This is a genomic window from Mycobacterium sp. 1164985.4, assembly GCF_001668575.1.
Taxonomy (GTDB): Bacteria; Actinomycetota; Actinomycetes; order Mycobacteriales; family Mycobacteriaceae; genus Mycobacterium.
The window spans coordinates 1-44626 of sequence record NZ_LZMD01000052.1 but is presented as its reverse complement, the minus strand read 5'-3'; the positions used below and the strand labels follow the sequence as shown (position 1 = coordinate 44626).

Sequence of the window (44626 nt, the reverse complement as noted above, 5' to 3'; positions counted from 1 at the left end):
TCGCCGATGCAGAGTCCTGGCCACACTGGGCCACGGTGATCACCGAGGTGACCTGGACGAGCCCAGAGCCGCGCGGCATGGGCACCACCCGCACCGTGAAGATGCGTGGCGGCATCGTCGGCGACGAGGAGTTCCTCACGTGGGAGCCCTACAGCCACATGGCTTTTCGGTTCAATAAGGCGTCGACCGGGAGCATCGCGGCGTTCGCCGAGGATTACCGGGTGGTGCAGACGCCGCAGGGCTGTCACCTGACGTGGGTGATGGCGATGAAGCCCAACGACGTCGCCGCGCGGCTCGGGATGTCGCTGGGCAAGCCCGTGATGGGCTGGATGTTCCAGATGTTCCTCTACAACCTGCGCGACTACTCCGCCAAGCGTTTCGTGACCTAGTACAGGCCCGACCAGGCCTCCCGTCGGGCGGCGTCGGGATCGGAGACGACGGCGTCGCGCGCGGACAGGATGATGCGGGTGCAACGTCGTTCGGCGTCGTAAACCGGCCAGTCGTGTCCGTTGGACCAGTGGATCTCACCGCTGTCCCACCCCTGGGCCGCGAAGTCGAGCCACGCCCGTTGCATGCGCCGACCGACGGCCGGCTGCAGCCGCCGCCCCAGCGGATGAATCTTGCGCCCGAGGTACGAGGCGTAGCTGTGCTGAACGTGGACGATCTCGCTGCCGTGCGTGGCGCCCAGACCGAGCATGCGCAGGCTGAAACCGAAATGGTCGAAGCGGTACATGTGGGTCGGGGCCTTACCGCTGTAGGCGTCGGCGAACGCCCACGTGGGTCCGCCGAACATCACGTCCGAGGCGAACGCGAGCAGGGCGCTTCGGCGCGGGTAGCGGGGATAGGCGGCCAGCACGCGCTGTTTGGCGTCGGGCGCGATGCGGGTGAAGTAGGCGTCCACGGCCGCCGCGGTGGTGGGCAGCATCGGGGGTTTGCCCCACGCGAACATCGACGCTTCGTGGCTGTTGGTTCCGATGATCAGCGGCACCCGCCGCATCGCCCCGGTGCGCGCGGCCTCCAGCGGATGACGCGGGAGAAGGTCGACGCCGTGAGTCAGCCCGTAGGCCAACGTCGGGGTGGTGGCGGCGCTTTCGACCTGCAGCCTTCCCGCCGCGCGGCGCAGTACACGCTGCGGTAGCCCCTTGACCTCGGAGACCGGCACGCCGAGCCGGCGCACGAATTCGTGGGCTCGCTGGGCCCTGGTCTCCCTGTCGGCGATCAACGGCAGCGCCGGGCTCTGCGCGATCGCACGGCTGAACAGACCCTCGGCGGCGGGACTGGCGAGCAGTGCGAGTACCGACGTGCCGCCCGCAGACTCGCCGAACACCGTCACCCGCGACGGGTCGCCTCCGAACGCCGCAATGTGGTCGCGGATCCACCGCAGCGCCGCGATCTGGTCGCGCAGAGCCAGGTTGTCGTCGAACCCGTCGCCGAGGTCGCCGAGGTCGAAACCGCCGAAGACCCCGATGCGATACGTGATGTTGACGACGACCACGTCGCCGTTGGCCGCCAGCCGCGAGCCGTTGTATAGCTGGAATTGACCCGCACCGAAGACGAACGCGCCGCCGGGGATCCAGACCATCACCGGCAGCGACGCGCTGGTGTCGGGCGACCACACCGTCAACGTCAGGCAGGCCTCGTCGCGGACCTTGGGGTCGTCGCGCCCGCCGCCCACGAACGACTTGCCCTGCGGCGGCAGCGGCCCGTGCTCGACCGCGTCACGCAGGCCCGTCCACGGGCGCTTGGGCTCAGGAGCGCGGAACCGCCGTTCCCCCACCGGTTGCTCGGCGTAGGGCACACCGCGCCACACCCCGACGCCGCCCTCGGTCGTGCCGCGCAGATCACCGAGGCTGGTGTGGACGACGACCGAATGTCCGACAACGGTGGCCACGGGCGAATCGTAGTGTGCAAAGCTGAACGCCATGACCTTCAACGAAGGTATGCGGATCGACACCAGCACGACCTCGTCCAGCGGTGGCGGAGGCGGCCCCGGCCGGGGCATCGCGCTCGGCGGCGGCGTCGGCGGCCTGCTCGTCCTCGTAGTGGCGTTGTTCCTCGGCGTCGACCCCAGCTCGGTGGTGCCCCAACAGGGCCAGTACGACAGCCAGGGTGTCGAGTCGCCGGGCTTCGACCTCGACCAGTGCAAGACCGGCGCGGATGCCAACACAATCCCCGAGTGCCGGGTGGTCGCGACCGGCAACTCGCTCGACGGCATCTGGCCCCAACTACTGCCTGACTACACACGTCCGCGTGTCCGACTCTTCACCGGAAGTGTCGACACCCGGTGTGGCCCGGCCACCAGCGACGTGGGGCCGTTCTACTGCCCGGTGGACCAGACCGCGTATTTCGACGTCGACTTCTTCAACGTCCTGCGCGACCAATTCGGTTCCAGCGGAGGGCCGTTGGCGCAGGAGTACGTCGTCGCTCACGAGTTCGGCCACCACGTGCAGAACCTCACCGGCGCACTGCGGAACTCGCAGGGCCCCGGTGCGGCGGGACCCACCGGCGGTGGAGTCCGCACCGAACTGCAGGCCGACTGCTACGCAGGCGTCTGGGCGCACTATGCCGCCATCACCAAGCAGGAGGGCACCGACGTCACGTTCCTGGAGCCGTTGACGGACAAGGACATCGCCGACGCGCTGTCGGCCGCGGCCTCGGTGGGCGACGACCGCATCCAGCAGCAGGCCACCGGCCGGGTGAACCCCGAGGCGTGGACGCACGGGTCCGCGGCGCAGCGGCAGAAGTGGTTCACCGAGGGCTACCGCACCGGTGATCCGAAGGCATGTGACACGTTCTCGACGAATGACCTCGGGTAGGACACCCACGGCGGTCGACGCCGTCGCCGAACGATATCTGGACACCCTCGCCGAGCTCGACCCCTGCGCTGCAACGGATATGGGCATCGCGGGTCACGACGAGGAGATCACCGACTACTCCCCCGATGGCGTCGCCGCGCGCGCCGACGCCGCACGACGCACGTTGCGCGAACTGTCCGAGGTGACCCCCGCCGACGCGGTCGACGAGGTGACCGTCGCCGCGATGCGCGATCGCCTCGGCATCGTGGTCGATCTCAACGACGCCAGGCTCGACGTCGGTGAACTCAACGTCATCGCCTCCCCCCTGCAGTCGATGCGCGATGTGTTCGACCTGATGCCGACCGACACCGACGACGACTGGGCCGTGATCGCGCGCCGGCTCGCGCGGGTGCCCGACCGTGTCGCCGGCTATGCCGACGCGCTGCGCGCCGCGGTGGCCGACGGACATCCGCCCGCGGTGCGCCAGGTGGTGCGCGGGATCGACCAGGCCGCGAGCATTCAGCACCTGCTGGTCGACATGGTCGCGAACGCGGTTCCGGATAACGCTGCGCTGCACGACGATCTGCAGCAGCACGCGGCCAACGCCGCCAACGCCTACCGGGAACTCGGCAGGGTCCTCGGCGACGACATCGCCCCGTATGCGCGCGCCGAGGACGCCGTGGGCCGCGACGTCTACCGGTTGTGGTCGCGGTCGTTCCTGGGGGCCGAAGTCGATTTCGACGAGACGTACCAGTGGGGCCTGGAACTGCTGAAAAGCATTGTCGCCGAACAGGAACAGCTTGCCCAGCAGTTGTATCCCGGCACCTCGATCGCCGACGCGCTGAGGCGCCTCGACACCGAGGAGCGCTACCTCGTCCACGGCGTCGACGCGCTGCAGGCATGGATGCAGGACCTCTCCGACCGGGCGGTGGATGCGCTCGCCGACACGCACTTCGACATCGCCGAACCCCTGCGCAGGCTCGAGTGCCGAATCGCGCCGACCCACACCGGCGGCATCTACTACACCGGACCGTCAGAGGACTTCAGCCGGCCGGGCCGGATGTGGTGGTCGGTCCCCCACGGTGTCGACACCTTCCACAGCTGGCAGGAGACGACCACCGTCTTCCACGAGGGTGTGCCGGGCCACCACCTGCAAATCGGTCGCGCGGTGGTGCGTGCCGACCAGCTCAACCGGTGGCGGCGGCTGGGCTGCTTCGTCTCTGGTCACGGCGAGGGCTGGGCGCTGTACGCCGAACGGTTGATGGCCGAGCTCGGGTGGCTCGACGACCCCGGCAACCGCATCGGAATGCTCGACGCACAACGCTTTCGGGCCGCTCGCGTGGTCATCGACATCGGCGTGCACTGCGGGATGACCGCCCCCGACGGCGAGGTGTGGGACGCCGACAAGGCGTGGCACTTCCTCGTATCGCACAGCGCGATGAATGAGGAGCATCTGCAGTTCGAACTCGACCGCTACCTGGGCTGGCCGGGCCAGGCGCCGTCGTATGCGATCGGACAGCGGATCTGGCAACAGTTGCGCGACGACGTGGTGGGCCGCGGGACACCCCTGAAGGAGTTCCACGACCGCGCGCTGGACCTCGGCGGGTTGCCGCTCGACGTGCTCCGGTCGGCGTTGACGCACGATTTCGCCTCCGGCTGAGCCTCTTTCGCCGACTGCGCATTCGTCCTAGCGTGGACGCATGGAGTCTGTGGCCGTCACGCCGAACCTGACCATGCTCGTCGTCGGCGGATGGCAGGTGTACGCGTGGCGTGACGGTGATTCGGTCACGCTGATCGACACCGGGGCGCCGGGGTCCGGCGCCGCGATCGCAGAGGCGGCACGCGGAATCGACTGGATCGTGTTGACGCACGGGCACGTCGACCACATCGGCTCGGCGGTCGAACTGCACAGCACGACCGGGGCTCCCGTCGTGGCCGGCGCCGGTGACGCCGCCGCCATCCGCGACGGTGCGCCGCTGCCGCCACCGGTTTTCGAGGACTGGGAAGTGCCGATCCACGAGCGCGTCGCCGCGGGATTGCCCGATGCGGCCGACCCCGTCCCCGTCGAGCGGGAACTGCGCGACGGCGACATCCTCGACTTCGGCGGCGGCGCGGAGGTGCTGGCGATACCCGGGCACACCGAGGGCAGCATCGCGATCCACCTTCCGCAACACGGCGTCCTGCTCACCGGGGACACCATCGCCAATGTCGGAACGCTCAAGCTCGGCACCTTCAACCAGGACCGCGCCCGCACGGTGGCGTCGTTCCGCCGGCTCGCCGCCCTCGACGTGGATACGGCGTGTTTCGGACACGGCGAGCCGATCGTCTCCGGTGCCGGCGCCCGGCTTCGGGAGGTCGCGGCCGCGTTGACCTGACGCGAAACCCAACCGACCCCATCCGAATCGCCCGGCGAGTACCGTCACCCGTGGCCGAAGGAGACACCCATGCGCGTCGCAATAGCTGGAGCAACGGGAAACATCGGCGCTCGCACCGCCGCCGCGCTCGAACGCGACGGCCACGAGGTCGTCCGCATCAGTCGCGCACTCGGTGTCGACCTGATGTCCGGTGAAGGACTGGACGCCGCGCTCGCCGGGGTGCAGGCGGTCGTCGACACGGTCAGCGCACCGCCGATAGACCGGGACCGCACCATCGAGTACTTCGGCACCACCACGCGCAACCTGCTGGCCGCCGAGCAGCGCGCGGGTGTCGGCCACCACGTCCTGTTGTCGATCGTCGGCATCCACGACATCGAGGGCAATCCGCACTACTCGGGCAAGCGGGAACAGGAGCGCCTCGTCGCCGAGGGACCAGTGCCGTGGACGGTCGTGCCCGCCACGCAGTTTCACGATTTCGCGGCCATGGTCGCCGGCTGGTTCGAACAGGACGGGGTGTCGCCCATCGCACCTCTGCTCGTGCAGCCGATCGCACCCGACGACATCGCGCAGGTGCTCGCCGAGGTCGCCGTCGGCCAGCCGCAGGGCCGCCACGTGGATGTCGCCGGACCCGAGACCCAGGATCTGGTCGACATGGCACGCCGGACACTTGCGGTCAGGGGGCAGCAACTGAAGCTGGTCCCGACCTGGTCGGGGATGTTCGGACTGTCGATGGCCGGAAATGTGTTGCTGCCGGGCGAGAATGCCCGCATCGCCCCGACGACGTTCGACGACTGGCTCGCCGCCGGCGCCAACTGATCAGGAGAACTGATGAATTCCGACACCCCGCTCGCCGGGAAAGTGGCGTACGTGACCGGCGCCGCCCGCGGCCAGGGCCGCCAGCACTGCGTGCGATTGGCGCGTGCCGGCGCCGACATCGTCGCGATCGACGCATGCGGACCGGTCGCCGAGCACAACGGTTACCCGCCGGCGCTGCCCGAGGACCTGGCCGAGACAGTGAGCCTCGTCGAAGGTGAGGGCCGTAAGATCGTCGCCGACCGCGTCGACGTCCGCGATCTCACCGCACAGCAACGGGTGGTCGCCGACGCGATCGAACAGTTCGGCCGCCTCGACATCGTCGTCGCCAACGCCGGTGTGATGAATTGGGGCCGGCTATGGGAGATTTCGGCCCAGCAGTGGCAAGAGGTGCTCGACGTCAACTTGACCGGCGTGTGGAACACGATCAAGGCCGTGGTCCCACCGATGATCGAGGCGGGCAACGGCGGGTCGATCATCACCATCAGCTCGGCCGCAGGTGTCAAGGCCGTCCCCGGCTGCGGTCACTACTGCGCCAGCAAGTTCGGCGTCGTAGGGTTGACCAACTCGCTCGCGGTCGAACTCGGCGAGTTCGGCATCCGGGTCAACTCGGTGCATCCGTACGGCACCGACACCCCGATGGGCAACGACACGTCGATGTGGCAGATCTTCGCCGACCATCAGAACTACATCCACAGTTTCTCACCCGGCGCGCTGTCGACGGAGTCGTTGGCGGACCCCGATCTGGTCTCCGACATCGTGGTGTGGTTGGCCAGCGACGCGTCGTCTCTGCTGACGGCGGCCCAAATCCCCGCCGACAAGGGCTATCTCAAGATTTGATCCCGTTGAGCAGACGCGAAACTGCCTTTTTCGCGGCAGAACGAGCAGGTTTTGCGTCTGGTCGCGGTGGTTTTCTGCGCAGAACTACAGGCGGGACTGCTGCTTGATCGCCGCATCGGTGGTGCGCAGCGGGCGGATCAACGCGTCCTGAGTGAACGACGCGATCAGCTCACCGGCTTCGGTGTGCACCGTGCCCCGCACATAGGACATCCCCGCACCGACCTGGGTGCTCTCATGTCCGTACAGCAGCCACCCGTCCCATTCGAACGGCTCGTGAAAGCTGACCGAGACCGTCATCGGCGCGGTCGACACGGTGACGTGCGACTGCGCGGTGCCGATGCCTTCGTGGGCGCGCATCGTCGTCGAAATGCCAAGGTGCCCGGTGAGGTAGGCGACCAGTGCCTTGGACAACTCGTCGCGATCGGGGGTCTTGTCGTAGTGCACCCAGGCATACAGTTCTGGCGGCCCCACCTCGTCGGGGCTGTTGACGTCGACCACGTCGACGAGCCGGATCTCCCTGCCCGGCATGGCCATCCCGGCGTCGTTGGCCTCCGCCGGTGACTTCACCTCGGGCCGCGGAACCGCATGGCGGATGACGTCTTCCGTTGGCACGTCGGTCAGCACGGTGACCGTGATGCAGCGCTTACCGTTCTGCTTGGCCGCGACGACAGCCGTTGCGGTGGAACGGCCTTCGTTGACGACGTCGATCTCCAACTCGACCGGACCGGCAGCGACCATGACGGCCCGCGAGAACACCGCGTGCACCGAACGCACCGACTTGCCCTCGAACCGCTTGGCCACCGCCACGATGGCCTGGGCGAGCACCTGTGTTCCCTCGACCACCTGTCGGTCGTCCTCTCCGGCGGGCCCCGTCTCGGCGATGAACCGGTTCTCCCCGTCCGGCCGGACGTCGAACAGGTCGAGCATGGTGTCGACGGTCCACTGCTGTTGCGCTGAGTCAGTCGTCATGACAAGGAACAGTAACCGAGCTTCTGCAAAAGCGGTAACGTCGTTACCAGTCAATCCCGAGCCGGAAGGTGGCGACCATGGCCAAGCCGAGCGGACGCGCGGCCGCGGGCGCCACACGCACGGCCGAGTCGGCCGACGCCGATCCCCGGCCCAAGCGCTTTATGAAGTCGGCACTGGCCATCCTGGGCGAGACCGGGCGCACCGACTTCACCGTGCTCGAGGTCGTCGAGCGGTCGAAGACGTCGCTGCGGTCCTTCTATCAGCACTTCTCGACCAAGGACGAACTGCTGCTGGCGCTGGTCGACAAGATCATGTCCGAGTCGACACGCCGGTGGCGCGAGGACACCGCTGACCTGCCCGCCCCCACGGCCCTGCGCGTCCTGATCGACCGCATCTGCACCCCGCCGGAGACAACCACCCAGGACAAGGTGAACCGCGGTCTGACCAACTACAACGACCGCCTCGCCGAGACTCTGCCACGTGAGTACGCGCGGGTGCTTTCACCGGTCTACGAGCTGATCAAGGACATCATCAACCGCGGCATCGCCGAAGGGGTGTTCCGCTCCGACATCGACATTGACGCACGGGCCGCGCTGATCATGCAGTCGTCACTGGGGGCGATCCGGCTGCAGGTGCTAGGTGCGGAGCTCAGCGGCGTGCCGGTCGGCGCCGACGACATCTACGACTTCTGCCTGAGCGGGCTCACCGGACCCGGCAACCGGGCCTGACCTGCGTCGCACTCGCCGAGAACCAGCCTCTCCAGGGCTGCTGTTTCTGCTGGTCCGAACGTGGTAATGTCATTACCATCAGCCGCCAATCAGACTTCCAGGAGGCGAAAATGACACGCCAGCTGTCCTATCCGGTGTTCGACGCCGACAATCACTTCTATGAGCCCAAGGAGGCGCTGACCAAGTTCCTCCCGGACCACCGCAAGCACGTCATCGACTACATCGAGGTTCGCGGCCGCACCAAGATCATGGTGCGCAACCAGGTCAGCGACTACATCCCGAACCCCACCTTCGAGGTCGTCGCGCGTCCCGGCGCGCAGGAGGAGTACTTCAAGCACGGCAGCGGCGGCAAGAGCTTCCGCGAGGTGATGGGCAAGCCGATGAAGGCGATCCCGGCCTTCCGCGAGCCCGGCGCCCGGCTCGAGGTGATGGACGGCCTCGGCCTGGACTACTCGCTGATGTTCCCGACCCTGGCCAGCCTGGTCGAGGAACGGATGAAGGACGATCCCGAGCTCATCCTCGACGTCATCCACGCGCTCAACGAGTGGATGTACGAAACGTGGCAGTTCAACTACGAGGACCGGATCTTCTCCACCCCGGTGATCAACCTCGGCATCGTGGATCGCGCGCTCGAGGAACTCGAGTGGTGTCTGGAGCGAGGCGCCAAGACAGTGCTCGTCCGGCCGGCGCCGGTGCCGGGCGTGCGCGGCACCCGCTCGTTCGGACTGCCGGAGTTCGACCCGTTCTGGGATGCCTGCGTGAAGGCCGGCATCCCGGTCTCGATGCACGCCTCGGATTCCGGATACGCCGAGTACCTCAACGACTGGGAGCCCGCCGACGAGTATCTGCCGTTCAAGCCGACAGCGTTCCGGATGGTGTCGATGGGCAAGCGGCCGATCGAGGACTCGATGGCCGCGCTTGTGTGCCACGGCGCCCTGACCCGCAATCCCGACCTACGGATCCTGTCCATCGAGAACGGCGCCGACTGGGTGCCCTATCTGTTCAAGCAGTTCGGAAGCGTCTACAAGAAGATGCCGCAGGAATTCCCCGAGAACCCGATCGAGGCGTTCAAGCGCGGGGTGTATGTCGCGCCGTTCTGGGAGGACGACTTCGCCAAGATGACCGACCTCATCGGCGTCGATCGGGTGATCTTCGGCTCGGATTGGCCGCACCCCGAGGGACTGGCCGAGCCGACGCACCTGATCGACGACCTGCAGGGCCTCGACGAGGACGGCCAGCGAAAGGTCATGGGCGGCAACATGATCGACTTGTTCAAGGTGCCTAACGAGATCGTGCACAACCCGGACGTGCCCGCGCTCGTCATCCCCGCCTGAGCCCAGGCACCGTCGCGAGACGTGCGTGTCGGTCGTCGACACGCACGTTCGCACGATTACGAAAAGAGAGCCCGTGACCGACAGCGCGAACAACGGCGCGAATCCCGAGGTGCTGCTCTTCGCCTCGACGACGCAATCCTTCCTCGAGAAGGAAGTGCCGCTGAGCCGGATACGCGAGATGCACGATGCTGGAACCGCATTCGACGCCGACTGGTGGCGTCGGGCCGTCGAACTCGGCTGGACCAGCCTGCTGGTGCCCGAGCAACTCGGCGGCGGCAGCGTCTCCGGCAACGGCGTCAAGGATCTGGCGCTGGTCGCCGAGATCGCGGGCAAGACCGTCGCTCCCGGTCCGTTGCATCCGGTCAGCACCGTCCTCGCGGGGCTGGTCGACGCGTCCGAGGGCCACGAGGACACCATCGGAGCGCTGATCGCCGGAGAGGCGATCGCCGCCTGGGCGGTGTACGAGCCCGGGCAAGCATGGTCCCCCCTGACCCCGTCGACCACCGCGACCGCAACGGCGAGCGGGTTCCGTATCGACGGTGTCAAGGACCGGGTGGAGGCCGGCGCGGACAGCGGATTGCTCCTCGTCACAGCGCAATCCGACGGCGGCGTCCGGCAGTTCCTGGTGGCTGCGGACGCGCCGGGCGTGAGCGTGGAGCCGCAGCGCTCGATCGACATGGTCAAGAGCTATGCGCGTGTGCAGTTCGACGGCGTCGAGGTCGACGCCGACGCGGCGGTCGGTACCGCCGAGCAGACGCCCGAGTTGATCGAGCGGCAGTCTCAGATCGCCGCCGTGCTGCAGTGCGCCGAGGTGATCGGCATTCTGGACACGGTGCTGGCCTTCACAATTCGGTGGGGCTTCGACCGGCACAGCTTCGGCCGCCCCCTGGGTTCGTATCAGGCTCTCAAGCACAAGTACGCCGATCTCAAGATCTGGTTCGAAGGCTGCCGGGCGACCACCAACGCAGCGGTGGCCGAGGTGGCCACGCGCAGCCCGGGTGCGGCGATGGCGGTCAGCGTCGCGAAATCTTATGTGGGCGAATACTCTCCGGGCATGTTGCAGCTGTGTGTGCAGTTGCACGGGGGTATCGGGGTGACGTGGGAACACGATCTGCACCTGTTCCTGCGGCGGGCCACGCTGTACCGCTCGCTGTTCGGCACGCCCGAGGACCACAACCTGCGCGTCTACTCGCTGACCAAGGATTCGGAGCAAGCGTCATGACCGAGACGACATCCGCCCCGGCCACCACCGCGGAGTCGGTGGAGGAGTTCGCCGCCCGGGCCCAGGCCTGGCTGGCGGAGAACATGCCGTCGATCGATCCGAACAACCCACCCGAGCACGATCGCGGCGAAGAGGAACCGTGGCACCGGGAGCGGGAACTTCAGAAGCGGTTGTGGGAGGGCGGATTCGCCGGGATCTGCTTTCCGAAGGAGTACGGCGGGCTCGGCTTGCCGATTGCCTACCAGAAGGCGTTCGACCAGGTGTCGCGCTGCTACGAGATGCCGGTCATCCTTAACACCCCGACGTTCACGATCTGCGCGGCCACCATCCTCGACACCGGCAGCGAGGAGCAGAAACGTCAGCACATCTCCGCCGCCCTGCGCGGCGAGGAGGTGCTGGTGCAGCTGCTGTCGGAGCCGAGCGGCGGCTCCGACCTGGCCGGTGTGATCACCCGCGCCGACCGCAAGGGTGACAAGTGGGTCATCAACGGCGCGAAGACCTGGAGCACAAGCGCTTTCGCCGCCGACTACGGGTTGATGCTCGCACGCACCGACTGGGATGTGCCCAAGCACGAGGGCCTGACCATGTTTCTGGTGCCGATCGACAGCCCCGGCATCACCTTGCGCCGCATCAAGCAGGTCAACGGATCGGTCGAGTTCTGCGAGGAGTTCTTCGACAACCTCGAGCTCGACGACGACGCCGTCGTCGGTGAGGTCAACGCGGGCTGGCACGTGGCGTCGCGCCAGCTCTACCACGAGCGACGCGCGGTTGGCGGCGGCTCCGAGTTCGCGAGCGGCATCGGCGCGGAGGGCAAGTCCGACGTGCCGATCAACTACGTCGACCTGCTGGAGAAGGTCGGCCAGCCCGACAGCGAACGGCTGCGCGAGATGGCCGGCCGCGCGCTGGTGCACCGGACCGTCCGCGAACAGCTGATCGACCACGTCTACCACGGTGTCCTCGACGGATCGCTGCCTCCGGCCGCGGGATCGATCATTCGCATCGCGCACGCCGACGTTCACCATCTGGAGTTCGACACCGCCCTGGCCATCACCGGCAGCGCGGGCGTCATCGACGTCGACGAAGACCTGATCCGCTACGGCGAGCGGTATCTGGGCCGGCAGGCCGCGGCGCTGGGCGGCGGCACCACTGAGATCGCGCGCAACATCATCGGCGAGCGCGTGCTCGGTTTCCCCCGCGAACCCGCCGCCGATCGCGGGGTGCCGTTCAGAGAGGTCAAGCGCAACCGGGGCTGAGTCCCCACCGCGAGAACCTCGCGCTAGAACAATGTGGGCTGCAGAGCCTCTGCCGGACCGGGTGCAGACGCGGGCGGTGGGTCCGCGGCGCGGAACGAGCGGCGGTCCGGTGCCAGTCGATGCTTGGCGACGAGCGGTGCCGCCCTGTCGTGCAACATCTTTCGATAGTCCGACGGTAGATAGGCGCCGCGGCGATACAGCTCGCGGTACTTCGGCACCAGCTCGGGGCGCGAGCCGGCCAGCCAGTCCATGAACCAACCGCGCGTGGAACCGCGCAGGTGCAGGCCGAACACGGTGACACCGGTCGCGCCCGCCGCGGCGATCTCGGCGAGCAGACCGTCGAGATGCTCGACCGAATCCGTCAGGTACGGAAGCACCGGTGCCACCATCACATGGCAGTCCAGCCCGGCCTCCCGGATGGCGGCGATCATTCCGAGGCGCGCCTGCGGCGACGGCGTACCCGGTTCGACGTCCCTGTGCAGCACGGGATCCCCGACCGCGAGCGAGACCGCCACGCTGACGTCGACTTGACGGGCCGCCTCGCGGATCAGCGGCAGATCACGGCGCAGCAGTGTGCCCTTGGTGAGAATCGAGAACGGTGTGCCGGAGTCGGTCAGAGCCGAGATGATCCCCGGCATGAGCGCGTACCGGCCCTCGGCCCGCTGGTACGGATCGGTGTTGGTGCCCAACGCGACCGTCTCGCGTCGCCATGACCTCCGCGACAGTTCGCGGCGCAGTACGTCGACGACGTTGGTCTTGACCACGACCTCGCTGTCGAAGTCGCTGCCGGAATTCAGATCGAGATACTCGTGCGTGGGCCGCGCGAAGCAGTAGCGGCAGGCGTGTGAGCATCCGCGGTAACCGTTGACCGTGAACCGGAACGGCAACACCGACGCGTTCGGCACCCTGTTGAGCGCCGACTTGCACAGCACTTCATGGAAGGTCATGCCCTCGAACTGCGGCGTCCGCACGCTACGCACGAAACCGATACGCTGCAGTCCGGGCAGCGCGCCGTCGTCGACCCCGACACCCTGACCATCCCACCGCATACACTCGATTCGAACTCACGTTCGATACGATGTCAAGGTCGACGCGCGCGGACGGGCGGTGAAACCGAGTAGAGAGGGGCGGGGTGCCGAGGGAGGGCTACGAGGACGAGCTGGCATCCGAGCAGCGCTTCATCGACGACCTGTACGCGCGCCTCGACGCTGAGCGCACCCGGGTGCGCAAGCACTATGAGGCGGCACTGCGCGGTGACGGCGGTTCCCTCGTCGACCGCGACGCCGAGGTCCGCGCGGTGGCGAAGCGGATGAACCGGCTCAACGTCGCCGACCACGGGCTTTGCTTCGGCCGCCTCGACAGCGTCACCGGCGAGCGCCTCTACATCGGCCGGATCGGTCTGATGGACGAAGCCGACGACTACGAACCGCTGCTGCTCGACTGGCGGGCGCCCGCGGCACGCCCCTTCTACGTCGCGACCGCCGCTCACCCGGAGGGCATGCGCCGCCGTCGCCAATTCCACTCCATCGGACGCCGCATCACCGACTTCACCGACGAGACCCTCGGCAGGCCGACCGAGGGCGCGCAGGGCGACGCGGCACTGCTGGCGGCGGTCAACGCGCCGCGCGGCGACGGCATGCGCGACATAGTCGCCACCATCCAGGCCGAACAGGACGAGATCATCCGGCTCGACCACCCAGGCGTGCTGGTCATCGAGGGCGGCCCGGGCACGGGCAAGACCGTCGTCGCGTTGCACCGCGTCGCCTACCTGCTCTACACGCAGCGGGAACGAATGGAGCGCCACGGCGTCCTGGTGATCGGCCCGAACACCGCGTTCCTGCGGCACATCGACCGGGTGCTGCCCTCTCTGGGCGAGACGAACGTCGTCTTCATGACGACCGGGGACCTCGTCGCCGGCCTGCGGGTGAGTGCGCAGGACGCTGCCGACGCCGCGCGGGCGAAGGGGTCGCTGCAGATGCTCGACGTGCTGGCCGCAGCGATCGCCGACCGGCAGCGCGTGCCCGTCGAGCCGATACCGATCAAGCTGGCCGACGTCACCGTGCGGATCGACGCGGAGACCGCCGAGTGGGCCATCCAGGAGGCTCGGGACAGCGGCTCACCGCACAACGACGCCCGCGCGGTGTTCGTCGACGTCATCACCTGGGCGCTCACCGAGCGCGCGATCGCCCGCATCGGCAAGGGCTGGCTGACCCGCGATGACAAGGCGGCGTGGGAACACCTGCGCGCCGAGTTGATCGACGAACTCGACGACCACGACGCGTTCAAGGCCGCGCTCGACGAGCTGTGGCCCGAGTTGACCCCCGAGGCGTTGCTGGCCGGGCTCTACGAATCGCCCGAACGGCTTCGCGCCGCGGGTGCGGACGACTGCCTGCTGCGCGCGGAAGGTGACGCGTGGACGGTGTCGGATGTCCCGCTACTCGACGAACTGGTCGACATGCTCGGCGGGATCAAACCCGATCCCGCCGCCGAAACCGAACGGCAGGAGGAGGCCGCCTACGCGGCCGGCGTTCTCGATCTGATGGTGGCCCGCGAGGACTTGATGGACGACGAGGACCATCTGATCGCCGCCGACCTGCTCGACGCCGAGGACCTCGCCGAACGGTTCGTCGAACGCGACACCCGCGACCTCGCCGAACGCGCTGCGGCAGACCGTGATTGGACATACCGACACGTCGTCGTCGACGAGGCGCAAGAACTGTCCGAAATGGATTGGCGTGTGCTGATGCGCCGCTGCCCCAGCAAATCCTTCACCGTGGTCGGTGATCTCGCGCAACGGCGCTCGGCGGCGGGCGCGAGGTCATGGGGTGCGATGCTCGATCGGTACGTGCCCGGTCGGTGGGTCTACCGGCCGCTGTCGGTGAACTACCGCACGCCCGCCGAGATCATGGATGTCGCGGCCGGCCTGCTGGCCGAGTTCGCCCCCGATGTACGGGCGCCCGAATCGGTTCGCGCATGCGGTGTTCGGCCGTGGGCGCGGCTCGTCGGCGGCGACGAACTACCCGGTGCGATCGACGAGTTCCGACGTGACGAGGAGAACCGCCAGGGCACCAGTGTCGTGATCGGGCCGCCAGGGATGGACGGCGTCGTAACACCCTCGGAGACCAAGGGATTGGAGTTCGACGCGGTGCTCGTCGTGGAGCCGGACCGGATCCTGGCCGACGGTCCGCGAGGCGCCGCCGATCTGTACGTTGCGCTCACCCGGGCGACACAACGGCTCGGTGTGCTGCACACCGAGGCGCTGCCACCCACGTTGAGCGGACTGTCCGAACTCCAGGCCGTGGCCGACTGACCTATCGCAGCGGGGTCACCACTGGCTCAGTTGGCACTGCACCGTGTAGGTGCCGTCCTGTTGCACCGCCACCTGACCGTCGATCGCGATCTCGCAGTGCGGGTTCGGAGAGGCCTGCATGGCGTGGACGCCGGTGCTGGCGGTGAGGATTCCCCACTGCGGGTCCTCCATCGTCGTCTCGAACACCCACGGCACGCCCGGCTGAAGGACCACTTCCTCCTTCTTCAGGTAGGCATACGCGTCGGCGTTGTAGGCCTGTTTGTTCGGAGGCTGCGCAATCAGATAGTTGAGCTGGAAGTCGGCGGGCGCCGTTGACGTCAGCGTGTACCGGACCACATGGCCTTCCGACTGGGCATCGGCGGTCGAATGGCTGACCGCGATTGATGCCGCCGCCACCATGAACGCCGCCCCGACCTTGGCTGTAGCTGTTCGCATGTTCGTCACATCGCCGGACGGTACCAAACCGTTACCGCTGACTCCGCGTCCTCTGCGCTCGCCTGCCGACGGCAAACGACCTGCGACGAAGCCACAGGTTAATTTGTTCGTCACACGCAGACATTTCCCAGAAACACCGCCGCTCTAACGTCCCGATTCGACAACCACGCACGGTCGGGACACTCGCACTCGACTTGACGCTCATCGCCGATGTGCGCTGCGGATATATAGGGAAAGGCTGTTCATGCGACTTCCACGACGGTCCTCGGTGAGACGCTCCGCCCTCGTTGCCGGCGGAATAGTCGCGGCAACGACCCTGGTGCTGGCCGGCTGCGGAAGCAAGGCCACCGAGTCGGATTCGGCAAACGCCGAATCGTGTGTCGACACGTCCGCCCCGACGATCAAAGTGGGCGCACTGAACTCGTTGTCGGGCACGATGGCCATTTCCGAGGTGACCGTGCGTCACGCCATCGACCTCGCGGTCGAGCAGATCAACGCGTCCGGTGGTGTGCTGGGCAAGCAGATCCAGCTCGTCGGCGAGGACGGCGCATCGGAGCCGACGGTGTTCGCGGAGAAGGCCGAGAAGCTGATCAGCAGCGACTGCGTCGCCGCGGTGTTCGGCGGCTGGACGTCGTCGTCGCGCAAGGCGATGCTGCCGGTTTTCGAGAGCGCCAACTCGCTGCTGTACTACCCCGTGCAGTACGAGGGCCTGGAGTCGTCGAAGAACATCTTCTACACCGGCGCCACCACCAACCAGCAGATCGTTCCGGCGCTGGACTACCTGAAGGAGAAGGGCGTCAAGTCGCTGTATCTGGTCGGCAGTGACTACGTCTTCCCACAGACCGCGAACCGAATCATCAAGGCGTACGCCGGCGCGAACGGCATCGAGATCAAGGGCGAGGATTACACCCCGCTGGGTTCGACGGACTTCTCGACCATCGTCAACAAGGTCCGCTCCGCGGGAGCCGACGCCGTGTTCAACACGCTCAACGGCGATTCGAACGTGGCCTTCTTCCGTGAGTACAAGAACGTGGGCCTGACTCCGGAGGCCATGCCGGTGGTGTCGGTGTCGATCGCCGAGGAAGAGGTCGGCGGCATCGGTATCCAGAACATCACTGGCCAACTGGTGGCCTGGGACTACTACCAGACCATCGACAGCCCGGAGAACAAGGCGTTCGTCGAGGCCTACAAGGCCAAGTTCGGCGCCGACAAGCCGACGTCGGACCCCATGGAGGCGGCCTACGTCTCGGTCTATCTGTGGAAAAACACTGTCGAGAAGGCCAACTCGTTCGCGGTTCCCGATGTGCAGAAAGCCGCCGGCGGCGTTCAGTTCAACGCCCCGGAGGGTCTGGTGCAGATCGATGGCGACAACAACCACATCACCAAGACCGCCCGCATCGGCGAGATCCGGCCCGACAGACTGATCTACACGATCTGGGAGTCGCCGGGACCGATCGAACCGGACCCCTACCTCAAGGGCTACCCGTGGGCGGCCGGCCTGTCCAGCTGAGTCGCAAATGGATGTTCTGATCGGGCAGCTGGCAACGGGATTGAGCCTCGGCTCGATCCTGTTGCTGGCGGCCCTGGGGTTGTCGCTGACGTTCGGGCAGATGGGCGTCATCAACATGGCGCACGGCGAGTTCATCATGGCCGGCTGCTACACCGCCTACGTGGTGCAACAGGTGGTGTCGAGTGCCGGTGCGTCGCTGCTGATTTCGCTGGGCGTCGGGTTTCTGATCGGCGGGGTGATGGGTGCGCTGCTGGAGACAACGCTCATTCGCCGGATGTACCACCGGCCGCTGGACACTCTGCTGGTGACCTTCGGCGTCGGGCTGATCCTGCAGCAGGTCGCCCGTGATGTCTTCGGGGCTCCCGCGGTCAACGTGGTGGCACCGGTGTGGTTGTCGGGTGGTGTCGAGATCTTCGGGGCGGTGGTCCCCAAGACGCGCATCTTCATCCTCGTGTTGGCACTCGCGTGTGTCGCGGCGTTGGCCACTGCGCTCAAGGTGAGCCCGATGGGACGGCGGATCCGCGCCGTCGTTCAGAACCGGGACCTGGCCGAGACCAGCGGGATCTCGTCCCGGAAGACCGACATCACAACGTTTTTCATCGGATCGGGCCTGGCGGCGGTGGCTGGTGTCGCGTTGACGTTGATCGGTTCGACCAGCCCGACGATCGGGCAGAGCTATCTGATCGACGCGTTCCTGGTGGTCGTGGTCGGCGGCCTCGGCCAGATCAAGGGCACGGTGATCGCGGCGTTCGCGCTGGGCTTCTTGAACTCGTTCATCGAATACAACACCACCGCATCGCTGGCGAAGGTCATCGTCTTCGTGATCATCGTGATCTTCCTTCAGGCTCGCCCGCAGGGCCTGTTCACCGTCCGGACAAGGAGTCTCGTGTGAGAACCTTCGTGGGCCGCTGGCAGACCTGGGCCGGTTTCGCGGTGGCGGCGGTGTTGCTGTTCGGTGTCGCCCCGGCGGTGCTGTCGGATTTCCGGCTGAGCCTGCTGGGCAAGTTCCTGTGTTTCGCGATCGTCGCGGTCGGCATCGGGCTGGCGTGGGGCCGCGGCGGCATGCTCGTCCTGGGCCAGGGCGTGTTCTTCGGGCTCGGCGGCTACATGATGGGCATGCATCTCAAGATCGCCGACGCCCAGTTGCGCGGCGACGATGTGCCCGATTTCATGCAGATCGCCGGCGTCCGCGAACTACCCGGCTACTGGCAGCCGTTCGCCTCCCCCGCGTTCACCCTGCTGGCGATCGTCGTCGTGCCCACGGTGATCGCGGCGGCGCTCGGGCTCGGCGTGTTCAAGCGTCGCGTCAAGGGCGCGTACTTCGCGATCCTGTCGCAGGCGCTGGCCGCCGCGTTGGCGATCCTGCTCGTCGGGCAGACGAGCCTCGGTGGCAGCAACGGGCTCAACAGGTTTCGCACGTTCTTCGGATTCACCCTGACCGATCCGGCCAACCGGCGGATGCTGTACTTCATCGCCGCGGGTGTGTTGCTCGCCGTCGTCGCGGTGGTGCGGCAGCTGATGCAGAGCCGCTACGGCGAACTGCTGGTCGCGGTTCGCGACGGTGAGGAGCGCGTCCGTTTCCTCGGCTACGACCCGGCGAACATCAAGGTGGTCGCCTACACCGTGGCGGCGCTGTTCGCCAGCATCGCGGGCGCCCTGTTCGCACCGATCGTCGGGTTCATCGCGCCGTCGCAGGTGGGCATCCTGCCGTCGATCGCGTTCCTGATCGGTGTGGCGATCGGCGGGCGCACCACGCTGCTGGGCCCGGTGCTCGGCGCGATCGGGGTGGCGTGGGCGCAAACCCTGTTCTCCGAACGGTTCCCGTCCGAGTGGACCTATGCGCAGGGCCTGCTGTTCGTCGTCGTCGTCGGCTTCTTCCCGGCGGGCCTGGCCGGTCTCGGTGTGCTGTTCAAGCGGCACCGCATACGCCGTCCCCGCAAACCCGTCGAAGCCGCACCGGAACCGCAGGCGGACCCCGATACCGAGAAGGTGGGCGCAGCAACATGACCCAGGTGGAGCCGGTCGCCGGCGGTAACGTCGGGATGGGCACCGAGTACCTCGAAGTGCGCGGGCTCACCGTCGATTTCGATGGTTTCAAAGCGGTCAGCGATGTCGACCTGACCCTGTTCCAGGGCGACCTGCGATTCTTGATCGGGCCGAACGGCGCGGGCAAGACCACGGTGATCGACGCGATCACCGGCCTGGTGAACGCCACCGGTTCGGTCAACAAGTCCGGCGTCGAACTGCTCGGCCGCAAGGTGCACCAGATCGCCCGCCTCGGCGTGGGGCGCACATTCCAGACGGCCAGCGTGTTCGAGCAGCTGAGCGTGCTGCAGAATCTCGACATCGCCGCGGGTGCGGGACGGTCGGCGTGGACGCTGCTGCGCCGGCGCAAGGGTGTGCTGCCCGCGATCGAGGAGGCGCTCGACACCATCGGGCTGGCCGATCTGGCCGACAAACCGGCCGGGGTGCTGGCCCACGGGCAGAAGCAGTGGCTGGAGATCGGCATGCTGCTGGTGCAGAACGCCGACGTGCTTCTGCTCGACGAACCCGTCGCGGGCATGAGCCACGAGGAACGCGAGGAGACCGGAAACCTGTTGCGTCGCATCGGTGCCCAGCGCACCGTCGTCGTCGTCGAACACGACATGGACTTCATGCGGGCGTTCGCCACATCGGTGACCGTGCTCGCCCGCGGCCAGGTGATCGCCGAGGGATCGGTCGCCGAGGTGCAGGCCAATCCCAAGGTGCAGGAGGTCTACCTCGGCACCGCGGCGGCCGGCACCGCCGATGTGCCGGCCGAAATGATCGAGGAGTCGTAGATGCTGTCACTGGTCGACGTGCGGTGCGGCTACGGCCGTTCGGATGTGATCCACGGGGTCAGCGTCGACGTGCCCTCGGACGGAGTGGCCGCGGTGATGGGCCACAACGGTGCGGGCAAGACCACGCTGCTGCGTGCTGCGGTCGGGTTGCTGAAATGCAGTGCGGGCAAGGTGCTCTTCGACGGTGAGGACATCACCAAGCTGCGGCCGAGCGCACGCGTCGCGCGCGGGCTGGCCTATGTGCCGCAAGGCCAGCAGTCGTTCGGCCAGCTGACCACGATGGAGAATCTGCAAGTCGTCGCGGACGGCCGCAAGAACGGCAAGCGGCTCATCGACGAGCAGCTCGACCTGTTCCCGGCTCTGAAGGAGTTGTTGACGCGGCGCGCCGGTCTGCTGTCGGGCGGTCAGCGTCAGCAGTTGGCCATCGCCCGCGCGCTGATCACGACGCCGAAGTGCCTGATCCTCGACGAACCCACGGAGGGTATCCAGCCGTCGGTCGTCGCCGAGATCGAAGCGGCGATCACGTCGCTGACCCAGCCCGGCGGGCTGGGCGTGCTACTGGTCGAACAACACATCGGTTTCGCCCTGGAGTCCTCGCAGCACTACTACGTGCTCGAGTCCGGCCGCGTGACCTCCGACGGTACGGGCGGCTCGTCGTCGGAAGCCGACGTCCGCGCCGCGATGGCCATCTAGCTAGTTGCCCTGTTCGCGCGAGCGTGCGTGTTTGCACTCGACACGCCGCTGATTTCCGACAGTTTGCGCACGCTCGCGGCCGCCGAAGTGGCACAGTGCACCCGTGGACACAGCTTCGGGAGCACAGGTACTCGCCGATACCGGCGGTCTTGTCGTCACCGACGACGGGCGTCGAGTGCTGGTCGTGGACCGCGGCACGGGACACCTGACGGTGCTGGCCTTCGTCGTCGGCGTGCTGACGCTCGTCGTCGCGGGCTTTGGGCTGGTCGCGCTGATCGGTGGTGTCCCGTCGCGGGCGCTGGGCGCCGTCTTCCTGGCGGTCGGCGTAGCGTTGGCGGTGGCCGCGTTCTTCGTCGTCCGCAAGATCCGTCGGTACCGCACCCGACCGCTGCACGACTGTCGTCCGGCCGCGGTGCTCGATCGCAAGCTCGGACTGTTCAGCTACCGCGGTGGTGCACTGGTGCAGCTGGATCAGGTGCGCTTCGCGCGCAAGTTCCAGATCGGTTCCAGCTCACCGAAACTCGTCGCCGTCACGCCGGCCGGGACGAAGACACTCAAGCGCGGCAATCCGTTCGACGGTGGGGTCGGGCATATCGACGAACTCCTGAACTCGGTCGCCCGCGGCTCTGCGTGAGCGCACCGCCCGAGCCGATACCGTTGGCGGAGCAGGGCGCTGTGGTGGTGGCCGAGCGCGGACCGGAGATTCTGGTGATCGACCGCGGACGGGCGCCGACGGAGACGACCGTTCTGCTGCTGACGATGGCGTCGCTGATCTTCGGCGGGTTCGGCATCGTGTCGACCTACTACTCGCTCGCGTACTCGATGGTGTGGCCGTCGGCGGCGATCGGCGCGGCGCTGTTCGTCGTCGGCGTGGTGGCGTTCAGGGCCTTGCTCCGCGGCGGCGCGGCGCTGCGGAGCATGCGGATGACACCGTTGAGCGCGTATGCACCGGTCGCGGTCTTCGACCGCCGACACCAGATCTACCGCGACGGCGCGGGCGAGATCGTGGCGCCGTTGAGCCAGGTGCGGTTCGAGCGTCGGTCGCGGTTGCTGACGTCAGCGCTGGTGGTGGTCACTCCGTCGTCGACGCGGATCCTTATGCGGGGCAACGTGTTCAGTGGGGGCGTCGGGATGCTCGACCGGGTGCTCGCCGCCGCCGTACACGGCGTTTGAGCGCGCTCACCGCCCCGCGAGCGTGCGCATATGCCCGAAAACGCGCGGCGTGTCGTGTGCAAACACGCACGCTCGCGCTACTGAGGCGCCACTGGGCTAGGCGCGGTTGAGCCGCGCCAGCACTTCGGTCAGCACATCATCGGCCGGGACGTCCGTCTGCTGTCCTGTCGCGAGGTTCTTCACGCCGATCGTGCCCGCTTCGATGTCGCGGTCGCCGGCCACCAGCGCGAGCGCCGCACCCGAACGGTCCGCGGCGCGCATCGCACCCTTGACTCCGCGGTCACCGTAGGCCAGGTCGACGCGCACACCCGCCGCCCGCAGTCGCGCGGCCAGCACCGACAACGTCATCTTGGCCTGCTCCCCCAGCGGGACACCGAAGACGTCGACGCGCGCCGTCCCGCCAACGGCCTTGCCCTCGGCCTTCAACGCCAGCAGTGTTCGATCGACGCCGAGCCCAAACCCTATGCCGGACAGATCTTTTCCGCCGAGCTGCGCCATCAGGCCGTCGTAGCGACCGCCCCCGCCGATCCCCGACTGCGCGCCGAGGCCGTCGTGCACGAACTCGAACGTCGTCTTCGTGTAGTAGTCCAGGCCGCGCACCATCCGCGGGTTGATGACGTAGGGCACCTCCAAGGCGTCGAGATGCGCCAGCACGGTGTCGAAGTGCTGTTTGGCGACGTCCGACAGGTGGTCGAGCATCACCGGCGCGTCGGCGGTCATCTCGCGCATCTTCGGCCGCTTGTCGTCGAGCACCCGCAGTGGGTTGATCTCGGCCCGCCGCCGTGTCTCCTCGTCGAGGTCGAGCTTGAACAGGAAGTCCTGCAACAGTTCCCGGTACTGGGGACGGCAGGTCTCGTCGCCCAGCGAGGTGATCTCCAGCCGGAACCCGTCGAGCCCCAGCGACCGGAAGCCTGCATCGGCGACCGCGATCACCTCGGCGTCCAGGGCGGGGTCGTCGACGCCGATCGCCTCCACCCCCACCTGCTGCAGCTGACGGTAGCGACCGGCCTGCGGGCGCTCGTAGCGGAAGAAGGGTCCGGAGTAGCACAGCTTGACCGGCAGCGGGCCGCGGTCCAAGCCGTGCTCGATGACGGCGCGCATCACCCCTGCGGTGCCCTCGGGCCGCAGCGTGACCGATCGGTCACCGCGGTCGGAGAACGTGTACATCTCCTTGGACACCACGTCGGTCGACTCGCCGACGCCGCGCGCGAAGAGCGCGGTGTCCTCGAAGATGGGCAGTTCGACGTCGCCGTAGCCGGCCCGGCGCGCGGTGTCGAGAAGGCCGTCGCGCACGCCGACGAATTGTGCCGAGTCCGGCGGCAGGTAGTCCGGGACGCCCTTGGGCGCCTGAAAATCACTCACTGAAGCTCACTAGGTCAAGCCTTCGAGGAACGGGTTGGTACGGCGTTCGACGCCGATCGTGGACTTCGGGCCGTGCCCCGGTAGTACCACGGTGTCGTCGTCGAGCACCAATAGTTTGTTGACGATCGAGCCGAGCAGATCCCGACCGCTGCCACCCGGCAGGTCCGTACGCCCCACCGACTGCCGGAACAGGGTATCGCCGGTGAACGCGATCGATCCGGGCCCCGACCCGACGCCCTCCTCGACGCGGAATACCACTGACCCCCGGGTGTGCCCCGGCGTGTGGTCGACGGTGACGGTGACACCGCTCAGCTCCACCTTGTCGCCGTCCTTGTCGAGCTCGACGACCTGCTTGGGCTCGCGGAACAACACGCCGAACGCGGAGCTCGCCAGCCCCCCGAGAAAGCCCCTGCCGAAGTCCTTGATCGGATCGGTCAGCATGAACCGGTCCTCGGGATGGATGAACGCCGGGCAGCCGTACATATCCGCCACCTTCTGCGCCGACCAGATGTGGTCGATGTGGCCGTGCGTCAACAGCACCGCCGCCGGTGTCAGGCGGTGCTCGTCGAGGATCCGGCGCAACGGCCCCATCGCCCGCTGCCCGGGATCGACGACGATGGCGTCGGCCCCGGCCCGCGGGGCCAGCACATAGCAGTTGCACGCCAGCATGCCGGCGGCAAACCCGGTGATGAACACGCCGTCCAGTTTCCCACCACCGGTTGGCGTGGGTCGCGGCGCCACACTCAGCATTGCCTGGCACACTCGTTCCCGATCGCTTGACAAGAGGAGGACATCACCGGTGCCGACCAACGAACAGCGGCGGGCGACGGCGAAGCGCAAGCTCGAGCGGCAGCTGGAACGCCGCGCGGAAAAGGCGCGCAAGCGGCGTCTGTACACGATCATCGGCTCGGTCGCAGCCGCGATCGTCGTGATCGCCGCCGTGGTCGCGACCATCGTCATCACCAAGGACGACTCCGACGGCCAGACCACGGCATCCTCCGAGACCTCTTCCCCGACCTCGGCCGCACCGTCGGAGCCCGGATCGCTGCCGGCGTTCGCCGCACCGGCCGGACTCGGCGAGAACTGCGAGTACCCGGCGTCGGCGGAAAAAGCCGCCAAGCAGGTCAACCCGCCCCGCGCCGGCAAGGTGCCCACCGACCCCGCCGAGGTCAGCGCCAGCATGTCCACCGACCAGGGCAACATCGGCCTGCTCCTCGACAACGGCAAGGCGCCGTGCACGGTGAACAGCTTCGCCAGCCTCGCCCAGCAGGGCTACTTCGACAACACCCTGTGCCACCGGCTGACCACCGCGGACTCGTTGAAGGTGCTGCAGTGCGGCGACCCGACCGGCAAGGGCACCGGCACCCCGGGTTACTCGTTCGCCAACGAGTATCCGACCAACCAGTACCAGCCCGACGACCCGAAGCTGCAGGAACCTGTCACCTATCCGCGCGGCACGCTGGCCATGGCGAATGCCGGTCCGAACACCAATGGCAGCCAGTTCTTCCTCGTGTACCAGGACTCGAAGCTGCCGCCGAACTACACCGTGTTCGGCCGCGTCGACGACACGGGACTGGCCACGCTGGACAAGATCGCGCAGGGCGGGGTCGAGGGTGGCGGCCAGGACGGCGCACCGGCCACTCCGGTCACGGTGAAGTCGATCCTGCTGGACTGACGTCGTGACCGCGCCTCCGCCGTACGGCGGTCCCCAGCCGCCCTACGGCTATCCGGCGCAGTACTCCTACGGGTATCCGCCGCCGAGGCAGACCAACGCGCTGGCCATCGCCGCGCTGGTGTGTGCGTTCGTCTTCGCGCCGCTGGGCATCGTGTTCGGACACATCTCGCTGTCGCAGCTCAAGAAGTCCGACGAAGAGGGCCGCGGAATCGCGATCGCAGGGCTGGTCATCGGGTACCTGGTGACGGTCCTGACAGTCCTCATCGTCGTCGTCAGCGTCGTCTTCCTCGCGGCGGTGGGCCGCGACCTCGAGAGGCTCGACGGCATGGTCGACGTCACCGCCACGCCGGGCCTGCCCACCGACGAGCTGCCCCAGTTCGCGCCGCCCACCACGCTCGGCTCGAATTGCCAGTACCCGCCAACCTCTGAACCCTCGAGCAAGCCGGCCAGGCCGCCGCGCACCGGCCGCGTGCCGACCCATCCGGAACGCGTCAGTGCCAGCCTGACCACCAACCAGGGCAACATCGGCCTGCAGCTGGACAACGCCAAGTCCCCCTGCACGGTCAACAACTTCGCCAGCCTCGCCCAGCAGGGCTTCTACGACGGCACCACGTGCCATCGCCTGACCACTGGCGACGCCCTCGGCGTCCTGCAGTGCGGCGACCCCAGCGGCACCGGCACCGGCGGACCCGGGTACCAGTTCCCGAACGAATACCCGACCAACCAGTACCGATTGAGCGACCCGGCGCTGCGCTCGCCCGTCCGCTATCCGCGCGGGACGCTGGCGATGGCCAACGCGGGCGTCGGCACCAACGGCAGCCAGTTCTTCCTCGTCTACGAGGACTCCGAGCTACCGCCGACGTACACGGTGTTCGGCACCATCGACAAGACCGGCCTGGCCACGCTGGACAAGATCGCGGCCAAGGGTGTCGCGGACGGCAGCGACGACGGGAAGCCGGCGGCCGACGTGCGGATCGAATCGATCCGCTTGGATTGACCCGCTATTTGGTCGGCGCGGTCTCGATGTAGAACTCGACGTCGTCGCCCTCGACCTTGGTCACCCGCATGTTCGCGGTGTATTCGGCGCCTTCGGGTCCAGTGAACTTGCACTCGAACTTCGCGCCTTCTTTGGCCTCGACGCCCTCGGGGCACTTCACGTCGGTCGGTTTGAAGCCGGTCTGTTCGGAGACGAGGTCGACGACGGATTTCGCGGCGCCTTCCGGCTTGATCGTGGACGCGCACCCGACCAGAACGGCTCCGAGGGAGACCAGAACGACGAGTACCGCGGCCCGCATCGTCGCAGTATGGCAGACCCGGCGAAAACTGACGCAGTTCAGCGGTATTTGCCGGCGGCTCACGCCGCTTCCGTTCAATTGCGGCTCACGCCGCTTCCGTTCGATTGCGGCTCACGCCGCGGACGTCACCCGGTAGACGTCGTAAACACCCTCCACATTGCGCACCACGTTGAGCACGTGGCCGAGATGCTTCGGGTCGCCCATCTCAAACGTGAACCGGCTGATCGCCACCCGGTCGTTCGACGTGGTCACCGACGCGCTGAGGATGTTGACCTTCTCGTCGGCCAGCACCCGCGTGACATCCGACAGCAACCGGTGCCGGTCGAGCGCCTCGACCTGAATGGCGACCAGGAACACCGACGATGGTGACGGCGCCCACTTCACGTCGATGATCCGCTCCGACTGCTGCTGCAACGACGAGGCGTTCGTGCAGTCGGTGCGGTGCACGCTGACCCCACCACCGCGCGTGACGAAGCCCAGGATGTTGTCGCCGGGCACCGGCGTGCAGCACTTGGCGAGTTTGGTCAGCACACCGGGAGCGCCGGGAACGGCGACTCCGACGTCGTCGCTGGTGCGTTGGCGCACCGGCATTGTCGCGGGCGTGGATCGCTCGGCCAGTTCGTCCGAAGCCTCCTCGTCGCCACCGACCTGAGCGACCAGCCGCTGCACCACATGCCGCGCCGACACGTGTCCCTCGCCCACCGCGGTGTAGAGCGCCGAGACGTCGACGTACCGCAGTTCACGGGCCAGCGCACCCATCGACTCGGCATTCATCAAGCGCTGCAACGGAAGTCCGCCGCGGCGGACCTCGCGCGCGATCGCGTCCTTGCCGGCCTCGAGCGCCTCCTCGCGGCGTTCCTTGGCGAACCACTGCCGGATCTTGGCCTTCGCGCGCGGCGAGACCACGAAGGTCTGCCAGTCGCGCGACGGCCCTGCGTTCGGCGCCTTGGAAGTGAAAACCTCGACCACTTCGCCGTTTTCGAGCTTGCGCTCCAGTGCGACGAGGCGGCCGTTCACCCGCGCGCCGATGCAGCGGTGACCGACCTCGGTGTGCACCGCGTACGCGAAGTCGACGGGGGTCGACCCGGTGGGCAGCGTGATCACGTCACCCTTGGGCGTGAACACGAAGATCTCCTGCACCGCAAGGTCGTAGCGCAGCGATTCAAGGAATTCGCCGGGGTCGGCGGCCTCCCGCTGCCAGTCGAGAAGCTGCCGCATCCACGCCATGTCGTCGATCTCGGTCGACGAGTGCTGGTTGGGGACGTTGCGGCCCTTGGTCTCCTTGTAGCGCCAGTGCGCAGCGATCCCCAGCTCGGCGGTCTTGTGCATGTCGTGGGTGCGGATCTGCACTTCCAGCGGTTTGCCCTCCGGCCCGACGACCGTCGTGTGCAGGGACTGGTACACGCCGTACCGCGGCTGGGCGATGTAGTCCTTGAACCGGCCCGCCATCGGCTGCCACAGCGAGTGCACGACGCCCAAAGCCGCGTAGCAGTCCCGTATTTCGTCGCACAGGATGCGCACGCCGACGAGGTCATGGATGTCGTCGAAGTCGCGACCCTTGACGATCATCTTCTGGTAGATCGACCAGTAGTGCTTGGGCCGGCCCTCCACGATCGCGTTGATCTTCGACGCGGTGAGCGTCGAGTTGATCTCGGCACGCACCTTGGCCAGGTAGGTGTCGCGGGACGGCGCGCGATCGGCGACCAGCCGCACGATCTCCTCGTACTTCTTGGGGTGCAGGATCGCGAACGCGAGGTCCTCGAGCTCCCATTTGACCGTCGCCATGCCCAACCGATGCGCAAGCGGGGCAATGACTTCCAGCGTCTCGCGGGCCTTGCGCTGCTGCTTCTCCGGCGGCAGGAATCGCATCGTGCGCATGTTGTGCAGCCGGTCGGCCACCTTGATCACCAGCACGCGGGCGTCGCGCGCCATCGCGATGATCATCTTGCGGATGGTCTCGCCCTCTGCGGCGGTGCCCAGCGCGACCTTGTCCAGCTTGGTGACCCCGTCGACGAGATGGCCGACCTCCGTGCCGAACTCCTCGGTCAGCGCCTCGAGCGTGTACCCGGTGTCCTCGACGGTGTCGTGCAGCAGCGCCGCAATCAGCGTGGTGGTGTCCATGCCGAGCTCGGCCAGGATGTTGGCCACCGCCAACGGATGTGTGATGTAGGGGTCACCCGAGCGGCGCAGCTGATCGGCGTGCCGCTGCTCGGCCACCTCGTAAGCGCGCTGCAACAGCTGCAGATTGGCCTTCGGGTAAATCTCCTTGTGGACCGCCACCAGCGGCTCGAGCACCGGGTTGATCGCGCTGCGCTGCGATGTCATCCGGCGGGCCAACCGGGCCCGCACCCGGCGCGACGCGCTCGCCGAGGCCTTCGGCATTTCCAGCGGCTGTGTTTCGGGGATCTGCGCGCCCGCCGGCGGCGACTGCACGGCCTGGCCCGTGCGGGGTTCCTCGGCCATGGTCACCTCCCCGGTCCGGTTTTTGCGAGCGCACGATGCGCCGTCGCAGTACGCGCCTTCGAGGATATCCCTCAGACCCGGTGCAGCGACGTGACCGGCAGCGGTTCCAGCGCCTCACGGCCGCGCAGCGCAGTCAACTCGAGCAGGACCGCGGCACCCGTCACGGTCGCACCCGCGTGCTGCAGCAGTTTCACGGCGGCGGCCGCGGTGCCGCCGGTGGCCAGCACATCGTCGATGATCAGGATGTCGTGGCCGCCGAGGTCGATGCCGTCGGCCGGGATCTCCAGCGTCGCGGTGCCGTATTCCAGCGCGTAGGTCTCGCTGAGCACCGGCGGCGGGAGCTTGCCGCCCTTGCGGATCGCCAATACGCCTGTCCCCAGGCGCAGTGCGACCGCTGCGCCGAGTAGGAAGCCGCGCGCGTCGATCCCGGCCACCAGGTCGGCGCCACGGGCGGATTCGGCGAGGGCATCGGTGACGGCGGCCAGCGCATGCGCGTCGGCCAGCAAGGGGGTGAGGTCCTTGAAGGCGATACCGGGTTCCGGAAAATCGGGCACCTGGCGCATCATCCGCGCGATCAGCGCCGAGATCTCTTCGCCACCGTCGCTCACCGGTCGAGCACCCAACGGTCCATGTTCCACCCCGCGCCCCACCGGGTCGGATTACTGCTCACAGCGAACATCTTCTTCGATGTCAGCACGGTGCGCTGCTGCCGGTACAACGGCAGCGTCGGCATGTCGCCCCACAACACCGGCCCGCCCTCGCCGAGGAGCCGCGCCAGTTCCTTCGGGTCGTTGGTGATGGCGATGGCCGAGATGACCCGGTCGACCTGCGGGTTGGAGTAGCGCGGCAGGTTGTTGCCGTTTCCGGTGTGGAACTGGTAGGCGTCCATCGCCGACGATCCGGTCGATCCGCTGCCCGCGGCACCGCCTGTGCTGGCCAGCAGCACATCGATCTCGTTGTTACGCAACGACAGTGGGCCCACGGTGTCGCTCGCTGCGTCCTCGACGGTGATACCGGCCGGCGCACACGCCTTGGCAATGGTGCCCACGGTCGCCGCCAGCCGCGCATTCGGGCTCTGGTAGCCGATGCGCACGGTCAACGGACGCGCGTTGAGCGCGGCCCGCGCGGCATCGGGGTTGGCGGCGACGAACTGCCCGGGCTCGGGCCCTCCCTCGGCGGCGCTGTACGCGTCCTCGGTCGCCGGGTTGAGCCGTGAGTTGGCGATCGGCTGCTCGGCGTTGCGGGCGATCACGTCGCGCGGTGTACACAGCGCCAGGGCACGACGGGCCGGCGTCGCGGCCAGCGGGCCCTGCGGCGCGAAGATGAGCTGTTCGATTCCGGCCGACGGGGCTTCGGTGCGCACGTAGTCGTCGGGCATGTTCAGCGTCCCCGACGATCCAGTGGCGATGTCGACGACGTCGTAGGAGCCCTGGTTGACGCGCTCCTGGATGTCGGCGCCGCGCGGCCACACGGTCACCTTGTCGGTGACGGGCTTCGCGCCCCACCATTTGTCGTTGGCGACCAGAACGACCGCCCCGTCCTCGGTCACCTTGTCCAGCTTGTACGGCCCCGACGAGGGGAACTTCTTCAGGTCGACGTCGGGTTTGAGGTTCCAGCCCGTGTTCCAGACTTGGGCGATGCGCTCCACGACGGGAGCGTCGTTCTCCAGGATCGCCCGGGTGACGCCGTCATCGCCGAGACCCAGCTGGTCGGCGATGACGTGCGACGGCATGATCGACGTCGCCGAGAACAACTGGCCGAAGTCGACGAACCCACGCTCGGGGGCGAACGACACCCGCGCCTTCTTCTGCCCCGGCGCGCAGTCCACCGAGGCGATATCGCCGTAACCGGCGCGGTTGGCGGCGTCGAAGGTCGGGAACCGGCCGGACTGCGATGCCCAGGCCAGCACGAGATCGTCGCAGGTGATCGGCTTGCCGTCGGAATATGCGGCGGCGGCGTTGATCTCATAGTCGAGCACCAGCGGTTGCCTGCCGACGACGGAGATGGTTCCGAAGTCGTGATCGCCGACGATCTGGCCGTCGGGCCCGTGATAGTTGAAGCCCGTGAGCACCCGCGCGAACGCCTGCGGGCCGCCCGACGCGGCACCGGCGACGGTGTTGGTGTTGTAAGTGATCAGCGTGCCGTCGACGGCGTAGTCGATGCTGTCGGCGGGGCTGCGGCTGCAGGCCGACGCCAACGCCGCGGCGAGCACCAGGACGGCCGCCAGTACGGCGCAACGCCGGATCGGACTCACTTCCCTCGCGGGCCGGGTGCCCGCCCGAATGCCGGCGCTCATGCCCTACCGCCGCCGGGTGTTGCGTTTGCCCGATGGACGTCCGGTCCGGCTGCTGGTCGGCCGCACCGGCCGCGCACCCGGCGCGGGTTTGTCCGGCGGTGGCGCCGTATCCGCGCGTGCGGTGGACTCGGCGTGCGCGGCGGCCCCGACGGTCTCCGGCTCGTCGAGTTCCTCGGCCTCGGCGGCCCGGGCCGTCGCGTTCTTGCGGCGGTTCATCACCCGGCGGGTGTGGTTGCGCACCAGGTCGGTGCGCTCGCGCAACGTCACCAGCAGAGGCGTCGCGAAGAAGATCGACGAGTAGGTGCCGACGACGACGCCGACCAACTGCACCAGCGCCAGGTCCATCAGCGTGCCCACGCCGAGCAGCCACACCGCCACCACCATCAGCGCGATGATCGGCAGCACGGAGATGAGGCTGGTGTTGATCGAGCGCATGAAGGTCTGGTTGACCGCGAGGTTGGCCTGTTCGGCGAAGGTTCGCCTGGTGGTGTGCTCGAAGCCGTGGGTGTTCTCCTCGACCTTGTCGAACACGATGACGGTGTCGTACAGCGAGAAGCCGAGGATGGTCAGCAGCCCGATGACCGTCGCCGGGGTGACCTCGAAGCCGACGAGCGAGTACACGCCGGCAGTGACGACGAGGTCGAAGACCAGCGTCGCCATCGCCGCGATCGACATGTAGCGCTCGTAGCGCACCATGATGTAGAGCGTCGCGAGGACCAGGAACACCACCAGCGCGATCAACGCCTTCTGCGTGATCTGGCCGCCCCACGTCTCCGATACCGCCGAATCGCTGATGGCCAGCTTGCTCGGCTGCCCGTCCGATCCCCTCGGCTTGAAGGCGTCGAACAGCGCGGTGCGCAGCTCTTCGGTCTCTTCGTTGGTCAGCGTCTCGGAGCGGATCTGCACGGTGGCCGATCCGCCGCTGCCGACGAGCACCACCGCCTCCGGGCTCCTACCCAGCGTCTTGCTGAACACGTCTTCGACCTGCTGGGTGGTCACGGTGCCCGACTCGGTCACGCTCGGCATCGACACCTTGGTGCCGCCCTCGAAGTCAATGCCGAAGGTGAAGCCGCGCAAGAGCATGCTCGCTACGCACACAGCGACGATCACACCGCTGACGACGTACCAGAGCTTGCGCTTGCCGATGACCTCGAAGGCACCGGTGCCGGTGTAGAGGCGGACGAAGAAGCCATGATGCGGCGCCGCCGATTCAATGTCGGGCGCCTCCACGGCGCCGGTCTGCTGCTGTTCCGATGACTGCTTGGCCGCCATGAGTTAGTCCCGTCCCGTCGCGTGCGCGGCCGCTCGTCGCTCCCTGGCGATCTGTTGCACCGCACCGAGTCCGTTCAGCGAAGGCTTGGCCAGTGTCGGCGACTTCGACGCCAGGTACACCAGCGGCCACGTCACGAGGAAGACGACGACAACGTCGAGAATCGTGGTCAACCCGAGGGTGAACGCGAAGCCCTTGACCTGTCCGACCGCGAGGACGTAAAGCACCGCCGCGGCCAGCAGCGTCACCGCGTTACCGGACACGATCGTCTTGCGGGCCCTCGCCCAGCCCCGCGGCACCGCCGAGCGGAACGAACGCCCTTCTCGGATCTCGTCTTTGATGCGTTCGAAGAACACCACGAACGAGTCGGCTGTCATACCGATACCGATGATCAGACCGGCGATGCCGGCCAGGTCGAGCGTGTAGCCGATCCATCTGCCGAGTAGCACGAGGATCGCGTAGACCATGGCACCGGACGCGACCAGCGACAGGGCGGTCAACACACCCAACATCCGGTAGTAGAGCAACGAGTAGAGCAACACCAGCGCCAGCCCGACCGCACCGGCGATCAAGCCCGCCCGCAGCGACGACAGACCCAGTGTGGCGGAGACGGTTTCGGCCTCCGACGACTCGAAGGACAGCGGCAGCGAACCGTACTTGAGCACGTTGGCCAGTTCGCGGGCCGTCTGCTGGGTGAACTGGCCGCTGATCTGGGTACGTCCGCCGGGGATCGCCTCCCGAATCTCCGGTGCGCTCATCACTTTCGAGTCGAGTACGAACGCGGTCTGTGTCCCGACGTTGGCGGCCGTGAAGTCCGCCCAGGTCTTGGCGCCCTCCCCCTTGAACTGGAGGTTGACGACGTACTCGCCGCGCTGCTGGTCGAGCCCCGAGGTGGCGTCCTGGATCTGCTCACCGTTGATGATCGACTTGTCCAGCAGATACACGTTGCCGTCCCGACCGCAGGTGATCAGCGGAAGGTTCGGGTCGTCATTGCCTGCCAGGACGTCGTCCTCGTTGCAGCGCGTGGCCTGGAACTGCAGGGCGAGGATCTGGATCTGTTGATCCGTGCTCTGACGCAACTGCTTCTCGTCGGCGATGCGCTGCGCCAGCGGAACATCCTCGGGTGAGGGCGGCTTGGTCTGCGTCGGCGACGGCGCGGGGCCCCCCGGCGCCGGCGACGGTGGCGGAGGTGGCGGCGGGGCCGGCTGTGCCGGCGGCTCCTGCGGATACGGGCGCGGCTGCGGGGCGCCCGGCGGCGCGGGCTGCGCAGGCGGCTGATCACCGCCGGGCGGCTGCTGACCGGCCGGCGGTTCGGCGCCCGGCGCACCCGGCATCCCCGGCATCCCCGGCATTCCGGGGACCGGACCGCCCGGCGGCGCGTCCGGCGGACCCTCCGTGTCACCGGGCATCTCGGCGGGCATCACGTGCACGACGGGACGGATGTACAGCCGCGCGGTCTGGCCCAGGTTGCGGGCCTCGCTGCTCTCGCTGCCCGGCACCGTGATCACGAGGTTGTTGCCGTCGATGATCACCTCGGAACCGGACACGCCGAGGCCGTTGACCCGGTCGTTGATGATCTGCTGCGCCTGGTTCAGCGCGTCGCGGGTGGGCGGCGAGCCGTCGGGCGTGCGTGCGGTCAGGGTGACGCGGGTTCCGCCCTGCAGGTCAATGCCGAGCTTGGGCTCGGCCTTCTTGTCTCCGGTCAGGAAGACCAGGCAGTAGGCGCCGACGAGCAACGCCAGGAACAGAGACAGGTAGCGGGCAGGGTGCACCGGCGTCGAAGACGATGCCACGTTTTGTCAGGTCTCCTCGAGATCGGTCCGTCAGCACAGCACCGCAAAGACTACGGGCTCGAGCTGTGATTTCCGCCCGCGGACTCAGCCGTCGGTCTTGGTGTTCGGGCTTTCGGTGAGCTCGACCGCGGTCGACTCGGGCTCGTCATCGTCGAACTCATCGTCCTCGGTGATGCGGTCGCGCACCGCGAGCTTCATCCAGGTGGTGACGACACCCGGAGCGATCTCGAGCTCCACCTCGTCGTCGGTGATGCCCTTGATGGTTCCGACCAGACCGGACGTGGTGTGCACGCGGTCGTCGATCTGAAGCGAGTCGTGCAGGTCGATGGTGGCCTGCATCGCCTTCTTCTGCCGTCGCGAAGCGAAGAACATGAACGCACCCAGCACGATGAGCAGGGGGAGGAAGACAACCAAATCCATGGCGATGAAATCTTTCGTTAGGTCTTGTGGTCACGGCGCAGCACCGGTAGGGGCGCGCACCCATAAGTGACCAGTGTGCCATTGCGGCCTTGCCCGGCGACCAGCCCACCACTGCGAACCCCCGAATTCGCCGGCCCGCGAACCCGCCTCGGCACCCTGTTCGACTAATTTCGTTGCGCTTTTGGGTGGTGGCTGCGGATTACGCCACATCCTGCTGGGGTTATCAACCGGATCGGTGCCGTTTTGGTTAGGCTTCTTGCTCGATGAGCACCGTCGAGACCTGTGACTCACAAGGAGATCGAATGACAACGGTCCAGAACTTCATCGGCGGCGAGAATGTCGACTCGGTCAGCGGCGCCACCATGCCGCTGGTCGATCCGTCGACCGGTGAGCGGTATGGCACCGCGCCGATCTCGAACGAGGCCGACATCGACAACGCCTACGCCGCCGCATCCAAGGCGTTCGCCGACTGGAAACGCACCACTCCATCGGTGCGGCAGAAGGCGTTGCTGGACTTCGCCGATGACGTTGAGAAGCACGCCGAAGAACTCGTGGCCGCCGAGGGCCGCAACACCGGCAAGCCCAACCACGTGACGATGGCCGAAGAGATCCCGCCGATGGTCGACCAGATCCGGTTCTTCGCGGGCGCCGCGCGGATGCTCGAGGGCAAGTCGGCCGGCGAGTACATGGAGAACCACACGTCGTGGATCCGCCGCGAACCGGTCGGCGTGGTCGGCCAGGTGGCGCCGTGGAACTACCCGATGATGATGGCGGTCTGGAAGTTCGTGCCCGCGGTCGCAGCGGGCAACACCGTCGTCATCAAGCCCAGCGACACGACCCCGGTCACGACCGCGATGCTGGCCGAGATCGCGGCCAGGCACTTTCCGCCTGGAGTGTTGAATGTCGTTTGCGGAGACCGTGATACGGGCGCCGCCGTGGTGGCGCACCCCACTCCGCAGATGGTGTCGATCACCGGCTCCGTCGCCGCCGGCCGTGCGGTGGCCGTCAGCGCCGGCGGGCATCTCAAGCGCACACACCTGGAGTTGGGCGGCAAGGCGCCGGTGATCGTGTTCGACGACAGCGACATCGCATCCGCGGCCGAAGGCATTGCGACGGCGGGCTATTTCAACGCCGGCCAGGACTGCACCGCGGCCACGCGCGTGCTCGCGACGGCACGGGTCGCCTCGGACCTGACCGAGGCGCTGGCCGAGCAGGCGCGCGCGGCGACGACGACGTACGGCAAGCCTGCCGACGACGAGGACGCGTGGGTGCCGCCGGTGAACAACTCCAACCAGTTGGAGCGGGTGCTCGGATTCCTTGGCGACGTGCCGTCGCACGCGATGGTCGCGGTCGGCGGAGGACGGCAGGGAGACAAGGGCTTCTACGTCGAACCGACGGTAATCGGCGGCCTACGGCAGGACGACCGCCTGGTCCGGCAGGAGATCTTCGGCCCCGTCATCACCGTGCAGTCCTTCTCCGACGAGGACGAGGCGATCGCGTGGGCCAACGGCACCGAGTACGGGTTGGCGTCCTCGGTGTGGACGCGTGATGTGTCTCGGGCACTGCGGGTTTCAGCGGCCCTCGACTTCGGGTGCGTGTGGATCAACACGCACATCCCTCTGGTGGCCGAGATGCCGCACGGCGGGTTCAAGTCCTCTGGCCACGGCAAGGACCTGTCGATGTACGGGTTCGAGGATTACACCCGCATCAAACACGTCATGGCCTATACGGGCTGACAAATCGCAGCCGCCTAGAAGACCTTGACGCCGATCAGCGTGGCGACGAAGCGGTAGATGTCGTCGACGGTGAGTTCGACGCCACCGACCTCGACGTCGATCAGGTCGGACAGCAGGTCGTCGGTCGGCTTCCAGCAGCGCTCGGCGATCTTGACGTCGATGTACTGGAACAGCGCCTCTTCGTCGTGCGGGGTCATCGGACCGGCGGCCAGACGGGCGAACATCGGCCAGTCCTCCTGCGGGAAGCCGAACGCTTCGCACACTGCCGTGGCCGAATTTTGCCGTGCGACAACGGAATCGGTGATACCAGGCCTGTCGGGCATGGTGGGCCTCCTGACAAAGAGCTACGTCGGCTATCGGACGCCACCAAGGTGATGATCGAAAAGGCGCACGTCGAATGGGATACCTAGCCAGGCTAGTTTCCATGCCGGCCCCTGGCAGTCATGCAAGTCACAACGACGCGGTGAAACTCGTCGCAAGAACCGCGCCTGTGGGATCTGCGTCACCCCAACGGGATCGGCCAGCGCAAAGCGCCCCGGACGTCGAGCGTCCGGGGCGCCTTGGGTGCAGAGTTACCGGTGGGCGAGTCGCCCGCCGCGATCACCGCGTGAGCGGAACATCTCCCGCCAATTGCGCCGGCGCGGCTGTGCGGCCTCGACCGTCGGCCCGATCACCTCGGTCCGCTGCTCGGCCATCGCGGGCTGACCGGCGACCGGACCCGTGTGGTCGGCGACCGGAGTCGGTTCGGCCGTCGCCACCGGCGCATGCTCGTCGGCGGTCGTGTGCGCGGTCACGGGCCGATCGGCCCACTCGACGTCGCGCACACTGCGCACCGAGATGCGGCCGAGCGCCGCGGCACCCAGGAACACGATCAACGCGCCGAGACCGTAGAAGAACATCAACTCGAGCGCGATGCGCTTGGCTTCGGTCGCGGCGACAGGCGAACCCGCGTCGCCGAGGTTCAGCGGACCCGCCACCGCGCGACCGATGATGAACCACACGCCGCCCGCGACAGCGAGCCACCCGCCGAGCGAAGCCGTCGCACGGTTGCGCGACATCAGCAGCAGCAGGCCGCCCAGCACGGTCACCGCCCCCGGCAGCACTTCCAGCCAGCCGCGGCCGGTCGTCCACATCCAGGCCTGATCGGGGCTGTACGCGAAGTTGAACAGCGGGCCGATGAAGGGAGCCAGTGCGCCCCAGGCGCCCAGCAGGATCAACAGGAATCCACTCGTGGCCCCGCGACTGCGCGGCATTCGCATCCGCCCACCTCGGGGATGTACTCGCGTCTCGGTCATGATGCCTCCTTGGTCGTGAGGCGTGGTTACCCGCGCTGACGCATACGTAACCGGTCGTTGGCTAGGTTGGCGCCATGCGACTCGACGGTGACGCAGCCCGCCGCGTCCTGGCCGACGCGTGGCAGCGGTGGGCTCGACGGTGCGCAGAACTGACGGCCGACGAATGGTCCACACCCACGCGCTGCGGAGGCTGGGACGTCGCGGCGCTGCTCGCCCACGTCTGCCCGGAACCGGCCATGTTCGACCGTCTCACCGGCGCTGTGATCGACGGTCCCGCCGCCGTCACCGACGCGGCGACCCTGCTGCGTCGCTTCAACGAACCCGACGGAGTCGCCAACACCAACGCTGAAAGCCTTGCCGAACAAGCAGTTTCGGACTCCGCAGCGCTAACCCCGCGGGCGGCAGCCCGGCGATTCGAAGAGAGCGCGCCGGTGCTGCGTGCCACGCCGATGACCACAGAGACCACGATCGCGTATCCGGTCGTCGGCAGCACGACGCTGGCCGTCGTCGCTGAGACCGCGCTGGAGGCGACGGTGCACCTGCTCGACCTCGCCGATGCGGTCGGCGGCGTCGAACCGTCGGCCGAGGCGTTGAACGCCACGCGGGACCTGTTGATCTGCGTGCCCGATGCGACGCTGGCCGTCGAGGCGCTCGCCGGGCGCGCCGATCCCTCGAGAGTGTTTCCGGCGATCCGCTGACCAGCCGCGGCGGGGTCTGGCAGAAAGCGCTGCTCGTGCTCACAGCATGTTCCCAGTCGCCGGGGGAATACTTTTAGTTCGACTATCGATGTTTTTGGGTGGACGCAATGTCGCGCCCCCGCAATCCACGTTCGTCCGAAGGATTTCTTGATGACGACTGATGCCCACGAGGCGCGACTCGAGCGCCGTATTTCCGATTTGTTCGAAATAGATCCGCAGTTCGCCGCCGCACGACCTTCAGAGCAGGTCGCAGAGGCCATCGAAGCGACCGACCTCTCTGTCCCCCAGCTCATCCGAACCATCTTCGACGGCTACGCCGACCGACCGGCGCTCGGTGAACGCGCCGTCGAGTTCGTCACCGACCCGGGGACCGGGCGCACGACCGCCCAACTGCTCCCCAGGTTCGACACCATCACCTATCGCGAGTTGGCGAACCGCGTCCAGGCCGCTGCCGCCGCCTTGGCGGGATCCTCGGTGCGCACGGGCGACCGTGTCGCGATCGTCGGGTTCACCAGCATCGACTACACGACCGTCGACATGGCGCTACTGCACCTCGGCGCTGTCTCCGTGCCTCTGCAGACCAGTGCGGCCGTAGCCCAGCTGCAACCGATCGCCGTCGAAACCGAACCGGTCGCCATGGCGTCGAGTGTGGATTTCCTGGACGACGCGGTCGAGGTGATGCTCACCGGTCACCTCCCGCAACACCTGATCGTGTTCGACTACCACCCCGAGGTCGACGACCACCGCGCCGCACTCGACGCCGCGAAGGCGCGCCTCGGCGAAACCGGGGTCCGGGTCGAGACTTTGGACGATGTGATCGTCCGCGGCCGTGCGCTGCCGGTCCCGACGCCCGCCGACCTCGACGATGACGAGCTCGCGCTGCTGATCTACACCTCGGGCAGCACCGGCGCGCCGAAGGGCGCGATGTACCAGCGCAAGATGGTGGCTAACTCGTGGCGACGGTCGAGCATGGCGATGTGGGGCGGCGGGCAGGCGCTTCCGTCGATCACGTTGAACTTCATGCCGATGAGCCACATGATGGGCCGCGGCATCCTGTACGCCACTCTGGGTGCGGGCGGTACCGCGTATTTCGTTGCCAGAAGCGATCTCTCGACGTTCCTCGACGACATCGCGCTGGTACGTCCCACGCAGTTGAGCTTCGTGCCGCGCATCTGGGACATGATGTTCCAGCAGTTCCAGAGCGAGGTCGACCGCCGTACCGCCGACGGTGTGGACCGCTGGGCAGCCGAAACCGACGTGCTCGCCGATCTGCGACAGAACCTGTTGGGCGGCCGGTTCATCTCGGCGATGACGGGGTCCGCGCCGATCTCGCCGGAGATGAAGACGTTCGTCGAATCGCTGCTCGACCTGCACCTGACCGACGGTTACGGATCCACCGAAGCCGGTGCGGTTTTCGTCGACGGACAGGTATCGCGACCGCCGGTCATCGACTACCGGTTGGCCGACGTCCCCGATCTCGGGTACTACCACACCGACCGTCCGTATCCGCGCGGCGAACTGCTCGTGAAGTCGGAGACGATGTTCCCCGGCTACTACAAGCGGCCCGAGATCACCGCGTCGGTTTTCGACGCGGACGGGTACTACAAGACCGGCGACATCGTGGCCGAGGTCGGTCCGGACCAGTTGGTCTATCTCGACCGTCGCAACAACGTGCTCAAACTGTCGCAGGGCGAGTTCGTCACGGTCGCCAAACTGGAGGCGGCGTTCGGGACCAGCCCGCTGGTCCGCCAGATCTTCGTCTATGGCAACAGCGCCCGCTCCTACCTGCTCGCGGTGATCGTGCCGACCGACGACTCGCTCGCCCGCTACGACGGCGAGGCCTTGAATACCGCGATCAGCGAATCCCTGCAGGACGTCGCGAGAACAGCCGGACTGCAGTCGTATGAGATTCCGCGCGACTTCATCGTCGAGACAACGCCGTTCACGCTCGAAAACGGGCTGCTCACGGGTATCCGCAAGCTTGCACGCCCGAAGCTCAAGGAGCACTACGGCGAACGCTTGGAGGCGCTCTACACCGAGTTGGCCGACAGCCAGGCCGCCGAACTGCGCGCCCTGCGCCAGCACGGCGCCGAGAAGCCGGTCATCGAAACGACCATCCGGGCCGCCGGCGCCCTGCTGGGCGCGACGGCCGCCGATCTGCAACCCGACGCCCACTTCACCGATCTCGGCGGAGATTCGCTGTCCGCGCTGACGTTCGGCAACCTGCTGAACGAGATCTACGACATCGAGGTGCCGGTCGGCGTCATCGTCAGCCCGGCCACTGATCTGGCGGCGCTCGCCGACTACATCGAGGCCGCGCGCGAACCCGGTTCCAAGAGGCCGACATTCGCGTCCGTGCACGGCCGTGACGCCACCCAGGTACACGCGAGCGACTTGACGCTGGACAAGTTCCTCGACGACACCACCCTGGCGGCGGCGCCGTCGCTGCCCGGTCCGAGCACCGAGGTTCGCACCGTGCTGTTGACCGGCGCGACGGGCTTTTTGGGCCGCTATCTGGCGCTGGAATGGCTCGAGCGCATGGCAATGGTGGGTGGCAAGGTGATCTGCCTGGTGCGTGCGAAGGACGACGCCTCGGCCCGCGACCGGCTGGACCGGACGTTCGACTCGGGCGATCCCCGATTGCTGCGTCACTACCGGGAATTGGCCGCCGATCATCTCGAGGTCATCGCCGGTGACAAGGGTGAGTCCGACCTCGGCCTCGACCGTCGGACGTGGCAGCGGCTCGCCGACACGGTGGACCTGATCGTCGACCCGGCCGCGCTGGTCAACCACGTGTTGCCCTACAGCCAGCTGTTCGGGCCCAACGCCGCGGGCACGGCCGAACTGATCCGCATCGCAATGACGACGAAGATCAAGCCGTTCGTGTACGTGTCGACGATCGGTGTCGGTGCAGGCATCGCCCCCGGGCGATTCACCGAGGACGGCGACATCCGGGTGGTCAGCCCGACGCGACAGGTCGACGACACCTACGCCAACGGCTACGGCAACAGCAAGTGGGCCGGCGAGGTGTTGCTGCGCGAGGCGCACGACCTGTGCGGGCTGCCGGTCGCGGTGTTCCGTTGCGACATGATCCTGGCCGACACCACCTATGCCGGTCAGCTCAACGTGCCGGACATGTTCACGCGGTTGATCCTGAGCCTCGTGGCGACCGGCATCGCGCCCTTCTCGTTCTACGAGGTCGACGCGGACGGCCACCGCCAACGCGCGCATTACGACGGTCTTCCCGTCGAGTTCATCGCCGACGCCATCTCGACGCTGGGCGCACAGGTCGGCCACGACGCCGGACCGGGTTTCGAGACGTATCACGTCATGAACCCCTACGACGACGGCATCGGGCTCGACGAGTTCGTCGACTGGCTGATCGACGCCGGATATCCGGTCAAGCGCGTCGGTGACTACGCCACGTGGTTGCAGCGGTTCGACACCGCGATCCGCGGGTTGCCCGAACGTCAGCGGCAGGGGTCGCTGCTCCCGCTGCTGCACAACTACCAGCGGCCCGAGACCCCGATCCGGGGTTCGATCGCGCCGACCGATCGGTTCCGCACCGGGGTGCAGGACGCGAAGATCGGTCCGGACAAGGACATTCCGCACGTGACGCGTGACGTCATCGTCAAGTACGTCACCGACCTGCAGCTGCTGGGGTTGCTCTAGGACGACGTCGAACGTGCGGCCGCTGCGAGATCTCCCCGACAAGATCGCAGTGGCCGCACGTTCGGCGCACCCGGCGCTACAGCGCCACCGCCAGGATCAGCAACACGATTGCGATCAGCGGGAAGATCCCCTGCGTCACAGCGGCCCTCGCCTTGTCCGGTGAGGACAGCAACAGCACCAGCGCCGCGGCCAGCATCGAGCCGACACCGGCGAAGATCAACGCGAGACCGACCCAGCCGAGACCGCCGATGACGATCCCCACGATCGTGATGATGGCCAGAAACAGGTTGTAGAAGCCCTGGTTGAATGCCAATTCCTTGGTGGCCAACGCCTCTTCCTCGGTGAGTCCGAACGTCGCCCTGGTGCGGGGCGACATCCACGTCAGCGACTCCATGACCCAGATGTAGATGTGCAGCAGGGCCGCGAGCCCCGCGAAGAACAATCCGACATATCCCATCACACGCCCACACTTTCCACTCGAACCACCGGCGGTATCGCCACCATGACCAGCCCGATCAGCACCATCCACAGCACCACGGCGTACGCGCCGGACAGCCCGATCCAGGTGTGCAGCAGCGCCGGCACGCCGAGCACCGCCAGGGCCGCCGACCACTTCGGCAGCACGCCGGTTCGCCACACGATGTATGCAGTGGCGAATATCAGTGCGGCCGAACCGATGTGGCTGTAGTGATACAGCCACACCGCCAAGCCGAGGAAAGGCTGCGAGTACGACGTGAAGGTGAGGTCGTCGAACCGCACGATGGCGGCCGGTATCGCGACCTCGGCGGCCAGCCCGGCCGCGGTCAGCGCGAGGAACACCGCACCGCCCAGCGCCGCGGTGTACACCGCGCCGGTGGGGCCGGCCGCCGACCGCAACATCGAAATGAGTACGCCGACGAACAACAGTCCGAAGAGCAGATGCAGCAATGGCAGCGTGCCGTTGAGGGTGAGAAATGTTGCCGCACGGTCGAAGTAGGCGTCCACCCCACTGGCGTCCTTCGGCGTCTCGGGTGACCCGACCACATAGGCCGGCACTGCCGTACCGGCGGAGGCCAAGCCGAGCAACCCGCCCCGCCTGATCGTGCCGCTGCCCATCGCCGTCCTCCTCAGTCGAAAAGACCCGCCTGTCCCAGACCCGTCACTCCGCTCGGCGGTGTCAGGCCGAGATGTGTCCACGCCTGTGCGGTGGCCACGCGCCCCCGAGGTGTGCGTGCGATCATCCCGGCGCGCACGAGGAACGGCTCACACACCTCTTCTACCGTTGTCGCCTCCTCGCCGACCGCAACCGCGAGAGTGGACACGCCGACCGGTCCCCCGCCGAAACTGCGTGTCAGCGCGGACAATACGGCGCGGTCGAGGCGGTCCAGGCCGAGTTCGTCGACGTCGTAGACCTCCAGCGCCGCCTTGGCGATATCGCGGGTGATCACGCCGTCGGCGCGCACCTCGGCGTAGTCGCGAACCCGGCGAAGCAGCCGGTTGGCGATGCGCGGCGTGCCCCGCGAGCGGCGCGCGATCTCGGCTCCCGCGTCGGCGCCCAACTCGATGCCGAGGATGCCCGCCGAACGCGACAGCACCCGCTCGAGTTCGGCGGGGTCGTAGAAGTCCATGTGGGCGGTGAAACCGAACCGGTCGCGCAACGGCCCAGTCAACGCGCCCGAGCGGGTGGTCGCTCCGACGAGGGTGAACGGCGCGACGTCGAGCGGAATCGAGGTGGCGCCGGGGCCCTTGCCGACCACGACGTCGACGCGGAAGTCCTCCATCGCCAGGTACAACATCTCCTCGGCCGGGCGGGCGATGCGGTGTATCTCGTCGATGAACAGCACATCGTGCTCGACGAGGTTCGACAGCATCGCGGCGAGGTCGCCGGCACGCTCCAGCGCCGGACCGGAGGTGACCCGCAGCGAGGACCCGAGTTCGGCGGCGATGATCATCGCCAGCGACGTCTTACCCAGCCCGGGCGGACCCGACAGCAAGATGTGATCCGGTGTGCCGCCGCGGTTCTTGGCGCCCTCGATGACCAGCTGCAACTGCTCACGCACCCGCGGTTGGCCGATGAACTCCCGCAGCGACCGGGGCCGCAAACTCGCGTCGATGTCGCCCTCGCCGACCGTCAGCGCAGGAGAGACCTCACGCTGTTCGGCGTCGTCTTCGTCGTCTGTGAACCGGCTCATTTGTTACCCAGCATGGACAGCGCGGCCCGCAGCGCGGTCGACTGGTTGGCCTCGGGGTTGTTGGCCAACACCTTGTCGGTGGCCTCCTCGGCCTGTTTGGCGGCGAACCCGAGCCCGATGAGCGCCTCGACGACCGGGCCGCGCACCGCGTGCCCGCTCGCCGTCGCGGCGCCGGACGATGAAGCGATGCCGACCTTGTCGCGCAGGCTCA

Annotated in this window: 41 protein-coding genes and 1 pseudogene; 23 read left to right on the top strand and 19 right to left on the bottom strand. The window is 67.5% G+C overall.

The window, feature by feature from the left end; all coding sequences use genetic code 11:
* The coding region (locus A5650_RS08320) for an SRPBCC family protein (RefSeq protein ID WP_067288834.1) at positions 1-389 on the top strand (389 nt) is incomplete at its 5' end.
* On the opposite strand, the gene A5650_RS08315 is transcribed toward A5650_RS08320, so the two are convergent.
* The gene (locus A5650_RS08315; RefSeq protein WP_067288837.1) at positions 386-1891 is read right to left on the bottom strand and encodes a carboxylesterase/lipase family protein; all 1506 of its coding nucleotides are present in this window, start codon (positions 1889-1891) and stop codon (positions 386-388) included. The genes A5650_RS08320 and A5650_RS08315 overlap by 4 nt on opposite strands.
* A gap of 31 nt (positions 1892-1922) precedes the next feature.
* On the opposite strand from A5650_RS08315, the gene ypfJ reads away from it, so the two are divergent.
* The 5 genes from ypfJ (at position 1923) to A5650_RS08290 (ending at position 6823) form a co-directional block, all read left to right on the top strand.
* Positions 1923-2816, top strand: a complete 894-nt coding sequence (ypfJ, locus tag A5650_RS08310; protein WP_067288808.1) for a KPN_02809 family neutral zinc metallopeptidase — start codon at positions 1923-1925, stop codon at positions 2814-2816.
* Positions 2803-4455, top strand: a complete 1653-nt coding sequence (locus A5650_RS08305) for a DUF885 domain-containing protein (RefSeq protein WP_067288805.1) — start codon at positions 2803-2805, stop codon at positions 4453-4455. Before ypfJ ends, A5650_RS08305 begins: the two co-directional genes overlap by 14 nt.
* Before the next feature lie 40 nt (positions 4456-4495).
* Positions 4496-5170, top strand: a complete 675-nt coding sequence (locus A5650_RS08300) for an MBL fold metallo-hydrolase (protein ID WP_067288802.1) — start codon at positions 4496-4498, stop codon at positions 5168-5170.
* 69 nt (positions 5171-5239) lie between these two features.
* Positions 5240-5986, top strand: a complete 747-nt coding sequence (locus tag A5650_RS08295) for an SDR family oxidoreductase (RefSeq protein ID WP_067288799.1) — start codon at positions 5240-5242, stop codon at positions 5984-5986.
* Between the two features lie 12 nt (positions 5987-5998).
* Positions 5999-6823, top strand: coding sequence for a mycofactocin-coupled SDR family oxidoreductase (locus A5650_RS08290; protein ID WP_067288796.1), 825 nt, complete (start codon positions 5999-6001; stop codon positions 6821-6823).
* A gap of 84 nt (positions 6824-6907) precedes the next feature.
* Here A5650_RS08290 and A5650_RS08285 read toward each other — a convergent pair whose 3' ends face one another.
* On the bottom strand, positions 6908-7792 hold the full coding sequence (locus A5650_RS08285) for an acyl-CoA thioesterase (protein WP_067288793.1): 885 nt from the start codon (positions 7790-7792) through the stop codon (positions 6908-6910).
* A 77-nt stretch (positions 7793-7869) separates the two neighbouring features.
* Here A5650_RS08285 and A5650_RS08280 point away from each other — a divergent pair, with 77 nt between their 5' ends.
* The 4 genes from A5650_RS08280 (at position 7870) to A5650_RS08265 (ending at position 12329) form a co-directional block, all read left to right on the top strand.
* A complete protein-coding gene (locus A5650_RS08280) occupies positions 7870-8520 on the top strand; it encodes a TetR/AcrR family transcriptional regulator (protein WP_067288831.1) in 651 nt (216 codons plus the stop codon).
* A gap of 110 nt (positions 8521-8630) precedes the next feature.
* Positions 8631-9854, top strand: coding sequence for an amidohydrolase family protein (locus A5650_RS08275; RefSeq protein WP_067288790.1), 1224 nt, complete (start codon positions 8631-8633; stop codon positions 9852-9854).
* Positions 9855-9927: 73 nt separating this feature from the next.
* Positions 9928-11076 (top strand): acyl-CoA dehydrogenase family protein, encoded by a 1149-nt coding sequence (locus tag A5650_RS08270; RefSeq protein WP_067288787.1) that lies wholly within the window; start codon positions 9928-9930, stop codon positions 11074-11076.
* Positions 11073-12329 carry an acyl-CoA dehydrogenase family protein gene (locus A5650_RS08265; protein WP_067288785.1) on the top strand — a complete coding sequence of 419 codons (1257 nt, stop codon included), beginning with the start codon at positions 11073-11075 and terminating at the stop codon, positions 12327-12329. Before A5650_RS08270 ends, A5650_RS08265 begins: the two co-directional genes overlap by 4 nt.
* Before the next feature lie 23 nt (positions 12330-12352).
* On the opposite strand, the gene A5650_RS08260 is transcribed toward A5650_RS08265, so the two are convergent.
* A complete protein-coding gene (locus A5650_RS08260) occupies positions 12353-13378 on the bottom strand; it encodes an Rv2578c family radical SAM protein (protein ID WP_067288782.1) in 1026 nt (341 codons plus the stop codon).
* A gap of 83 nt (positions 13379-13461) precedes the next feature.
* Here A5650_RS08260 and helR point away from each other — a divergent pair, with 83 nt between their 5' ends.
* On the top strand, positions 13462-15639 hold the full coding sequence (gene helR / locus A5650_RS08255; protein ID WP_067288780.1) for an RNA polymerase recycling motor ATPase HelR: 2178 nt from the start codon (positions 13462-13464) through the stop codon (positions 15637-15639).
* Between the two features lie 15 nt (positions 15640-15654).
* On the opposite strand, the gene A5650_RS08250 is transcribed toward helR, so the two are convergent.
* A complete protein-coding gene (locus A5650_RS08250; RefSeq protein ID WP_156744045.1) occupies positions 15655-16074 on the bottom strand; it encodes an Rv2576c family protein in 420 nt (139 codons plus the stop codon).
* Between the two features lie 244 nt (positions 16075-16318).
* On the opposite strand from A5650_RS08250, the gene urtA reads away from it, so the two are divergent.
* From urtA to A5650_RS26330, 7 genes are all read left to right on the top strand, one after another.
* Complete coding sequence (gene urtA, locus A5650_RS08245) at positions 16319-17584, top strand: urea ABC transporter substrate-binding protein (protein ID WP_067288778.1); 1266 nt, start codon at positions 16319-16321, stop codon at positions 17582-17584.
* Between the two features lie 7 nt (positions 17585-17591).
* On the top strand, positions 17592-18476 hold the full coding sequence (urtB, locus tag A5650_RS08240) for an urea ABC transporter permease subunit UrtB (RefSeq protein ID WP_067288775.1): 885 nt from the start codon (positions 17592-17594) through the stop codon (positions 18474-18476).
* Entirely contained in the window at positions 18473-19591 is a 1119-nt protein-coding gene (urtC, locus tag A5650_RS08235) for an urea ABC transporter permease subunit UrtC (RefSeq protein ID WP_067288772.1), read from the top strand. The genes urtB and urtC overlap by 4 nt, the downstream gene beginning before the upstream one ends.
* On the top strand, positions 19588-20403 hold the full coding sequence (urtD, locus tag A5650_RS08230) for an urea ABC transporter ATP-binding protein UrtD (RefSeq protein ID WP_067288769.1): 816 nt from the start codon (positions 19588-19590) through the stop codon (positions 20401-20403). The genes urtC and urtD overlap by 4 nt, the downstream gene beginning before the upstream one ends.
* On the top strand, positions 20404-21096 hold the full coding sequence (urtE, locus tag A5650_RS08225; protein WP_067288766.1) for an urea ABC transporter ATP-binding subunit UrtE: 693 nt from the start codon (positions 20404-20406) through the stop codon (positions 21094-21096). It abuts the gene before it with no gap.
* Between the two features lie 103 nt (positions 21097-21199).
* Complete coding sequence (locus A5650_RS27100; RefSeq protein WP_197501819.1) at positions 21200-21730, top strand: hypothetical protein; 531 nt, start codon at positions 21200-21202, stop codon at positions 21728-21730.
* Positions 21727-22269, top strand: a complete 543-nt coding sequence (locus A5650_RS26330; RefSeq protein WP_082950660.1) for a hypothetical protein — start codon at positions 21727-21729, stop codon at positions 22267-22269. The genes A5650_RS27100 and A5650_RS26330 overlap by 4 nt, the downstream gene beginning before the upstream one ends.
* Before the next feature lie 96 nt (positions 22270-22365).
* Here the strand turns inward: A5650_RS26330 and hisS are convergent, their stop codons facing one another.
* Positions 22366-23631 carry a histidine--tRNA ligase gene (hisS, locus tag A5650_RS08210; protein ID WP_067288763.1) on the bottom strand — a complete coding sequence of 422 codons (1266 nt, stop codon included), beginning with the start codon at positions 23629-23631 and terminating at the stop codon, positions 22366-22368.
* 9 nt (positions 23632-23640) lie between these two features.
* Positions 23641-24327, bottom strand: a complete 687-nt coding sequence (locus A5650_RS08205; RefSeq protein ID WP_067288822.1) for an MBL fold metallo-hydrolase — start codon at positions 24325-24327, stop codon at positions 23641-23643.
* Positions 24328-24430: 103 nt separating this feature from the next.
* Between A5650_RS08205 and A5650_RS08200 the strand changes: the two genes are divergently transcribed.
* The gene (locus A5650_RS08200; RefSeq protein WP_067288760.1) at positions 24431-25306 is read left to right on the top strand and encodes a peptidylprolyl isomerase; all 876 of its coding nucleotides are present in this window, start codon (positions 24431-24433) and stop codon (positions 25304-25306) included.
* A gap of 4 nt (positions 25307-25310) precedes the next feature.
* On the top strand, positions 25311-26303 hold the full coding sequence (locus A5650_RS08195; protein WP_067288757.1) for a peptidylprolyl isomerase: 993 nt from the start codon (positions 25311-25313) through the stop codon (positions 26301-26303).
* 4 nt (positions 26304-26307) lie between these two features.
* Here the strand turns inward: A5650_RS08195 and A5650_RS08190 are convergent, their stop codons facing one another.
* The 7 genes from A5650_RS08190 to yajC form a co-directional block, all read right to left on the bottom strand.
* Entirely contained in the window at positions 26308-26601 is a 294-nt protein-coding gene (locus A5650_RS08190; protein ID WP_067288755.1) for a DUF4333 domain-containing protein, read from the bottom strand.
* Positions 26602-26712: 111 nt separating this feature from the next.
* Positions 26713-29064, bottom strand: coding sequence for a RelA/SpoT family protein (locus A5650_RS08185; protein ID WP_067288818.1), 2352 nt, complete (start codon positions 29062-29064; stop codon positions 26713-26715).
* Between the two features lie 71 nt (positions 29065-29135).
* Positions 29136-29672 carry an adenine phosphoribosyltransferase gene (locus A5650_RS08180; RefSeq protein ID WP_286150363.1) on the bottom strand — a complete coding sequence of 179 codons (537 nt, stop codon included), beginning with the start codon at positions 29670-29672 and terminating at the stop codon, positions 29136-29138.
* Positions 29669-31360, bottom strand: coding sequence for an ABC transporter substrate-binding protein (locus tag A5650_RS08175; RefSeq protein WP_082950658.1), 1692 nt, complete (start codon positions 31358-31360; stop codon positions 29669-29671). Before A5650_RS08175 ends, A5650_RS08180 begins: the two co-directional genes overlap by 4 nt.
* A gap of 3 nt (positions 31361-31363) precedes the next feature.
* Positions 31364-32632: a protein translocase subunit SecF gene (secF, locus tag A5650_RS08170; protein WP_067288754.1), complete on the bottom strand. Its 1269-nt coding sequence runs from the start codon at positions 32630-32632 to the stop codon at positions 31364-31366.
* Positions 32633-32635: 3 nt separating this feature from the next.
* Positions 32636-34402, bottom strand: coding sequence for a protein translocase subunit SecD (secD, locus tag A5650_RS08165; protein WP_502687055.1), 1767 nt, complete (start codon positions 34400-34402; stop codon positions 32636-32638).
* Positions 34403-34507: 105 nt separating this feature from the next.
* Positions 34508-34843 carry a preprotein translocase subunit YajC gene (yajC, locus tag A5650_RS08160; protein WP_067288747.1) on the bottom strand — a complete coding sequence of 112 codons (336 nt, stop codon included), beginning with the start codon at positions 34841-34843 and terminating at the stop codon, positions 34508-34510.
* Between the two features lie 302 nt (positions 34844-35145).
* Between yajC and A5650_RS08155 the strand changes: the two genes are divergently transcribed.
* Positions 35146-36579 carry a gamma-aminobutyraldehyde dehydrogenase gene (locus A5650_RS08155; protein ID WP_067288744.1) on the top strand — a complete coding sequence of 478 codons (1434 nt, stop codon included), beginning with the start codon at positions 35146-35148 and terminating at the stop codon, positions 36577-36579.
* Positions 36580-36593: 14 nt separating this feature from the next.
* Here the strand turns inward: A5650_RS08155 and A5650_RS08150 are convergent, their stop codons facing one another.
* Both A5650_RS08150 and A5650_RS08145 read right to left on the bottom strand, forming a co-directional pair.
* Positions 36594-36902 (bottom strand): cytochrome P450 family protein, encoded by a 309-nt coding sequence (locus tag A5650_RS08150; RefSeq protein ID WP_067084096.1) that lies wholly within the window; start codon positions 36900-36902, stop codon positions 36594-36596.
* A 249-nt stretch (positions 36903-37151) separates the two neighbouring features.
* On the bottom strand, positions 37152-37874 hold the full coding sequence (locus tag A5650_RS08145) for a hypothetical protein (protein WP_067288743.1): 723 nt from the start codon (positions 37872-37874) through the stop codon (positions 37152-37154).
* A gap of 74 nt (positions 37875-37948) precedes the next feature.
* Between A5650_RS08145 and A5650_RS08140 the strand changes: the two genes are divergently transcribed.
* Both A5650_RS08140 and car read left to right on the top strand, forming a co-directional pair.
* Positions 37949-38572 carry a maleylpyruvate isomerase N-terminal domain-containing protein gene (locus tag A5650_RS08140; protein ID WP_067288742.1) on the top strand — a complete coding sequence of 208 codons (624 nt, stop codon included), beginning with the start codon at positions 37949-37951 and terminating at the stop codon, positions 38570-38572.
* A gap of 150 nt (positions 38573-38722) precedes the next feature.
* On the top strand, positions 38723-42244 hold the full coding sequence (gene car / locus A5650_RS08135) for a carboxylic acid reductase (RefSeq protein ID WP_067288738.1): 3522 nt from the start codon (positions 38723-38725) through the stop codon (positions 42242-42244).
* Between the two features lie 76 nt (positions 42245-42320).
* On the opposite strand, the gene A5650_RS08130 is transcribed toward car, so the two are convergent.
* The 4 genes and pseudogenes from A5650_RS08130 to A5650_RS08115 form a co-directional block, all read right to left on the bottom strand.
* Positions 42321-42701 carry a DUF1304 domain-containing protein gene (locus A5650_RS08130; RefSeq protein WP_067288734.1) on the bottom strand — a complete coding sequence of 127 codons (381 nt, stop codon included), beginning with the start codon at positions 42699-42701 and terminating at the stop codon, positions 42321-42323.
* Positions 42701-43339 (bottom strand): hypothetical protein, encoded by a 639-nt coding sequence (locus A5650_RS08125; RefSeq protein WP_067288731.1) that lies wholly within the window; start codon positions 43337-43339, stop codon positions 42701-42703. Before A5650_RS08125 ends, A5650_RS08130 begins: the two co-directional genes overlap by 1 nt.
* Positions 43340-43350: 11 nt before the next feature.
* Positions 43351-44415 carry a Holliday junction branch migration DNA helicase RuvB gene (gene ruvB, locus A5650_RS08120; protein ID WP_067288728.1) on the bottom strand — a complete coding sequence of 355 codons (1065 nt, stop codon included), beginning with the start codon at positions 44413-44415 and terminating at the stop codon, positions 43351-43353.
* Positions 44412-44626 (bottom strand): annotated as a pseudogene (locus A5650_RS08115) (Holliday junction branch migration protein RuvA); the annotation flags it as partial. The gene ruvB and the pseudogene A5650_RS08115, both read right to left, overlap by 4 nt.

Coding starts and splice junctions, on each gene's coding strand:
- ypfJ (WP_067288808.1), top strand. CDS start 1,923: ATGACCTTCAACGAAGGTATGCGGATCGACACCAGCACGACCTCGTCC.
- A5650_RS08305 (WP_067288805.1), top strand. CDS start 2,803: ATGACCTCGGGTAGGACACCCACGGCGGTCGACGCCGTCGCCGAACGA.
- A5650_RS08300 (WP_067288802.1), top strand. CDS start 4,496: ATGGAGTCTGTGGCCGTCACGCCGAACCTGACCATGCTCGTCGTCGGC.
- A5650_RS08295 (WP_067288799.1), top strand. CDS start 5,240: ATGCGCGTCGCAATAGCTGGAGCAACGGGAAACATCGGCGCTCGCACC.
- A5650_RS08290 (WP_067288796.1), top strand. CDS start 5,999: ATGAATTCCGACACCCCGCTCGCCGGGAAAGTGGCGTACGTGACCGGC.
- A5650_RS08285 (WP_067288793.1), bottom strand. CDS start 7,792: ATGACGACTGACTCAGCGCAACAGCAGTGGACCGTCGACACCATGCTC.
- A5650_RS08280 (WP_067288831.1), top strand. CDS start 7,870: ATGGCCAAGCCGAGCGGACGCGCGGCCGCGGGCGCCACACGCACGGCC.
- A5650_RS08275 (WP_067288790.1), top strand. CDS start 8,631: ATGACACGCCAGCTGTCCTATCCGGTGTTCGACGCCGACAATCACTTC.
- A5650_RS08265 (WP_067288785.1), top strand. CDS start 11,073: ATGACCGAGACGACATCCGCCCCGGCCACCACCGCGGAGTCGGTGGAG.
- A5650_RS08260 (WP_067288782.1), bottom strand. CDS start 13,378: ATGCGGTGGGATGGTCAGGGTGTCGGGGTCGACGACGGCGCGCTGCCC.
- A5650_RS08250 (WP_156744045.1), bottom strand. CDS start 16,074: ATGCGAACAGCTACAGCCAAGGTCGGGGCGGCGTTCATGGTGGCGGCG.
- urtA (WP_067288778.1), top strand. CDS start 16,319: ATGCGACTTCCACGACGGTCCTCGGTGAGACGCTCCGCCCTCGTTGCC.
- urtB (WP_067288775.1), top strand. CDS start 17,592: ATGGATGTTCTGATCGGGCAGCTGGCAACGGGATTGAGCCTCGGCTCG.
- urtD (WP_067288769.1), top strand. CDS start 19,588: ATGACCCAGGTGGAGCCGGTCGCCGGCGGTAACGTCGGGATGGGCACC.
- urtE (WP_067288766.1), top strand. CDS start 20,404: ATGCTGTCACTGGTCGACGTGCGGTGCGGCTACGGCCGTTCGGATGTG.
- A5650_RS08190 (WP_067288755.1), bottom strand. CDS start 26,601: ATGCGGGCCGCGGTACTCGTCGTTCTGGTCTCCCTCGGAGCCGTTCTG.
- A5650_RS08185 (WP_067288818.1), bottom strand. CDS start 29,064: ATGGCCGAGGAACCCCGCACGGGCCAGGCCGTGCAGTCGCCGCCGGCG.
- A5650_RS08175 (WP_082950658.1), bottom strand. CDS start 31,360: ATGAGCGCCGGCATTCGGGCGGGCACCCGGCCCGCGAGGGAAGTGAGT.
- secF (WP_067288754.1), bottom strand. CDS start 32,632: ATGGCGGCCAAGCAGTCATCGGAACAGCAGCAGACCGGCGCCGTGGAG.
- yajC (WP_067288747.1), bottom strand. CDS start 34,843: ATGGATTTGGTTGTCTTCCTCCCCCTGCTCATCGTGCTGGGTGCGTTC.
- A5650_RS08155 (WP_067288744.1), top strand. CDS start 35,146: ATGACAACGGTCCAGAACTTCATCGGCGGCGAGAATGTCGACTCGGTC.
- A5650_RS08150 (WP_067084096.1), bottom strand. CDS start 36,902: ATGCCCGACAGGCCTGGTATCACCGATTCCGTTGTCGCACGGCAAAAT.
- A5650_RS08145 (WP_067288743.1), bottom strand. CDS start 37,874: ATGACCGAGACGCGAGTACATCCCCGAGGTGGGCGGATGCGAATGCCG.
- A5650_RS08140 (WP_067288742.1), top strand. CDS start 37,949: ATGCGACTCGACGGTGACGCAGCCCGCCGCGTCCTGGCCGACGCGTGG.
- car (WP_067288738.1), top strand. CDS start 38,723: ATGACGACTGATGCCCACGAGGCGCGACTCGAGCGCCGTATTTCCGAT.
- A5650_RS08130 (WP_067288734.1), bottom strand. CDS start 42,701: ATGGGATATGTCGGATTGTTCTTCGCGGGGCTCGCGGCCCTGCTGCAC.
- A5650_RS08125 (WP_067288731.1), bottom strand. CDS start 43,339: ATGGGCAGCGGCACGATCAGGCGGGGCGGGTTGCTCGGCTTGGCCTCC.
- ruvB (WP_067288728.1), bottom strand. CDS start 44,415: ATGAGCCGGTTCACAGACGACGAAGACGACGCCGAACAGCGTGAGGTC.